At 63.9% G+C, this 56,623-nt stretch carries 51 protein-coding genes and 1 pseudogene (1 of these 52 only partly in view); 34 read left to right on the top strand and 18 right to left on the bottom strand.

From position 1 onward, the window contains the following. Window positions 1-393, top strand: the 3' portion of a protein-coding gene (gene kduD / locus ATC00_RS25140; RefSeq protein ID WP_064254847.1) for a 2-dehydro-3-deoxy-D-gluconate 5-dehydrogenase KduD. It extends 369 nt beyond the left edge of the window; the window shows 393 of its 762 coding nt (coding positions 370-762); its start codon lies off the left edge, out of view; its stop codon occupies window positions 391-393. A gap of 46 nt (window positions 394-439) precedes the next feature. Here kduD and ATC00_RS25145 read toward each other — a convergent pair whose 3' ends face one another. Genes ATC00_RS25145 through tauA form a run of 3 tightly spaced genes read right to left on the bottom strand, consistent with a single transcriptional unit; the run spans window position 440 to window position 3,159 of the window. Continuing rightward, a complete protein-coding gene (locus ATC00_RS25145; protein WP_064254848.1) occupies window positions 440-1,294 on the bottom strand; it encodes an ABC transporter permease subunit in 855 nt (284 codons plus the stop codon). Then, a complete protein-coding gene (locus ATC00_RS25150) occupies window positions 1,291-2,094 on the bottom strand; it encodes a taurine ABC transporter ATP-binding protein (protein WP_064254849.1) in 804 nt (267 codons plus the stop codon). The genes ATC00_RS25145 and ATC00_RS25150 overlap by 4 nt, the downstream gene beginning before the upstream one ends. Before the next feature lie 57 nt (window positions 2,095-2,151). Further along, window positions 2,152-3,159: a taurine ABC transporter substrate-binding protein gene (gene tauA / locus ATC00_RS25155; RefSeq protein WP_064254850.1), complete on the bottom strand. Its 1,008-nt coding sequence runs from the start codon at window positions 3,157-3,159 to the stop codon at window positions 2,152-2,154. A gap of 222 nt (window positions 3,160-3,381) precedes the next feature. Between tauA and ATC00_RS25160 the strand changes: the two genes are divergently transcribed. From ATC00_RS25160 to rpsU, 3 genes are all read left to right on the top strand, one after another. Further along, window positions 3,382-4,815 carry an FAD/NAD(P)-binding protein gene (locus tag ATC00_RS25160; RefSeq protein WP_064254851.1) on the top strand — a complete coding sequence of 478 codons (1,434 nt, stop codon included), beginning with the start codon at window positions 3,382-3,384 and terminating at the stop codon, window positions 4,813-4,815. 304 nt (window positions 4,816-5,119) lie between these two features. Next, the gene (locus tag ATC00_RS25165; RefSeq protein ID WP_064254852.1) at window positions 5,120-5,329 is read left to right on the top strand and encodes a cold-shock protein; all 210 of its coding nucleotides are present in this window, start codon (window positions 5,120-5,122) and stop codon (window positions 5,327-5,329) included. Between the two features lie 257 nt (window positions 5,330-5,586). Then, window positions 5,587-5,823 carry a 30S ribosomal protein S21 gene (rpsU, locus tag ATC00_RS25170; RefSeq protein ID WP_014762084.1) on the top strand — a complete coding sequence of 79 codons (237 nt, stop codon included), beginning with the start codon at window positions 5,587-5,589 and terminating at the stop codon, window positions 5,821-5,823. 73 nt (window positions 5,824-5,896) lie between these two features. Here the strand turns inward: rpsU and ATC00_RS25175 are convergent, their stop codons facing one another. Then, a complete protein-coding gene (locus ATC00_RS25175; RefSeq protein ID WP_064254853.1) occupies window positions 5,897-8,083 on the bottom strand; it encodes an amylo-alpha-1,6-glucosidase in 2,187 nt (728 codons plus the stop codon). A 243-nt stretch (window positions 8,084-8,326) separates the two neighbouring features. On the opposite strand from ATC00_RS25175, the gene ATC00_RS25180 reads away from it, so the two are divergent. From ATC00_RS25180 to derI, 19 genes are all read left to right on the top strand, one after another. Continuing rightward, window positions 8,327-8,935 carry a hypothetical protein gene (locus ATC00_RS25180; RefSeq protein ID WP_037380278.1) on the top strand — a complete coding sequence of 203 codons (609 nt, stop codon included), beginning with the start codon at window positions 8,327-8,329 and terminating at the stop codon, window positions 8,933-8,935. Beyond that, complete coding sequence (locus tag ATC00_RS25185) at window positions 8,928-9,347, top strand: phage holin family protein (RefSeq protein ID WP_037380277.1); 420 nt, start codon at window positions 8,928-8,930, stop codon at window positions 9,345-9,347. The genes ATC00_RS25180 and ATC00_RS25185 overlap by 8 nt, the downstream gene beginning before the upstream one ends. Continuing rightward, window positions 9,344-10,312 (top strand): DUF3618 domain-containing protein, encoded by a 969-nt coding sequence (locus tag ATC00_RS25190; RefSeq protein ID WP_037380275.1) that lies wholly within the window; start codon window positions 9,344-9,346, stop codon window positions 10,310-10,312. Before ATC00_RS25185 ends, ATC00_RS25190 begins: the two co-directional genes overlap by 4 nt. A 335-nt stretch (window positions 10,313-10,647) precedes the next feature. Next, a complete protein-coding gene (locus ATC00_RS25195; RefSeq protein WP_064254854.1) occupies window positions 10,648-11,607 on the top strand; it encodes a sugar-binding transcriptional regulator in 960 nt (319 codons plus the stop codon). Window positions 11,608-11,828: 221 nt separating this feature from the next. After that, the gene (locus ATC00_RS25200) at window positions 11,829-13,274 is read left to right on the top strand and encodes an ABC transporter substrate-binding protein (protein ID WP_064254855.1); all 1,446 of its coding nucleotides are present in this window, start codon (window positions 11,829-11,831) and stop codon (window positions 13,272-13,274) included. Between the two features lie 136 nt (window positions 13,275-13,410). Next, window positions 13,411-14,334, top strand: a complete 924-nt coding sequence (locus ATC00_RS25205) for a carbohydrate ABC transporter permease (protein ID WP_037380270.1) — start codon at window positions 13,411-13,413, stop codon at window positions 14,332-14,334. Between the two features lie 10 nt (window positions 14,335-14,344). Continuing rightward, window positions 14,345-15,202, top strand: coding sequence for a carbohydrate ABC transporter permease (locus ATC00_RS25210; protein WP_037380266.1), 858 nt, complete (start codon window positions 14,345-14,347; stop codon window positions 15,200-15,202). Window positions 15,203-15,208: 6 nt separating this feature from the next. After that, entirely contained in the window at window positions 15,209-16,324 is a 1,116-nt protein-coding gene (locus ATC00_RS25215) for an ABC transporter ATP-binding protein (protein ID WP_064254856.1), read from the top strand. After that, on the top strand, window positions 16,321-17,445 hold the full coding sequence (locus tag ATC00_RS25220) for an ABC transporter ATP-binding protein (protein ID WP_064254857.1): 1,125 nt from the start codon (window positions 16,321-16,323) through the stop codon (window positions 17,443-17,445). Before ATC00_RS25215 ends, ATC00_RS25220 begins: the two co-directional genes overlap by 4 nt. Further along, entirely contained in the window at window positions 17,445-19,022 is a 1,578-nt protein-coding gene (locus tag ATC00_RS25225) for an FGGY-family carbohydrate kinase (protein WP_064254858.1), read from the top strand. Before ATC00_RS25220 ends, ATC00_RS25225 begins: the two co-directional genes overlap by 1 nt. Beyond that, window positions 19,019-20,056 carry a 2-hydroxyacid dehydrogenase gene (locus tag ATC00_RS25230; RefSeq protein ID WP_064254859.1) on the top strand — a complete coding sequence of 346 codons (1,038 nt, stop codon included), beginning with the start codon at window positions 19,019-19,021 and terminating at the stop codon, window positions 20,054-20,056. The genes ATC00_RS25225 and ATC00_RS25230 overlap by 4 nt, the downstream gene beginning before the upstream one ends. 10 nt (window positions 20,057-20,066) lie before the next feature. Then, a complete protein-coding gene (locus ATC00_RS25235) occupies window positions 20,067-21,578 on the top strand; it encodes a glycerol-3-phosphate dehydrogenase (protein WP_064254860.1) in 1,512 nt (503 codons plus the stop codon). A gap of 14 nt (window positions 21,579-21,592) precedes the next feature. Then, the gene (locus ATC00_RS25240; protein ID WP_064254861.1) at window positions 21,593-22,648 is read left to right on the top strand and encodes a class II aldolase/adducin family protein; all 1,056 of its coding nucleotides are present in this window, start codon (window positions 21,593-21,595) and stop codon (window positions 22,646-22,648) included. Then, window positions 22,645-23,928, top strand: a complete 1,284-nt coding sequence (locus ATC00_RS25245; RefSeq protein ID WP_064254862.1) for an FGGY-family carbohydrate kinase — start codon at window positions 22,645-22,647, stop codon at window positions 23,926-23,928. The genes ATC00_RS25240 and ATC00_RS25245 overlap by 4 nt, the downstream gene beginning before the upstream one ends. Then, the gene (locus ATC00_RS25250; RefSeq protein WP_064254863.1) at window positions 23,925-24,770 is read left to right on the top strand and encodes a TIGR01459 family HAD-type hydrolase; all 846 of its coding nucleotides are present in this window, start codon (window positions 23,925-23,927) and stop codon (window positions 24,768-24,770) included. The genes ATC00_RS25245 and ATC00_RS25250 overlap by 4 nt, the downstream gene beginning before the upstream one ends. 14 nt (window positions 24,771-24,784) lie before the next feature. Continuing rightward, on the top strand, window positions 24,785-25,711 hold the full coding sequence (locus ATC00_RS25255; protein ID WP_064254864.1) for a sugar phosphate isomerase/epimerase family protein: 927 nt from the start codon (window positions 24,785-24,787) through the stop codon (window positions 25,709-25,711). 114 nt (window positions 25,712-25,825) lie between these two features. Continuing rightward, on the top strand, window positions 25,826-26,611 hold the full coding sequence (locus tag ATC00_RS25260) for a DeoR/GlpR family DNA-binding transcription regulator (RefSeq protein WP_064254865.1): 786 nt from the start codon (window positions 25,826-25,828) through the stop codon (window positions 26,609-26,611). Beyond that, a complete protein-coding gene (locus tag ATC00_RS25265; protein WP_064254866.1) occupies window positions 26,608-27,375 on the top strand; it encodes a triose-phosphate isomerase in 768 nt (255 codons plus the stop codon). The genes ATC00_RS25260 and ATC00_RS25265 overlap by 4 nt, the downstream gene beginning before the upstream one ends. 42 nt (window positions 27,376-27,417) lie before the next feature. Further along, a complete protein-coding gene (derI, locus tag ATC00_RS25270) occupies window positions 27,418-27,855 on the top strand; it encodes a D-erythrulose-4-phosphate isomerase (protein ID WP_037380246.1) in 438 nt (145 codons plus the stop codon). Between the two features lie 89 nt (window positions 27,856-27,944). Here the strand turns inward: derI and ATC00_RS25275 are convergent, their stop codons facing one another. After that, window positions 27,945-28,925 (bottom strand): AraC family transcriptional regulator, encoded by a 981-nt coding sequence (locus tag ATC00_RS25275; protein WP_064254867.1) that lies wholly within the window; start codon window positions 28,923-28,925, stop codon window positions 27,945-27,947. Between the two features lie 77 nt (window positions 28,926-29,002). Between ATC00_RS25275 and ATC00_RS25280 the strand changes: the two genes are divergently transcribed. Beyond that, window positions 29,003-30,211 (top strand): MFS transporter, encoded by a 1,209-nt coding sequence (locus ATC00_RS25280; protein WP_064254868.1) that lies wholly within the window; start codon window positions 29,003-29,005, stop codon window positions 30,209-30,211. Window positions 30,212-30,277: 66 nt separating this feature from the next. After that, on the top strand, window positions 30,278-31,066 hold the full coding sequence (locus ATC00_RS25285; RefSeq protein ID WP_064254869.1) for a carbon-nitrogen hydrolase family protein: 789 nt from the start codon (window positions 30,278-30,280) through the stop codon (window positions 31,064-31,066). A 16-nt stretch (window positions 31,067-31,082) separates the two neighbouring features. Here the strand turns inward: ATC00_RS25285 and ATC00_RS25290 are convergent, their stop codons facing one another. Next, window positions 31,083-33,701 carry a malto-oligosyltrehalose synthase gene (locus ATC00_RS25290; protein ID WP_064254870.1) on the bottom strand — a complete coding sequence of 873 codons (2,619 nt, stop codon included), beginning with the start codon at window positions 33,699-33,701 and terminating at the stop codon, window positions 31,083-31,085. Between the two features lie 86 nt (window positions 33,702-33,787). On the opposite strand from ATC00_RS25290, the gene ATC00_RS25295 reads away from it, so the two are divergent. Continuing rightward, a complete protein-coding gene (locus ATC00_RS25295) occupies window positions 33,788-35,407 on the top strand; it encodes a phospholipase D-like domain-containing protein (protein ID WP_064254871.1) in 1,620 nt (539 codons plus the stop codon). On the opposite strand, the gene ATC00_RS25300 is transcribed toward ATC00_RS25295, so the two are convergent. Then, complete coding sequence (locus ATC00_RS25300; RefSeq protein ID WP_064254872.1) at window positions 35,305-36,243, bottom strand: putative bifunctional lysylphosphatidylglycerol flippase/synthetase; 939 nt, start codon at window positions 36,241-36,243, stop codon at window positions 35,305-35,307. The two genes, ATC00_RS25295 and ATC00_RS25300, sit on opposite strands and share 103 nt — an antisense overlap. A 138-nt stretch (window positions 36,244-36,381) precedes the next feature. Between ATC00_RS25300 and ATC00_RS25305 the strand changes: the two genes are divergently transcribed. After that, the gene (locus ATC00_RS25305; RefSeq protein ID WP_064254873.1) at window positions 36,382-37,119 is read left to right on the top strand and encodes an endonuclease/exonuclease/phosphatase family protein; all 738 of its coding nucleotides are present in this window, start codon (window positions 36,382-36,384) and stop codon (window positions 37,117-37,119) included. Between the two features lie 53 nt (window positions 37,120-37,172). Here ATC00_RS25305 and ATC00_RS25310 read toward each other — a convergent pair whose 3' ends face one another. Then, complete coding sequence (locus ATC00_RS25310) at window positions 37,173-38,273, bottom strand: AI-2E family transporter (protein ID WP_064254963.1); 1,101 nt, start codon at window positions 38,271-38,273, stop codon at window positions 37,173-37,175. 144 nt (window positions 38,274-38,417) lie between these two features. Between ATC00_RS25310 and ATC00_RS25315 the strand changes: the two genes are divergently transcribed. Next, the gene (locus tag ATC00_RS25315; RefSeq protein WP_064254874.1) at window positions 38,418-38,675 is read left to right on the top strand and encodes a hypothetical protein; all 258 of its coding nucleotides are present in this window, start codon (window positions 38,418-38,420) and stop codon (window positions 38,673-38,675) included. Between the two features lie 46 nt (window positions 38,676-38,721). On the opposite strand, the gene ATC00_RS25320 is transcribed toward ATC00_RS25315, so the two are convergent. Further along, complete coding sequence (locus tag ATC00_RS25320; protein WP_064254964.1) at window positions 38,722-38,967, bottom strand: DUF982 domain-containing protein; 246 nt, start codon at window positions 38,965-38,967, stop codon at window positions 38,722-38,724. Window positions 38,968-39,419: 452 nt separating this feature from the next. After that, a complete protein-coding gene (locus ATC00_RS25325) occupies window positions 39,420-39,608 on the bottom strand; it encodes a hypothetical protein (protein WP_064254875.1) in 189 nt (62 codons plus the stop codon). 214 nt (window positions 39,609-39,822) lie between these two features. On the opposite strand from ATC00_RS25325, the gene ATC00_RS25330 reads away from it, so the two are divergent. Beyond that, on the top strand, window positions 39,823-42,000 hold the full coding sequence (locus ATC00_RS25330) for a TonB-dependent siderophore receptor (RefSeq protein ID WP_064254876.1): 2,178 nt from the start codon (window positions 39,823-39,825) through the stop codon (window positions 41,998-42,000). A gap of 91 nt (window positions 42,001-42,091) precedes the next feature. Here ATC00_RS25330 and ATC00_RS34160 read toward each other — a convergent pair. Next, window positions 42,092-42,211 (bottom strand): annotated as a pseudogene (locus ATC00_RS34160) (GNAT family N-acetyltransferase); the annotation flags it as partial. A gap of 489 nt (window positions 42,212-42,700) precedes the next feature. On the opposite strand from ATC00_RS34160, the gene ATC00_RS25340 reads away from it, so the two are divergent. Next, entirely contained in the window at window positions 42,701-43,954 is a 1,254-nt protein-coding gene (locus ATC00_RS25340) for an MFS transporter (RefSeq protein WP_064254878.1), read from the top strand. Window positions 43,955-44,102: 148 nt separating this feature from the next. On the opposite strand, the gene ATC00_RS25345 is transcribed toward ATC00_RS25340, so the two are convergent. The 7 genes from ATC00_RS25345 to ATC00_RS25375 form a co-directional block, all read right to left on the bottom strand. Next, on the bottom strand, window positions 44,103-44,861 hold the full coding sequence (locus ATC00_RS25345; protein ID WP_082912556.1) for a FadR/GntR family transcriptional regulator: 759 nt from the start codon (window positions 44,859-44,861) through the stop codon (window positions 44,103-44,105). Window positions 44,862-44,865: 4 nt separating this feature from the next. Beyond that, window positions 44,866-45,954 (bottom strand): four-carbon acid sugar kinase family protein, encoded by a 1,089-nt coding sequence (locus ATC00_RS25350; RefSeq protein WP_064254880.1) that lies wholly within the window; start codon window positions 45,952-45,954, stop codon window positions 44,866-44,868. A 1-nt stretch (window position 45,955) separates the two neighbouring features. Further along, a complete protein-coding gene (locus tag ATC00_RS25355) occupies window positions 45,956-46,939 on the bottom strand; it encodes an ABC transporter ATP-binding protein (RefSeq protein ID WP_064254881.1) in 984 nt (327 codons plus the stop codon). After that, window positions 46,939-47,937 (bottom strand): ABC transporter ATP-binding protein, encoded by a 999-nt coding sequence (locus tag ATC00_RS25360; protein ID WP_064254882.1) that lies wholly within the window; start codon window positions 47,935-47,937, stop codon window positions 46,939-46,941. Before ATC00_RS25360 ends, ATC00_RS25355 begins: the two co-directional genes overlap by 1 nt. Next, window positions 47,934-48,893: an ABC transporter permease gene (locus tag ATC00_RS25365; protein WP_064254883.1), complete on the bottom strand. Its 960-nt coding sequence runs from the start codon at window positions 48,891-48,893 to the stop codon at window positions 47,934-47,936. Before ATC00_RS25365 ends, ATC00_RS25360 begins: the two co-directional genes overlap by 4 nt. A 1-nt stretch (window position 48,894) precedes the next feature. After that, a complete protein-coding gene (locus ATC00_RS25370) occupies window positions 48,895-49,851 on the bottom strand; it encodes an ABC transporter permease (protein ID WP_064254884.1) in 957 nt (318 codons plus the stop codon). A 229-nt stretch (window positions 49,852-50,080) separates the two neighbouring features. Beyond that, window positions 50,081-51,730: an ABC transporter substrate-binding protein gene (locus ATC00_RS25375; RefSeq protein WP_064254885.1), complete on the bottom strand. Its 1,650-nt coding sequence runs from the start codon at window positions 51,728-51,730 to the stop codon at window positions 50,081-50,083. Window positions 51,731-52,056: 326 nt separating this feature from the next. Here ATC00_RS25375 and ATC00_RS25380 point away from each other — a divergent pair, with 326 nt between their 5' ends. The 4 genes from ATC00_RS25380 (at window position 52,057) to pdxA (ending at window position 56,614) form a co-directional block, all read left to right on the top strand. Further along, window positions 52,057-52,965: a dihydrodipicolinate synthase family protein gene (locus ATC00_RS25380; protein WP_064254886.1), complete on the top strand. Its 909-nt coding sequence runs from the start codon at window positions 52,057-52,059 to the stop codon at window positions 52,963-52,965. 11 nt (window positions 52,966-52,976) lie between these two features. Beyond that, window positions 52,977-54,179 (top strand): sialidase family protein, encoded by a 1,203-nt coding sequence (locus ATC00_RS25385; RefSeq protein ID WP_064254887.1) that lies wholly within the window; start codon window positions 52,977-52,979, stop codon window positions 54,177-54,179. A gap of 297 nt (window positions 54,180-54,476) precedes the next feature. Beyond that, window positions 54,477-55,610, top strand: a complete 1,134-nt coding sequence (locus ATC00_RS25390) for an iron-containing alcohol dehydrogenase (RefSeq protein ID WP_064254888.1) — start codon at window positions 54,477-54,479, stop codon at window positions 55,608-55,610. Window positions 55,611-55,630: 20 nt separating this feature from the next. Continuing rightward, complete coding sequence (gene pdxA / locus ATC00_RS25395; RefSeq protein WP_064254889.1) at window positions 55,631-56,614, top strand: 4-hydroxythreonine-4-phosphate dehydrogenase PdxA; 984 nt, start codon at window positions 55,631-55,633, stop codon at window positions 56,612-56,614. Window positions 56,615-56,623 lie beyond the last annotated feature (9 nt).

Genomic DNA, 56,623 nt, shown 5'->3' on the forward strand with positions numbered 1-56,623 from the left:
TCCCAGGCGGTGGTCAGGCATATGCTCGAACGGGGCATACAGGGGCGGATCGTCAACATCGCCTCGCTGTTATCCTTCCAGGGCGGGATCCGCGTTGCCTCCTATACGGCCTCCAAGCATGGCGTCGCCGGGCTCACCAAGCTGATGGCCAACGAGCTGGCCGCGAAGGGGATCACCGTTAACGCGATCGCGCCAGGCTATATGGCGACGGACAATACTGAAGCGCTCCGCAACGATCCCGACCGCCATCGTGCCATTCTCGAGCGTATCCCCTGCGGCCGCTGGGGCGAGCCGACCGACCTCGACACTGCGGTGCTGTTCTTCGCTTCGCCGGCGAGCGGCTATGTCACGGGCCAAGTGCTTGCCGTCGACGGGGGCTGGCTGGCGCGCTGACGACCACGGGATGGGGGGACTTGGCCCCCACGGATGGGCCCACCGTTCAATGTGCCGAAGCCCAGGGCGCCAACCACCGTTCGAGGGCGCGCGCGGCGATCTCGAGCAGGATGGCGATCAGCGCGATGACCGCGATGCCGGCAATCACCACATCGGTGACGAGGAACTGGGCGGCCGACTGGATCATGAAGCCGAGCCCTCGGGTGGCGGCGACGAGTTCCGCCGCAACCAGCGTCGACCAGCCAGTGCCAAGCGCGATCCGGGTTCCGGTCAGGATCGACGGCAGGGCCGAGGGCAAGACGACGTGGAGCGTCACCTGGCGCCTGGTGGCGCCGAAGGCGCGAGCTGCGTTGATGTGATCCTTCGGCACTGCGCGAACGCCGGCGGCCGTCGAGATGATGATCGACGGCAGCATCGACAGCGCGATAACAGTGACCTTAGATGCCTCGCCGATGCCGAACCAGATGATGATCAGCGGCAGATAGGCCAGCGGCGGCAGCGGTCTCAAGAACTCGACGATCGGGTCGAGAATGCCCCGGCCAATCCGGCTCATGCCGATCGCAAGCCCGGCGGGTACACCGATCAGCACGGAAACACCAAGGCCGCCGAGCACCCGCCCGAGGCTGGCGAGCACGTGCTCGGCGAGGGTCGAGTCGACGAAGCCGACGGTGACGAGGTTCCAGAGCGTCGCCGCGACGACGGCCGGCGCGGGCAGGAAGATCGGTGAGACCAGCCCGGCCGTCGCGGTCGCCGCCCAAATCAGCAAGAGGCCTGCCGCCGTGAGAAGCGAAACCAGCGCTATCGGCACCTGCCTTTTTCGGACGGGCGTTTGCTTTGCCTGCGCCGCGTTCACATCGGGAACGTAACCGTAGGATTGCGGCAGGTGGGTCGTCAGCGTCATGCGGCAAGCTCCTCTTCCGGGCTGGCGGTATGGATGAGGCCGATCAGACCGTCATGCATGCGTTTGAAGGCCGGGGAGGCCCGCACGTCGCCGGCTGGCGTCCCGGAGAGAATATCGGCGGCAAAGCTGCTCGGAATATCGGCGGCGAGCCGGCCCGGATGGGGCGACAGGACGACAATGCGCGTGGCAAGCAGAAGCGCCTCGTCGATGCTGTGGGTGATCAGGAGGGCACCGGAGCCGCTCTTCGTCCAGACATTCAGAAGAAAGGTCTGCATCCGGCTGCGCGTCAGCGAATCGAGCGCACCGAGCGGCTCGTCGAGCAGGAGAAAGCGAGGTTCGGCTGCCAGCGCCCGGGCGATGCCGACACGCTGGCGCATGCCTCCCGATAGTTCAGAGATGCGGCGATTGCCGGCGGTAGGCAGTCCGACGAGCTCAAGCAGTTCTTCGGCTCGAGCGCGCCGGTCGCGCTCGCCAACCCCTCTGAGCTTCAGGGGAAAGGCGACATTGTCGCGGGCGACGAGCCAGGGATAGAGCGCGTCGTCCTGGAAAACCACGGCGCGTTCGGTGCCCGGCCCGTCGATGGGCGCGCCGTCGAGCGTCACGGTGCCTTCGCTCGGCTCCTGGAAGCCGGCCGCGATATTGAGGAGGCTCGTCTTGCCGGAACCAGACCGGCCGATGACCGCGACGAATTCTCCGGTCGAGAGCGAGAGACTGATCCGGTCGAGCACCAGCTGCGCCGCGCCATTGCGGTCGCGCGCCGGATAGGTGAGACTGACGTCGTTGAACGACAAGTGGCTCATGGTCTCTCCTTGATTGGATTGCGACGCGGATATCTGCGGGCGCGTCGTCGCGTTGCCTCAGAAGGAGAGCTTGGCGGCGTCCTTCACCCAGCGCGGCGAGACATAGGCGCCGTAGTCCGGCAGCACCGCGGGGATCTTGCCCTGTTCCTTGAGGAAGGCTGCGGTTGCCGCGACGGCCTCGACCGTGCCGCCGCTCAGGAGATCGGTGCCGGCCTGTTCCTCGAGCGTCGGGAAGGTGTAGCCCTTGAGGAGTGCCGGAACCTCCTCCTGCTTGGCACCGGTCAGCCGGGCGATCTTCTCGGCTTCGGGTGATTTGGCGTCCCAGGCATCGGGGTCGGCGCGATAGGCCGCCGTCGCATCGCCCGTCACCTTGACGAAAGCCGCGACGACGTCTGGGTGCGCATTGGCGAAGCTCTTGCTGACGATCCATGCGTCGAAGGTCGGACCGCCCCAATTGCCGACATCGGCGGACGTCGCCAGCACGGTGCTGGTCTTCTTGATCTCGGCGAGAACCGGATCCCAGACATAGGCGCCGTCGATATCGCCGCGCGACCAGGCGGCGGCGATTTCCGGCGGCCGCAGATTGAGGATTTCGACGGATTTCGGATCGACGTTCCAATGCTTCAAGGCCGTCAGCAGGCTGTAGTGGGCGGTCGAGACGAAGGGGGTGGCGATCTTCTTGCCGGAAAGCTGCTCCGGCTTGTCGATGCCGCGAACGGCAAGCGCCTCGGCCTCGCTGATCAGGCCGACGAGAGCGATGGTTTCGATCGGCAGTTGACGGCTTGCGGCGGCGGCAAGCGGCGAGGAACCGACATAGCCGATGTCCAGCGAGCCGGAGGCGATGGCAGCGATGACATCGGCGCCGCCGTCGAATTTCTGCCAGTTGATCTTGGCGCCGGTGGCCTTCTCGTAGGTGCCGTCCGCCTGCGGCACGCGCGATGGTTCTACGATCGGCTGATAGCCAATATTGAGCGTCACGTCGGCCGAGAATGCCGCGGAAATGGGGAGTGCCAGCGTCAGGGCCGCGCCGGCGACAACTGCGAAGGTTCTGCGGTGGATTGTCATTGTACTCTCCTGAATTGTATGGCGACCGCCAGCTTCAGCTACCATCATTTAATCCATAGAATTAGTGGAGATAAATAAATCTCATTTTCAGCAGGTGCGTGCGACATCTTTCCTTCGATCGCATCGCATGCGAGGCTCGTGTTTCGCCCGCGTCCCCTGCCGCGTTCGGGCGAACACTCGCTTACCACCCCTCCGGGGCACTGAGAATTGCGGGAGTGCAGCATGCGAAAATTCGAGCCCGTGCCGGTCGTGGCGATTGTCGGAGGCGGTTTCAGCGGTGCCGCCGTGGCGCTGCATCTGGCACGCGCTCTCGGTGCCGAGCGGCGAGCACGCATTGTCGTCTTCGAACCGCGCGCCAGGCTCGGCGCCGGGCTTGCCTATGACACGGCCGAGGCCGCGCATCGCATCAATGTTCCGGCCTTCAAGATGAGCCTTTATCCGGACGAGCCGGAAAGCTTCGCCGACTACGTCGCCCGGGCCGATACGGTTTCCACCGATCCGGCCGCCTATACTCCCGAGGGCGTAGCCTATCCGCGTCGACACGTGTTCGGCGATTATGTCGCGGCCGAACTCGCTCCTTGTCTGGCAAGCGGGGCGATCGAGCACAGGCGCAAGCGGGTGCTCGAGATCAAGCAATCCGCAGGCCCCTGGACGATCCTTGCGGAGGATGGGGAGGCGCTCGCCGCCGACATCGCGGTTCTTGCCGTCACCCATCCGGCGCCGATGCTGCCAAAGACTTTGCTGCCGCTTTCGTCTTCTCCCAAACTGGTCGCCGATCCAACGAGCGCCGATGCACTGGACCGCATTGCACCGGCAGACCGCGTGTTGATCGTCGGCAACGGTCTGACAGCGGCGGACGTGGTCGCCGCGCTTGCGGAAAGAGGCCACCGCGGGCCGATCGTTTCCATTTCGCGGCGCGGGCTGCGGTCCCGCGGCCACCCGGCGATCGCGCAAGAGCCGTTCGGCGACTTCGTTTCCGAGCCGGCGAGCCGCGCTTCGGAGCTTCTTCGCCGCATTCGCCGAACACTGCGGGACGCCCGGCAACAGGGCCTGAGCTGGCATCCGGTCATCGACGCGGTGCGGGCGCAGGGCCAGCAGATCTGGCAGGTCCTGCCGCCCGTCGAGCGCCGCCGCATCGCCCGCCTGGCGCGCGCCTATTGGGACGTGCATCGGTTTCGCATAGCGCCGCAGGTGGAAAGCGTTCTGGACAGGGCGATCGAGAAAGGCCGACTTGAAATCGTTGCCGCCTCCATCGCATCGGCGGCGATGAAGGACGGGGAGATCAGGGTCGATCTCCGTCAGCGCGGCCGCGACGCGCCGCGGCACATCGTCGTTGACGCGATCGTGGTGACCACCGGCCCCGCCCATGGCGAGATCCTGAACTCGCAGTCCTTCCTGGCGGGCCTCGCAAGCGATGGCGTGCTCGTTCCCTGCCAAACCGGTCTCGGGATCGCCTGTGATCTTCATTCTCGCGCCGTGGGAGCAGGCGGCTGGGAGCAGCCGAACTTCTTCATCGCCGGGCCGCTGGCGCGCGGCACGTTCGGCGAACTGATGGGCCTTCCACAGGTGACGGAGCATGCGGTTCTCGTCGCCGATGAAATCGCAGCGCTGCTGGTGCATGGCGCGGCGAGCGGGCGTCGGCCTGTCGCCGGCTGAGTTCAAGACAGCGGGCGCGGCGCGGCCATGCCGAGATCGGCCGCGCCAATTCCAACGACTGTCCGGATATTATTTACGATTCAAAACAGCGGCTTGAACTGTATTTTCGAAACGCGCAAATGACCTCCGCAATTAAATTCGGTTTCGCCATTGCATCTCCGGAAGCGGCGTCTATATATAGCGCGTCGAACATTGCTTGAGACCTTTGTCGCGCGCCGAAGCGCTTCGTCAGATTTCCTCTCAAATATCGATCAAGCGGGGCAAATACTCGCCCGTAATTTCCAGCGATTGAAAGGAAATCGTTATGAATTCAGGCACCGTAAAGTGGTTCAACAGCACCAAGGGCTTTGGCTTTATCCAGCCCGACGACGGAACAACGGACGTGTTCGTCCATATCTCCGCCGTCGAGCGGGCCGGGCTGCGCTCGCTGGCCGAAGGCCAGAAGGTGACCTATGACATCGTCCGCGACAACAGGTCCGGCAAAAGCTCGGCAGACAATCTGCGAGCCGTCTGATTTGTCATTCGCCTCCGCTGACCACGGATGTACTGGCAGGGAGCGTTTGAATGACAGGGCGTCGTTTCGCGTCCGAGGATGCACGGCGCTGAAGAGGAGGTCGGGGTCGCCCCCGGCCTTTTTTGCCTGTGCCACCTGAAGGCTCGGCCGAAGGAGTCACGCTAGCTCTATAGCATCGAGGCCCACGCAGCAGTTGCCGCCGTCAGTGTTGGCTGACGGGATCATCTAATTTCTTATCAACACGGAAAGGATATACTTTGCAGGTACTCGTCAGAGACAATAATGTCGACCAGGCTCTCCGCGTTCTCAAGAAGAAGATGCAACGCGAAGGCGTCTTCCGCGAAATGAAGATGCGCAGCGCGTACGAAAAGCCCTCCGAAAAACGGGCTCGCGAAAAGGCCGAGGCCGTTCGCCGCACCCGCAAGCTTGCGCGCAAGAAACTGCAGCGCGAAGGCCTTCTGCCCTCGCCGAAGAAAGTGGCGCGCACGCGCTGAGCACTTCTCATGCTTGCGCGGGTCAGTGGCGAGCGCGTTCGCGCTTTTTTCCCTCCCGCGCGAAGCCCGTCCCTCAGGCGAAGGTCACGACGCGGACATGTCCGCGCCGCTCCAGCACGTCGATGACGACGCTGGTGCCGGAGCGGTTTGCCGCCACGTCGACGGAGCCGGAGCCGATCTGCAGGTTCCGGATCTCGAGTTCCTCGATGAAACCTGGCAGGTAGGGCGTGTCGAAGGTGATCTGCATCTGCTTCGTATGGAATTCGATGCCGAGGCAGGACTGGAGCAGCGACAGGGGTGCGGCGGCGGCCCAGGCCTGGGGGATGCAGGCGACGGGATAGAAGGTCGGACCTTGTGCACGCTGGCGCGGAAAACCGCAAAAGAGCTCCGGCAGACGGCGCAGGTCGATATAGGTAGAGGCGGCAAACAGTCCCTCGAAGATCCGTGCCGCGTGCAGACGAAAGCCGTAACGCGCCAGTCCGAGCGCGATCAAGGCGTTGTCGTGCGGCCATACCGAGCCGTTATGATAACTCATCGGATTATAGCGGCTTTCGGTGACCGGGATGGTTCGTATCCCCCAGCCTGAGAACGAGGCGCCCGACATCAGCGTTTTTGCGACCACTTCGGCCCGCTCGGGAATTGCAAGCCCGGTTAGCAGGGCATGTCCCGCATTGGAGGAGCGGACCCGGCAGGGCTGCTTGTCGCCATCAAGCGCGAGCACATAGGTGCCGAGTTCCGCATCGAAGAAGACCGCGTCGAAGCGATGCCGCAAGTCGTCGGCGCGGCGCGAGAACTCGACCGCCCGGTCCTCGTGGCCGAGAACCCTGAGCATCCTAGAGGCCGCCTCCCAGGCGCCATAGACATAGGCCTGGACTTCCGCGATGGCGATCGGCCCCCTGGCGAGCATACCGTCGGCGTGGAAGATGGAGTCGTGGCTGTCCTTCCAGCCCTGGTTGGCGAGGCCTTCCTCGGTCCGGCGACCATATTCGACGAAGCCGTCTCCGTCGCGATCGCCGTGGACATCGATCCATTTCAGCGCGGCCTCGATATTCGGCCAGATCGTCCGGATCGTTGACGCGTCGCCCGTGCGTTGCAGGTACTGCCCGGCCAGCATCACGAAAAGCGGCGTCGAGTCGACGCTGCCATAATAGCGGCGGAACGGGACTTCCCGCAGTTCGGCCATCTCGCCGAAGCGCACCTCGTGCAGGATCTTGCCCGGTTCGGCATCCGACAAGGGATCGAAATCGGTCGCTTGGTTGGCTGCGAGATGCGCAAGCACGCCGCGGGCGATTTCCGGATCGAGCCACAGGGTTTCGATCGCGGTGATGATCGCGTCGCGGCCGAACACCGTGCTGAACCAGGGAATTCCCGCGTAGGGATAGGGGCCTTCATTGGTGTCGGTGATGAGCATGTAGAGGTCGGATATGCTGCGCTGGACGACCTCGTTGAAGACTTCGTTCGAGCTGACGATCGACGCCGCGCGCCCCGAAGATGTGCGCAAGGCACGACGCGCATCCCTCAGCGCAAAGAAAAATGACCGGTGACCGATGGTGATCGCCGGTTCCCTCTGGCAGTTGATCTCAAGGAACAGCGTCCGGCTTTGACCCGGTGCAAGACCGATCTCGTACACGGCTTCGGTTGCCGAAAGACGCAACGGCGGCGGATCGAAACCCAGGCGCGTCGTCCGCTTCTGGCCATCGAGGCCGGTATAGGAAAGATGCACCTCACCGCGCTTGGCCGTCGCCGGATGCATTTGGCCGCGCTGTTTGCGCTGCTTGCCGCGAACCTCGAACAAATCCGCGAAATCTGCCGCAAAGGCCAGCCTGATTTCTATCTGCTGCGGCCGCTCATGAAAGTTGCGCACCAGGATCCGTTCGTAGCAGGTGCCGTTCCAGAGAAAGCGGGAGCGCCTGAGATGGATCGAATCATGGGGAAGCGCAAGTGCACCACTATCATCCACAAAATCGGGATTGGTCAGGTCGCAGGTCAGCGTCGCGTTGTCGTCTCTGAGCGTCGAGGACAGGAGCAAGGGTCGAGCGCCGTTGATCGTCACGGCGAGGTGGGAAAGATGCCGGGTGTCGCGATGGAACAACCCTTCAGGGCTGCCGGATCCCGAATAGGCATCGCCGTTGTGGTCGAAGACGGCAAAGGTATCGCCGTGCTTCAAGGTGTTCGGGCGTCGTTCCTGGAGCGAGGTGGCTGCAGCAACGGAATATTCGGGTGGCTCGGTGACCGGAGAGTCGACGTCGGCAGGAGACATGGCGCTTCCCTTGGCACGCACCGGGGCCTCGGCGGGGCGCCCCGCGGATGTCCGATAACAACAGCCTCCTGATTTTGTTCCGGACGTCTAGGAAATAAGTGGGCAGCAGATGGACGATCGCGCAGCCGCGAAGGGGCGTTGACGTGGCGCGGCTTCGCAACCTCACTCCTGCCATGGAACAAGGCCGCAAGTAGCTGGTTTGAATGACATAACCAGTCGCGTTTCACGACGGGAGGAGTCAAGATGAGCAATGACACGAGCGGACGCAACCTCGGGGACCAACCCGGTTGGCCCGCAACGACGCCGGCCCGTGCCGGCAATCAGCCCGAAGCCGGAACAAGGGAAGGCGAGGGCACCATGGACCGTTCCCTGCAGCAAGCCGTCCGCGAGGATCTGGAGGAGCTCCGGCAATTTGCCGATGAGCGCACGGAAGAAGCCAAGGAAGCCGTCAGCCATGCCGCGGAGGACGAGAAGAATCTGGCCGCACGCCAGCTCGGCGGCATCGCCACGGCGCTCGAGAAGGTCGGTGGCGAACTCGAACAGTCGGACCAACGGGCGATCGGGCGCTATGCCAAGCAGATCGGCAGTTCGCTCCAGGGTTTTGCGCGCGACATCGAGGGTCGCGAGCTTGGCGAAATTGCCGCGATGGCGGAGGATTTCGGCCGGAAGCAGCCACTGGCCTTCCTCGGCATGGCGGCGATCGCCGGATTGGCCGCCAGCCGCTTCTTGACGGCCTCGGCTCATCGCCGCAGCAGGCCGGCTGTTTCCCAACCGTCCTCGCCAGCGCCGTCGGGAAGCGCTCGGCCAGGCGAGAGCGGGTGGAATTTTACGGAGGATCGGCGCAATGCTTAACCATCGGGACGATCGCCCCCTATCGGAACTGATGACCGGTCTGGTGGCGGATATATCTGGACTCTTCCGCAAGGAAATCGATCTGGCCAAAGCGGAGGCGTCTGAGAATGTCAATCGGGCGATAGGCAGCCTGGAGACGCTTCTCATCGGCTTGATCTTCGCCATCGGTGCGATCGGCGTGCTGTTGAGCGCGGCCGTCCAGGGACTGGCCGCCTTTCTCATCGCACGGGGCATGATCGAGCCGAACGCCGACGCCCTGTCGGCCGTTATCATAGGCGTCGTCGTCGCGCTTCTCGCCTGGGCGATGATCTCGCGCAGTCTGTCGAACTTGCGCGGCAACAGCCTCAAGTTCGACAAGACGGCCAGCTCCCTGCAGCGCGACCTCGACGTTGTGAAGGAGAGAGTGCAATGAACGATTATTCCCACACGCACTCGTCCGCCGAACTGCAGCGAGAGATCGAGGCCGATCGCCAGCGGATCGAGGAAAAGCTCCACGCCATTCAGGAGCGGATGTCGCCCGGTCAGCTGATGGACGAGGTGCTCGAATACGCCAAATCGAGTGGCGGCGCCGAATATATGAGCAATCTCGGTGCCGCGCTCAAGACTAATCCCATCCCCGTCGCCTTGATGGGCGTAAGTCTAGCCTGGCTGCTCGCCAATCCGGGCTCCCGCGCGCCGAAATACTCGGACAACGCCACGGACGAGTATCCGCTCGCCACGGTGACCGGTCCGGTGAAACGCACCGGCCCGATCGAGGAGAGCTTCGGCGAGCGCTACAGCCACTTCGCGGATGAAAGCGGCAATCGCTTCCGGGCAATGACGGATGCCGCCGGGCGCCGCGCCGGCCACTTCGTCGACCAGAGCGGCAAGGCCTATCGCGGCTTTGCCGACGCAGCCGGCCAGCAGATCGAAGACATACGGGACGAGACCGGCGCGTTGTTCGACGAGGCCTCAGGTTGGGCATCCAGGACATGGCGGCAGGTGAGTGCTACGGCGAGCCGGATGTCCGATAGCCTTGCGGACACCGGCAGGTCGCTCGCCGGCAGCGTGCAATCGGCCGGCCGATCTCTGGAAGACCAGGGCGCGCGATTGAATGCGGCGATCCTCCAGCATTTCCGCGATCAGCCGCTGGTCGGCGGCGCGCTCGCCTTCGCCGTCGGTGCGGCAATCGGCGCGGCGCTACCGCACACGGAGGCAGAGGACGAAGCCATGGGCGAGGCGGCGGACGAAATGCGCAGCAACCTCGCCGCGAAAGCAAATGCCGCGGTTGGCGAGGCGATGGGTACGGCACAGGACATGCTGGACAAGACCGGTAACGCCGCCCTGGAAGCCCACGATGCCGCCAGGGATCGGGTTCGCGAAACGCTTCGGGAATGACCTTTTCGCGGGGCGCGGTACCCTGATCGACGAGTGCCCGGATAAACCGCTTCAATGGACGGGCGACAGCTCCGGCTGTCGCTCGTCGATTATGCTCACCTTGTCAGCCTCGGCGCTCGCGCCAACCCACCCTCCATGGACTGATTCTATCAGCGGTCCCGGGGGCGGGCGCATTTGCGGTTCAGACGCTTTGCCATATCCCAATGATCCCCACGACGGGCAACTGCAACCACCCTGTTGACATTTTTTGCAGAACGTGAAATTTCTTTCAACAGGCGATAAAATTATCATGCGATGCAAAAAATATCACGCGGCGCAGCATCGGGCGGGAGGCAATGGCGATCATCGGAGGGTTGGCGGTTCGGGATGATGAGGCGAGCATGGCGACGCGTGCGGCCTGGCTGCACTATGCAGGCGGCTTGACCCAGGCGGAAGTCGCCAAGCGCCTCGGCCTCACTTCGTTGAAGGCGCACCGGTTAATCATGAAGGCCAACCAGGAAGGCCTGGTGAAGGTCTATATCGACGGCGACGTCTCCGAATGCGTCGAGCTCGAACAGAAGCTTTCCGGCCGCTACGGCCTCGACTATTGCGAAGTGGTGCCGGATTTCGACAGCGACGACTTGCCGCTGAAGGCGCTCGGCATTTCGGGGGCGCAATTCCTGAGGCGCGAGATCGAACGGGGCGAGACGGCACTGATCGGCGTCGGCCATGGGCGAACGCTTGCCGCCTGCGTCGAATACCTGCCGCGCACACCCAGCAACAACACCCGCTTCGTTTCGCTGCTCGGCGGCCTGACGCGCAAATTCTCTGCCAATCCGCATGACGTGATCCATCGGCTGGCGGAGCGTACCGGTGCCGAAGCCTTTGTGATGCCGGTGCCGTTCTTCGCCAACACGGTCGAGGACCGTGACGTGCTGTTCAGCCAGCGCGGCGTTCGTGAGGTCTTCGAGCTGGCGAAATCGGCCGATCTTCTGATGGTCGGGATCGGCACGGCCGAGCGCCAGGCGTCGCTGGTTGCGACGGGCATGATCGAGATGAGCGAAATCGAGGCCATCCAGAAAAGCGGCGCCGCGGGCGAGCTGCTCGGCCACTTCTTCGACGCGAAGGGCCGGCCGATCGAGACGACCCTTTCCAACCGCACCTTCACGCTCGGCCGCGACGACCTGCGCGACCGCCGCGCCGTGGCGGTCGCCGGCGGCAGGATCAAGGCACGCGCAATCCGTGCGGTGCTCGAAAGCGGTCTCTTGAACGGGTTGATCACCGACGAGCGCACGGCGCAGGCGCTCGCCGCCTAGCGCATCGGTCCGAAAGTCGGACCCGATTTTCGGAAGGCACGATGCGGAGGTTCAAAGACTGACAGCGTCCTTTGCGCGTCCTGAAGGATGCACGGGGCCGTAGGACAAACATTCTGGGCCGCGGCAGGGGGAGGAAAACCGCCGCAGCCGGGGAGGCAGTACCGGTCGGGTAGCCGGTCAGCTCATTGGAGCATTCTTACCCGCAACGGAGGAGAAAGCAGATGTATGAGAAGGAGAAAGACCTCATAAGCGCATTCCTGCGTGGCGAGGTGGACCGCCGCGGGATGCTGAAAGGCCTCGGTGCGGCAGGTCTGACGGCAGGCACCGCTGGCACGCTGTTCAACATGATGTCGACCCGGGCGCTTGCCGCCGATTTCGACTGGAAGGCGCATTCCGGCAAGTCGGTGAAGCTGCTCTTGAACAAGCATCCCTATGCCGATGCAATGATCGCCAACCTGCAGACCTTCAAGGATCTGACGGGCATGGAAGTCACCTATGACGTCTTTCCGGAGGACGTCTATTTCGACAAGGTGACTGCGGCGCTGTCCTCGAGCTCGACGGAATACGACGCCTTCATGACCGGCGCCTACATGACCTGGACCTACGGCCCGGCCGGCTGGATCACCGACCTCAACGAATGGATCAAGGATACCTCGAAGACCAATCCGCAATATGGCTGGGACGATTTCCTGCCGGGCGTCAAGGCATCCTGCGCCTGGAACGGCCAGCCGGGCGGCGCGCTCGGTTCGGAAGACGCCAAGCAATGGTGCATTCCCTGGGGCTACGAGCAGAACAACCTCTCCTACAACAAGGAGATGTTCGACAAGGTCGGGGTCGGCGTTCCGAAGAACCTCGACGAACTGCTGACGACGGCCGCAAAGCTCACCAAGGACGTTGGTGGCGGGGTCTACGGCATCGGCGTACGCGGCTCGCGCTCCTGGGCGACGATCCATCCGGGCTTCCTTTCGGGCTATGCGAACTTCGGCCAGAAGGATTTGAACGTCTCGGCCGACGGCAAGCTTTCGGCCGCTATGAACACGCCGGAATCGAAGGCCTTCCACGCCAAGTGGGTGCAGATGATCCAGGAGAGCGGCCCGAAGGACTGGTCGACCTATACCTGGTACCAGGTCGGCACCGACCTCGGCGCCGGCGCCTCGGCGATGATCTACGACGCCGACATCCTCGGCTACTTCATGAACGGCGGCGACAACAAGATGGCCGGCAAGCTTGCCTATGCGCCCTTCGCCGCCAATCCGGCCGCCTCCGCACCGACGCCGAACATCTGGATCTGGTCGCTGTCGATGTCCAACTTCTCCAAGGACAAGGATGCGACCTGGTACTTCCTGCAATGGGCGACGGGCCTGGAGCACGCGATCTTCGGGGCAACGAAGATGGATTTCGTCAATCCGGTGCGGGCGACCGTCTGGAAGGACGAAATCTTCCGCGAGCGGCTGAAGAAGAGCTATCCGGGCTATGTGGAGATGCACGACATTTCCGCGCCGGGCGCGAAGATCCACTTCACCGCCCAGCCTCTGTTCTTCGACCTCACCACTGAATGGGCGGCGACGCTTCAGAAGATGGTGGCGAAGGAAGTGCCGGTCGACGAGGGACTCGACAAGCTCGCCGAGAGCATCAACCGCCAGCTCGCGGAAGCAGGGCTCGGCTGATCACCGGCGACGCCGGCCCGTCATGGCGGGCCGGTCATCATCGACGCGAAATGTGCATACGAGGAGGGGTCTGGCCGCGCCGGCCGCGGCCGACCCCTTCATCGCCCTTCGCAAAGGCATCTGAACGGAGCTGGCCATGGCTTCAGTGACGCAAACCCGGGCAGTGCCCCGCGGCTTCAGGATCAGCAAGAGGGTTCTGCCCTATGTACTTTCGCTGCCGGCGCTTCTCGTCTGCATCGGCATCCTGATCCCGTTTTTCTCGGCGGTGGTCTATTCCTTCCAGCGCTACCGGTTGAGCCAGCCCTGGGCACGCCAGTTCAACTGGGGTGAGAACTACCTGAATTTCTTCACCGATTCCGGCTTCTGGAACACGCTACGGGTCTCGCTGCTCTACGCCGGCACCACTGTCATCCTCGAGCTGCTGCTTGGCCTCGGCATAGCCCTGCTTTTGCAGCGACGCTCGACCGTCAACAACTTCATCTCGATCATGCTGCTCTTGCCGCTGATGACCGCACCGGCGCTCGCGGCGCTGATGTGGAAGCTGATGACCAATCCCGGCTTCGGGATCCTCAGCTACTTCGCCAGCCTGATCGGCCTTGAAAACTTCCGCTGGGCCTCCTCGCCGGACACCGCGCTCCTGACGGTCGTGCTCGTCGACATCTGGGTCTACACGCCCTTCATCATGATCCTGCTGCTCGCCGGCCTTCGCTCCCTGCCGACCCAGCCCTTCGAGGCGGCCGCACTCGACGGGGTGCCGCGTACCTTCGTGTTCTTCCGCATCACGCTGCCGATGCTGACGCCCTACATCCTGACGGCGACGCTCTTCCGGCTGCTCGACTCGATCCAGCAGTTCGACATCATCTATGCGATGACGCAGGGCGGCCCGGGCGATACGCTGACAGTCTTCCAGGTCGAGGCCTATCTCAATTTCTTCCAGTCGACCAATGTCGGCCGTTCCGCCGCGCTGCTGATCATCCTGTGGGCGATCACCTACACGCTGTCGAACGTCTTCATCAAGAACTGGCTCAGGCTGCGCGAGCGCGCCCGAGGCGAGGCGTAAGGAGGTCAAGATGGAAGCCATGTCTCCGCTCGAACGGGTCCTACGCGGCATTGCCCTGACGCTGGTCGTCGTCTTCTTCATGTTCCCGATTGTCTGGATTTTCCTGATGTCCTTCCAGACGAACGAGACGATCCTGAGGATTCCGCCTTCGATCGTCTTCACGCCGACTTTGGACAACTATGCGGCGCTGATCACCGGCAAGCTGCAGACCGCCGCCGGCACGCTCGACATCGCCTTCATGCGCAATCTCGGGAACTCGGTGTTCCTGTCAGTCGTCTCCGTCGCGGTGGCGCTCGCCCTCGGCGTGCCCGCCGCCTATGCCTTTGCGCGGCACAAGTTCAGGGGTTCGGAGGATATCGCCTTCACGCTGCTCTCCTTCCGCTTCGCGCCGCCCTTGCTGGTGCTCCTGCCGTTGACGCAATATTTCCAGTGGCTTGGCCTCTCGAACACCTATTTCGGTCTGATCTGGGTCTATCAGCTGATCTGCCTGCCGCTCATCCTCTGGATCGTGCGCGGCTATTTCGAGGACATCTCGGCCGATGTCGAATATGCCTATCGCATCGCCGGCCATTCCTGGTTTTCGACCTTCCGCAAGATCGCCCTGCCGCTGGCGGGGCCTGGGATCGCGGCGGCCGGCCTGCTCGCCTTCATCTTCGCCTGGAACAATTTCGTCTTTGCGCTGGTGCTGGCCTCGGCCGACAAGCAGCCGGTGACGGTCGGCGCGCTTGCCTTCGTCACGGCCTCCGGCATCCAATACGGCCAGATCGCCGCGGCGATCGTACTGTCGATCACGCCGACGCTCGCTCTCGCACTTTACGCCCAGCGCTACCTCGTCGAAGGCCTGTCGCTCGGTGCGGTGAAGGGATAATCGCTGATGACGACACTGCAGTTGAAGAACATCGTCAAACGGTACAAGGGCCAGACAGTCCTTGATCTGTCGCTCGATGTGGCCGATGGCGAGCGTCTGGTGCTCTTCGGCCCGTCGGGCGCCGGCAAGACGGTGCTGCTGAGGCTCGTTGCCGGCGTCATCGATCCCGATGAGGGCCGCGTGCTGATCGGTGGCGAGGACATGACAGACGTCGATGCGGAGCATCGCGGCGTCGGCATGGCTTTCCAAAATTTCGCGCTCTTCCCGCATATGAGCGCCTTCGACAATATCGCCAGCGCGCTGACGGCGCGTAGATTCTCGAAGGAGGCGATCGCTGCCGGCGTCGAGAAGGTGGCAAGGCTCCTGAAGATCGACCACGTGCTCAGCCACCATCCGAAGGCGCTTTCCAACGGGCAGAAGCAGCGCACCGCACTTGCCCGGGCGCTGGTCGGCTCGCCGCCGCTGCTCCTGCTCGACGATCCGCTCCGCAACGTCGATGCCAAGCTGCGTTTCGAGATGCGCCTGGAACTGCCGCGTCTTCTCGCCGCCCAAGGCGCGACCGTCATCTACGTCACCCAGGACTATAAGGAGGCGATGGCGCTCGGTGACCGCATCGCCGTGATGTTCGAGGGGCAGCTGCGCCAGATCGGCACGCCGGCCGACATCTACGACACTCCGGCGGAGCTCGAGATTGCCCGGCTGTTCGGCGACCCGACGATCAACCTGCTCGACGTCGTGCCGCAGCGCGGGCCCGATGGCGCCTTTGCCGAACTGTCCGGCGTCCGCCTTCGCCTGCCGGGCTTCGGGCCGGAAATTGTCGGGAGGGCCTGTGTTCTTGGCGTCCGGCCGGAAAACATCACCTTCACGGAGGCCTCGGCAGTTGGGGCGATCCCCGTCACGGTCGAGGCCGAAACGCCGCTCAACGAAAAAACCGTCACGCTGACGCTGACGGCGCGCCGCCGGGAAATCCTCGTGTCGCGGCCGGCCGGAATGCCAGGCCCGCAGGCCGGCCCGGCACACCTTGCCGTCAACAGCCGGGCGACCCTGCTGTTCGACAAAGGCAGCGGCCGGCTGATGCGGCCGTCGGAGCCTGCCTCCAAGCGGAATGGAGAAGCGGCATGACCGACATTGCGCTCCTGTTGAAGGATGTCGACAAGTTCTACGGGCCGATCGATTACGGCGTCCACGCCGTCAAGAAACTCAGCATGGATGTCAGGAAGGGTGAGATCATCGCGCTTCTCGGCTCCTCGGGTTGCGGCAAGACCTCGACGCTCCGGATGATCGCGGGCTTCGAGGCGGTGTCGCGCGGCAGGATCTCGCTTGGCGGCCGCGAGATCCAGACATTCCCGCCGGTTCGCCGCAATGTGGCGATGGCCTTCGAAGGCTACTCGCTCTATCCGCCCCTGACGGTGCGGGAAAACATTGCCTTCGCGCTCAAGGCCTCAAAGCTCTCGCAGAGCACCGTCGACGAGAAGGTGGCGAGCATCGCCAGGCTGCTCGAGATCGAGGACATACTCGGCCGCTATCCGAGCTCGATCTCCGGCGGCCAGCAGCAGCGCGCCTCGCTCGGCCGGGCGCTGATCCGCGATGCTAGCCTGCACCTGCTCGACGAGCCGATGGGGCAGCTCGAGCCGCAATTGCGTGCGGTGCTGCGCGGCCGCATCAAGCACTACATCAAGGAACGCGGGCTGACCGCCATTCTCGTCACCCACGACCAGACCGAGGCGAACGCGCTTGCCGACCGCATCGCCGTCATGGAAGGCGGCGTGCTGCAGCAGTTCGACACGCCGCAGCGGATCAAGGAGCGGCCGGCCAATCTCTTTACCGGCACCTTCGTCGGCGAGCCGCCGATGAACGTCTTCGAGGCGAGCGTTAACGCCTCCGAAAGCCGCCTGGCCTTCGGTCTCAAGGAGGGTATCCGGCTCGAATATGCCGCGTCCGATTTTTCGCATGCGGTGCGCGATGCGCTGAGAAAGCGCCAGCGGGTGGTTCTCGGCGTCAGGCCCTATGCGGTGAAGCGCAGTGCCGACGGAGTCACCGGCCGCGTCGCCGTCAATCAGTGGCTCGGCGACCAGACGCATATCGCCGCAGATTTCGCCGGTGGGACGCTGGTACTGGTCGAGCACGATCGGGCAAGGCTCGAGGTCGGCCAACCGATTGGCATCCGCCTCGAACCGGCGAGCCTGCATGTCTTCGACGGCGAGAGCGGCGATGCGATCTCGCATGGGGAGGAGCTCGCCTGATGCGCGACATCCTGATCGGCATCGATGCGGGAACGTCGGTCATCAAGTCGGTCGCCTTCGACCTCGGCGGCCGGCAACTCGCCATGGCAGCCGCTCCGAACAGCTACGAGGCGGTGGGGCGGACGGGCAGCGTGCAGGACCTGCGCCGCACCTGGGCCGATACGGTGAAAACCCTGGTCGAGCTCTCGGCCAGGATCGAGAACCTCCCTGGCCGCGTTGCCGCCATCGCGGTGACCGGTCAGGGAGACGGCACCTGGATGATCGACAGCGACGGCGAACCGGTCGGCAAGGGATGGCTCTGGCTCGATGCGCGGGCCAGCGAAACGGTCGAGCGGCTGCGCGGCGACAGCGGCGATGTCGAGCGGTTCTCGCACACCGGTTCGGGTCTGGCCGCCTGCCAGCAGGGGACGCAACTGCGCTGGATGATGGATCATGCGCCGGAGATGCTTGCCGGCGCGACCACCGCCTTTCATTGCAAGGACTGGCTCTATTTCAACCTGACGGGCGAGCGCGCCACCGACCCGTCGGAGGCGAACTTCACCTATGGCGATTTCCGTACCCGGCAATATTGCGACGAGGTGATTTCCTTCCTCGGCCTCGAGAAGCTGAGGCATCTGCTGCCGGAAATCGTCGACGGGGCGACGACGCAGCATCCGCTGTCAAAGGCCGCCGCCACGGCCACCGGCCTTCCGGCCGGGACGCCCGTGGTGCTCGGCTATGTCGACGTGGTTTGCACGGCGCTCGGCGCAGGACTTTATGATCCGGGAACCGACGCGGGTTGTTCGATCATCGGCTCGACCGGCATGCATATGCGGCTGGCAACGAGCGCAGAAGACGTCCGGCTCAACCGCGATCTGACCGGCTACACGATGTGCATGCCGATCCTGAACACCTATACGCAGATGCAGTCGAACATGGCGGCGACTCTCAACATCGACTGGATCCTTTCGATCGCCGGGGGTGTGCTGAAGGGTATGGGGGTCGAAAAGTCCAAGGGCGAGTTGCTCGCCCACGTGGATGGCTGGCTTGAGGAGGCAAGGGGCACGCCGCTTCTCTTCGAGCCCTATATTTCCGAGGCCGGCGAGCGCGGGCCCTTCGTCGACGCCTCGGCGCGGGCGTCCTTCGTCGGGCTGTCGAGCACCCATGGCTTCGGCGACATGGTGCGGGCCGTCTTCGACGGCCTCGCCCTTGCCGCCCGAGATTGTTATGCCGAAATGGGGCCGCTGCCGGAACGCATTCGGCTGACCGGCGGTGCGGCGCGCAGCGCCTCTCTGCGCCGCATCCTCGGCGGTGCGCTTGGCGCCAGCATCCAGACCAGCGAACGGGAAGAGGCGGGGGCCGCAGGCGTCGCGATGATCGCCGCAGTTTCGCTCGGCATCTATCCCTCGATGGCCGATTGCGTTGGCGATTGGGTGCGGCCGCAGCAGCGCCCTGGCGAGCCGGCCGACGAGGAACTGGTCCGGCGCTACGACGCGCTTTTCCCCGCCTATCAGCAGTCGCGCCTCGCGCTCAGGCCCGTCTGGCACGCGCTCTCCCACGCGGCCGGCTCGGGGGATCAACAGGACAAACCGAAATGAAGAAGATTGCCATCATCGGCGACCGGTTCATGCTGCCGGAGGTGTTCCGCGACAAGATCGTGGAGGCCTGCGGCGACGGGCATGAGATCCGCACGGTTGAACAACCTTGGCCGGATGTGCCCATGGAGCACGGCTACGCGGTCGAGGGCATGGACGGGCTCAAGGAATATCTCGGCAAGCCCGCCGAGATCATCCGTTTCGTCGGTGACGCCGAAATCCTGGTGACGCAGCTTGCGCCCTTGTCGCGGGCGATGCTTGCGGAGCTGCCGAACCTGAAGCTCGTCGCCGTCTCCCGCGGCGGTCCGGTCAATATCGACATGAGTGCCGCGCGCGATGCCGGTGTGCGGGTCGTTAACACGCCGGGGCGAAATGCGAGCGCCGTAGCGGAGTTCACGATCGGCGCCATTCTCGCAGAGACGCGGCTGATCCGGGTGGGCCACGAGGCGTTGCGCAAGGGCGAATGGCGCGGCGACCTTTACCGCGCCGACCGCACGGGCCGCGAGCTTTCGGAAATGACCGTCGGCGTCGTCGGCTACGGCAATATCGGCACCAAGGTCGTCCGGCTGCTGCGCGCCTTCGGTACCAAAGTGCTCGTCCACGACCCCTATGTGCAGCTCAGCGCCGAGGACCGTAACGCGGGCGTCGAGCATGTTTCGTTCGACGAACTCCTGGAACGCTCGGACGTGGTGACGCTGCATCCGCGCGTGACCGCGGAAACGCGTAACATGATGAACGCCGAGAGTTTCGCGAAGATGAAGCCGGGGGCGATCTTCGTAAACACCGCGCGCGGACCGCTCTGCGATTATGAGGCGCTTTACGACAATCTCGTCAGCGGTCACCTGTCGAGCGCCATGCTGGAGACCTTCGCGGTCGAGCCGGTGCCTGAAGAATGGCCGTTGCTCAAGCTGCCGAATGTCACCCTGACGCCGCATATCGCCGGTGCCTCGGTCCGGACCGTCACCTATGCAGCGGAAATGGCCGCGGAGGAGGTGCGCCGCTACATCGCCGGCCTGCCGCCGGTCAATCCGTGCTGAGGGGACGGCGATGAGCGAGCCCGCGACATACGATCTCTTCGTCATCGGCGGCGGCATCAACGGCGCGGGCATCGCCCGCGACGCGGCGGGGCGGGGTCTCTCCGTGCTGCTCTGCGAGAAGGACGATCTTGCTCAGGGCACCAGCTCGCGGTCCGGAAAGCTCGTTCATGGCGGCTTGCGCTATCTTGAGTACTACGAGTTCCGGCTGGTGCGCGAGGCACTGATCGAGCGTGAGGTACTGCTCCGATCAGCGCCGCACATCATCTGGCCGATGCGCTTCGTGCTGCCGCACAATCCCGCCGACCGACCGGCCTGGCTTGTTCGGCTCGGGCTGTTTCTCTACGACCATCTCGGCGGCCGCGAACGCCTGCCGGGCACCCGGACGCTTGACCTCAGGACGGCGCCGGAAGGCGCGCCGGTCAAGACGGCCTATCACAAGGCGTTCGAATACTCCGATTGTTGGGTGGACGATGCCCGGCTGGTCATCTTGAACGCGCTCGATGCCGAGCAGCGAGGCGCCCGGGTTCTCACCCGCACCGCCTGCACGAGCATCCGCCGGCGCGGCGATCTCTGGCAGGTCGAGATGACTGATGCAGGGACCGGTGCGAGGACAGAGGTCAAGGCGCGCTGCGTCGTCAACACCGCTGGCCCCTGGGTCAACGACGTGATCGGCCGGGTCGCCGGGCTCAATTCCCATCGCAGCGTTCGGCTCGTCAAGGGCAGTCATATCGTCGTGCCGAAGTTCTGGGAGGGCCGACAGGCCTATCTCGTCCAGAATCCCGACAAGCGCGTCATCTTCATCAACCCCTATCAGAACGATCTGGCTCTGATCGGCACGACCGACATTCCCTACGAGGGACGACCGGAGGACGTAGCCGCCGATGCCGATGAGATCGGCTATCTCATGAAATCGGTGAACCGCTATTTCAAGCAGCAGCTCAGCGATTCGGACATTATCCAGTGCTTTTCCGGCGTCCGGCCGCTTTACGACGACAATGCCGAGAACCCGTCGGCCGTGACGCGCGACTATATTTTCGAGCTGGATGCGGCAAACGGCAAGGCGCCGCTGCTTTCCGTCTTCGGCGGCAAGATCACCACCTTCCGCAAGCTTTCCGAACATGCGCTGGAGCGACTGGAACCCTTCTTTCCGAAAATCGGGCCAGCCTGGACCGCGGGTGCCCACCTGCCGGGCGGCAACATGGCGGGGGCGGATTTCGACCACTTCCTCGGCGAGCTGCGGGCCCGCTATCGCTGGCTGCCGGCCGATCTGTTGAAGCACTATGCCAGGCTTTACGGCACGCGGACCCACGCGCTGATCGACGACGCCTCCTCGCTCGACGAGCTCGGCACGGCCTTCAGCCGGCTTTTCCGCGAGCGCGAAGCCCGCTTCCTGATCGAGACCGAATGGGCGCGGACGGCCGAGGATCTGCTCGAGCGCCGCACCAAGCATGGCCTGCATATGAGCGAAACCGAGAAGCGGGCCTTCGGCGGTTGGCTTAAGGGCCAGCAGGCGGCGGCATGAGAAGGGGGCAGGCGATGTTGCGAAGCTCCGAATTCGAAGCGCTTCTGGATCTGTCGGCGCGCATCGGCGCCGATCCGGAGCTCGTCCAGGGCGCCGGCGGCAATACCTCGATCAAGGAGGGCGATACCCTCTGGATCAAGGCCTCGGGACTTTGGCTCGCCGAGGCCCGGGCTCGCGATATCATGGTGCCGGTCGCGCTCGATCCGCTGCTTGACGCGCTGGAGCGCGACGATCCGGCGGCGGAGAAGGCCCAGGACTTCGTCATCGAAGAGCTCAACCCTTCCGGGCTCCGGCCGTCGATCGAAACCACCGTGCATGCGCTGATGCCGCAGAAGGTGGTCATCCATGTCCATTGCGTGGCGACGATCGCAGCCGCGGTGCAGACCAACGCTGCGGCCATCGCGGCGGAGAGGCTTGCCGGCATTCCCTATGCCTTCGTGCCCTATGCCCGTCCCGGCCTGCCGCTCGCCAGAGCAATCGGCGAACGCATCGATGCGGACACGGCCGCGCTGGTGCTCGGCAATCACGGGCTGGCGGTCGCTGGCGACACGATCGAGGATGCGGCGCTTCTGCTTGTCGATGTCTCCGATCGCTTTGCCGGCCTCGTGCGCCAGGCTCCGGCCGCGGACCTGCAGGCGCTGTCGCGCCTTGCGGTAAACAGTGCATATCGACTTCCGGAGGACGAGAGACTGCATGACGCCGCAACCGATCTCGAAAGCTGCAGGATCGCCGCCGGCGGCAGCCTCTATCCCGACCATGTGATCTTTCTCGGCAAGGGGTCGGTCATCGCCGCGCCAGGGGACACGGCTCTTTCGGTCGAGGCGCGCTTTCTTGAAGCCCGAGAGACGTTGCCGCCGGTTCTGCTTTTCCCAGGCAAAGGGGTGTTGGTCCTCAAGGATATGACCGCCGGTGCGCTTGCGATGGCCCGTTGCCTTTCCGATGTGGCAGCACGCATTCCGGCGAGCGCGCGGCTGCGCTACCTGACAGATGCCGAAAATGCCGAGCTTCTCGGTTGGGATGCGGAAAAATACCGTCAGCAGCTGAACCGCGCCGGGCAGGTGCTGCAATGAGCGGGGCAGGCGGGCTCGTCCTCGGCATCGATATGGGCACGTCCGGTGCCCGTGCCGTGGCGATGGACGAGGCCGGGAACGTCGCCTCCTCGGGCGCCGCCAAGCTCGCCGCCTTTTCCGAGGACCATCGTGATCCGATGGGTTGGTGGAAGGCAGTGCAGGCAGCACTTCTGGAGGCGCTTGCGGCAATCGATCCAGCACGCGTGCGTGCAATCAGCATCGACGGCACGTCCGGGACGATGCTGCCGGTTACGGCCGACGGCGCGCCGCTGGCAGCGCCGCTAATGTACAACGACCCGGTCAACGACCCCGCCGTTCTTGGTCGCATCGCCGCACAGGCGCCGCAGGAAAGCGCCGCGCACGGCGCGACCTCCGGTCTCGCCAGGCTGCTGGCGTTTCAGTCGCTGCCGGGCATTTTCCGTGTGATCCACCAGGCCGACTGGCTCGCCGGGCATCTGTCCGGCCTCTACGATGTCACCGACGAGAACAACGCGCTGAAGACCGGCTACGATCCGGTCGACCGCTGCTGGCCGGACTGGTTGGCGAGGACCGATGCCCGGGTCGAGCTGCTGCCGACCGTCCTGCCGGCCGGCGCGCCCGTCGCGACGATTTCGCCGGCGGCGTCGGACGCCTTCGGACTGCCGGGGGACACGGTCGTTGTCGCCGGCACGACGGACGGCTGCGCCTCGTTCCTCGCCACCGGCGCCGACAGGCCGGGCGACGGCGTCAGCGCGCTCGGCACGACCCTGACGGTGAAGATGCTGTCGGACCGGCCATTGTTCGCGCCGGATTATGGGCTCTACAGCCATCGGATCGGCGACATGTGGCTTGCCGGCGGTGCCTCCAATACCGGCGGTGCGGTGCTTGCCGCGCATTTTCGCGCCGAGCGGATCGCCGAACTCTCGGCGGAGATCGATCCGATGACGGAGACCGGTCTCGATTTCTACCCGTTGACGAAGCCTGGCGAACGCTTTCCGATCGCCGATCCCGCGCTTTTGCCGCGCATGACGCCACGTCCGGCGAATGACGCGGAGTTCCTGAAGGCGATTTTCGAGGGGATCGCGGCCGTCGAGAGCCTCGCCTATGAGCGGCTCGCATCTCTCGGCGGCCCACCGCTTCGCTCGGTCCGCAGCGTCGGTGGCGGCGCCGGAAACCCGGCGTGGACGGCCATCCGCGCCCGCAAACTCGGCGTGCCATTTCTGCCGGCGCTTTCCGACGAGGCGGCTGCCGGCACGGCGCGACTGGCACTGGCCGGTGCCAGGGAAGCGGGCGTGTTATGAGTGCCGTCCGGACCATCCCCGGCCTCTCGGCGATCGCCGAGGCCTATGATGCCTTCCTCGTCGACCAGTTTGGAGTCCTCAGAGACGGGCGCGGGCCCTATCCGGGCGCCGCCGAGACGCTTGTCCGCCTCAAGCACGCCGGCAAACGCATCATAATTCTTTCGAATTCCGGCAAGCGCTCGGCGGAAAACGACCGCCGATTGGCAGCGCTCGGCTTCGAGCCCGGCAGCTGGGACTGGTTCCTGACCTCGGGCGAGGTTGCCTGGCAGCTGCTCAGGCGGGAACAGGCAACCGCAGCGGGAGGGATGCGCAAATGCCTGCTGATCAGCCGCGACGGCGACCTGTCACCGCTTAAAGGCCTCGATCTCGTCCGAACGGAGAGCGGCGAAGCGGCCGATATCGTGCTGCTCGCTGGAAGCGAGGGGGACGTCCATTCGCTTGGCTATTATGAGGATTTGCTCCGGCCGGCGGCGCGGCGCGGCATTCCGTGCCTCTGCACCAATCCGGACAAGGTGATGCTGACGCGCACTGGACATGCCTTCGGCGCCGGACGCCTCGCCGAGCTCTATGAAAGCCTCGGCGGCAAGGTCCGCTGGATTGGCAAGCCGTTTCCCGACATTTACGACTTCGCGCTCGATTTTCTCGGCCGGCCCGATCCGGCGCGGGTCTTCGCGATCGGCGACAGCGTCGAGCACGACATCGCCGGCGCGGCCTCTGCCGGGCTCGGCTCGGCGCTGGTCGCCACCGGCATTCTCGAACAGCAGTCGGAGGAGGAGCGCCGAAGGCTCTTTGCGGCACACGGCGCATCGCCCGATTTCATCCTCCCGAGATTTCTTTGGTAGCCAGGAGACCGGCCATGGCCTTCACGCTTTCGCTCAACACCAATCCCCTGGTCAACCGCTTCGCCGAGCCGGACGATCTGATCGACACGATCGCCACGAAAATCCGCATCGGCTACGTGCAGCTCACCCACGAATTCGTCAATCCGGGATGGCCGCCGGCGACGATTAGCAAGCTGACCCGGCAGTTCCGGGCGGCGCTTGCCCGCACCGGCGTCAAGATCACCTCGGGCATGACCGGGCCCTATGGCCGGCTGAACCATTTCGGCCACCCCGACCCGGACGTGCGCCGCTACTATGTCAACTGGTTCAAGACCTTCGCCGATATCTCGGCCGAACTCGGTGCCTCCGCCATCGGTACGCAGTTTGCGATCTTCACGTTGAAAGACTACCACGACCCGGTTCGCCGCGAGGAACTGATGGCGATCGCCATCGATTGCTGGCGCGGCGTGGCGGAGCACGGGAAGGCGGCCGGGCTCTCCTATGTCTTCTGGGAGCCGATGTCGGTCGGCCGCGAATTCGGCCACACGATCGTGGCATGCCGGGAGTTCGACCGTCGCCTCGCCCAGGCCGAGTTGCCGATCCCGATGAAGATGATGGTCGATATCGATCATGGCGACGTCACTTCGGACAATCCCGCCGATATTGATCCCTATTCCTGGGCGGAAGCCTTTCCGCGGCAATCGCCGATCATTCACGTCAAGCAGTCGTCAATGAACAAGGGTGGCCATTGGCCCTTTACCGCAACCTACAACAAGGATGGCCGAATCACGCCCGAGCGGCTGCTCGATGCGGTGAGAAGGGGCGGGGGAACGGACAACGAAATCTGCCTCGAACTATCGTTCCGCGAACGCGAGCCGAGCGATCACCAGGTCGTCGAGATGATCCGCGAGTCGGTGGAATTCTGGGAGCCTCACATCGATACGGGCTTTAATGATCGATGAAAAATCACAAAGTAAAATAACAAAATATCGCCTCGTGAATTGAAAAATCACATCCTTGTGTTATGTTTTTGATGGGAAGCGGGCTTTGGACCCCGCCGAAAAGGGACTATCACAGTGAAACCGGAAGACCGGCGACAGACGATCATGGACGTTCTGATGGAGGCGGGAACGGCCTCTGTCGAAGACCTTTCGATTCGCTTCGGTGTCAGCAAGATGACGGTGCATCGCGACCTCGACGACCTGGAGCAGGCCGGTCTGCTGCGCAAGGTCCATGGCGGCGCGTCGATCCAGTCGAGTCCGCAATTCGAGAGCGACTTCCGCTACCGCGAAAAGATCGCCACGGCGGAGAAGCGACGGATTGCCGAACATGCCGCAACGCTGATCGAGCCCGGCCAGAGCATCATCATCGACGACAGTTCCACCGCCGGTGCGATTGCCGCCTGCCTCAAGGACATCCGCCCGCTCACCGTCATCACCAACAATCTCGGCGTGATTGCCGAACTGTCGGGCGCACCGGGCATCAACCTGATCGCGCTCGGTGGCCAGTACAGCAAGAAATTCAACGGCTTCTTCGGCATCGTCACGGAAGAAGCGCTGCGATCGCTCCGGGCCGACGTCGCCTTCCTATCGAGTTCGGCAATCGAAGGCGTCACGGCGTTCCACCAGGACCAGGAGGTCGTGCAGACAAAGCGGCAGATGATGAAATCGGCGACGCGCAAATACCTGCTCGTCGATCATGGCAAGTTCGGCCGTTCCGCCCTGCATTTCCTGACCGGGCTCGACGTTTTCGATGCGGTTCTGACCGGCAGCGAGGTTTCGCAAGACCATGCCGCCACCCTCGGCGAGGCCGGCATCAAGCTCATCACTGTCAGCGACCAGAAGATAGCGGAGAAGGCATGAGCAAGTCGCGGGTCTGGGTCGGCACCAGCTGGAAGATGAACAAGACGCTGTCGCAGGCGATGGTCTTTGCCGAGGGCCTGGCGGCTGCCGATGCGGAGCGCGACCCGCGCATCCAGCGCTTCGTCATACCGCCGTTTACGGCGGTCCGTGAGGTGAAGGCGACGCTCAAGGAGACGAGTGTCAAGGTCGGCGCCCAGAACATGCATTGGGACGATGCCGGCGCCTGGACCGGCGAGATTTCTCCCTTGATGCTGACGGATTGCGGGCTCGATCTCGTCGAACTCGGCCACAGCGAGCGCCGCGAACATTTCGGCGAGACCGATCGCACCGTCGGGCTAAAGACGGCGGCCGCCGTCAGGCACGGTCTCGTGCCGCTGATCTGCATCGGCGAAACACTCGCCGAACGGGAGGCGGGCGAGGCGGATGCGGTCCTCAAGCGCCAGGTGGAAGGCGCGTTCGCTCTCCTCGACGGCGCCGCAAGACAGGCACCCATCCTGCTCGCCTACGAGCCCGTCTGGGCGATCGGTGTCAAGGGCATCCCGGCGACCGCCGACTATGCCGACGCCCGCCACAGGCGGATTGCCGAGGTGGCCGAAAGGGCCCTCGGCATCGCCGTGCCGGTTCTCTACGGCGGCAGCGTCAATCCTGAAAACTGCGAGGAGCTGATTGTCCAGCCCCATATCGACGGCCTCTTCATCGGCCGCTCCGCCTGGGAGGTCGGCGGCTATCTAGACATTCTGAAGCGAGTCGCCGGCGCGATCTGACCGGCCGAGGGTTTGGAACAAGTGCGGAAAGGAAAAAACCCCATGAAGATTGCAATTGGAGCCGATAGTGCAGGCAAGCCCTTGCTCGACGTCATCGCCGCGCATCTCGACGGCCGGAGCGGCATCGAGGTCAAGGACCTGAGCCAGGCCGGTTTCTACGCCGACCTGTCGGAAAACCTCGCAAGGACGATAACGGCCGGCGAGAACGATCGCGGCATCCTGATCTGCGGCACCGGCATCGGCGTCTGCATCTCCGCCAACAAGGTGCCCGGCATACGAGCGGCCCTCACCCACGACACCTATTCGGCCGAGCGGGCGGCGAAATCCAACAACGCCCAGATCATCACCATGGGAGCGCGGGTCATCGGCCCGGAACTGGCGAAATCGATCGTCGATACCTGGCTCGCCTCCGAGTTCGACCCGCAAGGTCCGTCGGCCGGCAATGTCCAGGCGATCGATCGTCTGGATGCAGGCAAATAAAGCTCCCTTTCCGCATCGCCCGTGATCCTCCCTCGGGAAGTGCGGCGTTGACGCCCGGCAGCAATGCCGGGTGTTTTCGTTGTGCTCACTTACTTTTCGCTGCCGATACTCAACCCGGGCTCCTCGGCGCCGCGATAATGGCTCGGTGGAGCGCCGATGACGCGCTTGAAGGCGCGGCTGAAGGCCGCTTCAGAGTCATAGCCCAGGTGCCGTGCTACGACAGAGATGCGCATACGGTCGCGGCTCAGCCACTGGCGCGCCTGATGCATGCGCACCTGCGTCAGATAGCGCGCCGGCGTCTCGCCGACCACGGAACGAAACTGCTGGGCGAAACCGGAGCGCGAGGCGCCCATGACCTTGGCAAGGCTATCCACCGTCCAATTCTTTTCGGGATCGAGATGGATGGCGGCGATCACCCGGCCGATGGCCGGATGCCGGACCGCGGCCATCCAACCGCTGGTGTCGCCGCACCCATGCTCCACCCAGGACCGGATGATAAGCGCGGCAAGCACGTCGGCGAGGCGCGCCAGCACGCCGCCCGAGCCGACGCGGCTTGCCCCCACCTCACGCGCCATCGCTTCGAGCAAATGCGGGATTGCCGGCTCGCTGGCGGTGAGCGCGTCGATGCGCATGACGTCTGGCATCAGGCGCAACAGGGGATGCATGGCGTCGACGTTGAATTTCAGGCTGCCGCAGAACAGGATCGTCGTCTCGCCCCTGCCGCCGCCGCAGACGTCGTAGACACAGCGGCAGACCTCGCGGACCGAATAGGTCTCGAGCGGCGATAGCGGTTCACCCGGCGCGCTCGCCAGCGCATGCTCGATGCCGCGTGGCAGCAGCACGGCGTCGCCGCGCTTCAATTCGATCCACTCGCCATCCGGAACGCGCAGCCAGCAGACGCCGCAGATGAAGTGAAAGCGCGCGGCTTCCTGGGCCGGGAAGCGAATTCCCCAGGGCGCCGCCAGCTCGCAGCGCCCGTAATCGACGCCGTCGAGGCGCAGGCCCCGCAGCATTTCGGTCAGGGAGTCGTCCGTGGTTGCGGCTGGAAATTTGGACGAATGATCAAGCATTCCGGAATAACTAACATGGAATGTCCAGCAGGTCACGGCTTATCTAACGAGGACTCGGATCGTTGGAGATTGGTTTGATGACAGACATAGCGACAAGCATGGATGCACCCCTTGGGGCGACTGAGATCGACGAACGCAGCGAGCCGGCCTGGGCCGGCGTCATCTCGCTGGCGCTCGGCGTCTTCGGTCTCGTCACCGCGGAGTTCCTTCCCGCGAGCGTGCTGACCCCGATGGCAGCCGATCTCGGCATCAGCGACGGCACGGCGGGGCAGGCGGTCACGGCGACCGCCGTGGTCGGCGCCATCGCCGCGCCGACGATCGCCATCGTCACCCGCGGATATGACCGCCGGCTTGTGCTCTGGGGCTTTACCCTTGCCTTGATCCTCTCCAGCTTGCTCGCTGCCTTTGCCACCAACCTCACCATGTTGCTGGCAGCCCGTGTCCTCCTCGGGATCGGGCTCGGCGGCTTCTGGTCGATGATGGCGGCGATCGCGCTGCGCCTCGTTCCGATGCGTCTCGTGCCGCGCGCCATGTCGATCATCTTCACCGGCGTCTCGCTCGCGACCGTCTGCGCAGCTCCCGTCGGCGCCTATATCGGCGATCTCTGGGGCTGGCGCGTCACCTTCCTGGTGGCGGCCGCGCTCGGCGTCGTCACGCTCGCCGTGCAGATGACGAGCGTGCCGCGCCTGCCGCCGCAATCGGTGCCGAGCCTCAAGCTGCTGTTCGATCTTTTGCGTCGGCCAAGCATCAGCATCGGCATCGTCACCGTCCTGCTCTTCGTCTCGGGTCACTTCGCCGGCTTCACCTATGTGCGGCCGTTCCTCGAAAAGGTTCCTGCCTTCGGCATCGAAGCGATCTCGCTCGCCCTGCTCGCCTATGGTGTCGGCGGCTTCTTCGGCAATCTTGTCGGCGGCTTCATCATCGAGCGGAGCATCACCGCCGCTGTCAGTCTCGGCACGCTTCTCATCGCGGCGACGGCGCTGGCGCTGGTGGTCTTCGGTGCGAATGATCTTGTTTCAGCGGGCGCCGTCACCCTCTGGGGCTTCGCCTTCGGAGCCTTGCCGGTCGCCGTTCAGACCTGGATGGTGCGGGCGGCACCGGACCATGCGGAAAGCACCGGCGGGCTGATCGTCGCCACGTTCCAGGTGGCGATCGCCGGCGGCGCGGTTCTGGGCGGCCTCTTCGTCGACGGCTTCGGACCGCTCGGCGCCATCAGCTATTGCGCCGCCGCAACCCTCGCCAGCGCGCTCTTCGTTCTGGCCTCGCGACGCAGCATTGGGGTCTGAGCGTTGATTCTGCCCGAGCAATTGCTAAATGCCTCTAGGTTTTCAATGGTCCTTGGGAGCATTTCGTTGGCGGGCAGATCCCTTCGTGTGGCGATGGCGCAGGTGATGAACGATGCGGATGTCGACGCGATCGCTGCGTCGGCAGCCGCAGAAGGCGCCGACGTCATCGTCTTTCCGGAAATGTTTTCGAACGGTTACAGCCGCTTCGATCCTGAAGACCGAACTGCCCGGCAGGCCTGGATCGATGCGGCGGTTCCGATCGATGGCGCATTTGTGAAAGGCGTTCGGGAGGTGGCGCGCAGGCACGGACTGGCGATCGTAGCGACCTTTCTCGAGCGCGGCAGCCCCAAGCCTTTCAACTCCGCCGTCCTGATCGACAGCCGTGGCGATGTTGTCCTTCACCAACGCAAGCGGCACATCTGCTTCTTCGACATTCCGGAAGAAGCCTGCGCCGCCGGCGAGACTTCCAGCGTGGCGCGGCTCAGGACGGCGGCCGGAGAGGTTACTATCGGCATCATGATCTGCATGGACCGGGAATTCCCCGACGTCGCGGCCGATCTCGTGGGCGAAGGCGTCGAAATCATTCTCGTTCCGAACAGTTGCCCCTTGGTCGACGATCCCGCAGTCGGGGATGTGCGGGTCGCAGGCGTGCGGGCGCTGGCCTTCCAGTCCGTCCTCGGCGTGGCGGTGGCGAACTATCCGGCACCGAAGGATGACGGGCGGTCGTTTGCGGTCGATCCTCTGGGCAAGGTCCTCTCCATGGGCGGACCGCAGCCGGACCTCGTGATCACAGACTTCGATCTGGACCGGATCAGGGCTTTGCAGAAGGAGGACTGGTTTCGGCGCGTCCGTTGAAGGAGCAGCACTCGGGTCATTCTGGAACAAGGAATGCGACCGGGAAGCCGCGGAAAACCTCCGAGATCGGAATGCTTCGCTGCGAGTCGACGGTCTCGCCCGTTGCGAGATTTCGCAATCGCCTCGGTTGGCAGTCCTCCGGCCACAACAGGTAGGTATCGCGCCAAAGGTCGGAACGAACGGTCAGTCCGTCTCCGAGATGCCTGTAGACAAGCCTTGGGACGAGGGTGACCGAAAGCTGATCCTTCCTGTGGCGCATGAATGCAGCGACATGCCGGGAGGCGGGGCGGCCTTGGATGTCCAAGGGCAGGTATTCGCCGCTCGCCAGCAGCGCCGCGCCTCTGCCTTGACGATAGTTCAGGCAGAGCCCGATCAGCCACTGTTTGCAGTCTTCGAAGTCGCCGATCGTCGGCTGACGCGGCAGGTCGGAGCGCGGTGGCCGCGGTGAAAAGCCGCGGCGGTTGTCAGGGTCGACGAGGGAAAGATCGAGGCGCTCGCTGCCCTGATAGATGTCGGGAATGCCCGGCGCAGTGAGTTTCACCAGCGTTTGCGAGAGGCTGTTGATCAGGCCGGCGCGGATGAAGGGCGCGGCGGTATTCTCGAAGTCGTCGAGAAACGCTCGATTCCGCCAATCGAGGATGTCGCGCAGAAATCCAGTCACCGCCGCTTCATATCGCTCGTCCGGGGAATCCCAGTTTGTTCGGAGCTTCGCCTCGCGGAGCGCCTTCACGGCAAAGGCCTCCATGCGCTCGCGTAGGGAAGAGAGATCATTCTCGTCAGCGAGGGGTTCGATCGGCCAGGCGCCGAGGAGGCTCTGATAGAGGAACTGCTCGACGGAGGCTTCCGACGCATCGGCGCCAGACTGGCGGTGAGTGCGGTTCATATCGCGCCAGCGGTCAACTGCCGCCGCCCAGAGTTCCGGTGCCTCGCCGATTACATGGAGCCGGGCGCGGGCGTCCTCGCCGCGCTTCGTATCGTGGGTGGAGGTTGTCGACAGGCCGGTCGGGCTACTGCGCCCCCTTTCCCGCATCCGCTCATGGAAGCGGGCGACGCCCCCGGGCGTCCAGGACGGCGCTGCACCCACCTCATTGGCGGCGAGATAGTCGCCGCGGCGGTAGAAAAAAGTGTCCTCGACCGCCTTGGCCATGACCGCGCCGCTCAATTGCTGAAACCGCGTGCGGAATTCGGTCGCCGCCTGCCGATCCGCTTCGGCGGCGTTCGACTTCAGGCAAGCCACGCGCGCCGCGATCTCGGCGCCGATCTCGGGTGCGGCTGCGCGTGCCCGGAACTCGATGCCATCGAGCATCCGCTGGTCGCGCTCGCTTGCGCCGCGATCGCTGAGATAGGTGCGGTAAACCGGCATCGCTGCGATCAGCAGGCGAATGGCCTCTGCTATCCGCTCTCTTGCTGCCGGCACGTCGTCATCGCCCCGCACACGCGCTGCAAGTGCGGCGAGCCGTTGGACTTCAGCGTCGAAATTATGGCTCAGCACCTGCAGCTTGCATGCGGTGACGGCTCTCTCGGTCGCGAATTGTTGGACGTCGCTCCAAAGCTCGGAGGATTCATCGGAGAGCAGATCAGCGAGTGTCGAGATGAACTCGTAGCCCGTGGTGCCGTCGACCGGCCATCCCTCCGACAGCGCCTCATTCGCCTCGAGTATTTTTTCGACGATGATATAGGTGTGCTCGCCGGCGCGCTCCCGCAACCTGTGAAGATAAGCCTCCGGATCGGCCAGCCCGTCAATGTGATCGACGCGCAGTCCGTCGACCAGTCCTTCCTCTACGAGATCGATGACACGTCTGTGAGTGGCCCCGAAGACGGCCGGGTCTTCGACGCGAAGGCCGACGAGGCCGGCGATCTCGAAGAACCGGCGGTAGCTGAGATGGTCCCGCGCCGTTTTCCAGCTCATCAGCCGCCAGCTTTGCATCTCGTGAAGCCGTTGCAATAATGTTTTGTCGGCCGAGGCGCGCTGGAGATGCGCGCCGAGACGGGCGGCTACCGGCGGCGCCTTTATGAAAGAGGCCACTTCGGAGTGGAAAGCTGCGGCATGGCTCGCTTCCGCTCTACTGGCGGTCGCGATCAACCTGTCAAGAACGGGGCCGCAACCTTCCAGGGCCGCCGGATAGGAAGCCGGATTTAGAGGATAGAGCGCGTCGTAGTAGGCGAAGGCCAGGCAGTTCCGGTCGTGGTCGAATGCCAGCTGCATCCTTCCGTCCGCGAGCTCTTCCTCGAATTCCTGACCCAGGAATGGGAGTGTGAGCGGCTGCCGCCAGTCGATGTCAAAATGACTGGCGAATTCGCTCGATCGGCCCCATTCAACAACGCTGTGCCACCAGCGGTTCTCGAGATGCGCCGCCATGTGGTTTGGCACAATATCGAGGATAATCCCGAGGCCATGTGCTTTCAGTTCGCCGACGAGCCGTCGTAGCCCGTCGATCCCGCCCAAAGCGGGGTCGATCTCGTTGAAATCGACGATGTCATAGCCATGCGTCGAGCTGCCGACTGCGCAAAATATCGGGGAGGCATAAAGGTGAGAAACGCCGAGACCGACGAGATGCGGGATCAAGCCGACGGCCTTCTCGAAGTCCATCCCGTTTCGAAATTGCAGTCGGTAGGTCGCTTTGGGCAGGGGCATGGCGGGGCGGTTTGACATCTATCCGGGCACAACACCCTTCGGTCGAGCTTTGTTCCGCGGGCGTGGCGGGAACAATCTCGGTTGAAATGGATTTTTTTGCAGTCGCCACCCACGGGAAAAGAAGCTTGGCCTGGAAGACCGTTTTTACTGGCAGCCCGCCCGGCCGATGGCGCCGGGCACGCCGACCTATCATCAAGGAAGCCGAGAATATCTGGCGCAGCGCGCCGGCCGAGCGGGTGTCCTTTCTTGTGGACGGGGCGGCCTATTACGCCTGCCTCGACCGGGTGCTCGAACAGGCGGAAGAGCAGGCCTGGATCACCGGATGGGATTTCGATCCGCGCATCAAGTTGCGGCCGGATGATCCGGATGCAACGGCGCTCGGCACGAAGCTCGAGGCGCTTGTAGCGAAAAAGCCGAATCTCAGGATCCGCATCCTGATCTGGGCGATGGGGCCGATCTATTCGGGAAAGTCGTTGCGGTTGTTTCGCGAGCAGGAATGGGCTTCCCATCCGCAGATTGAGCTCCGTTTCGCCAGACACCATGCACTTCGCGGTTCGCATCACCAGAAGCTCGTGTCAATCGACGATCGCATCGCTTTCGTCGGCGGCATCGATTTGACCGCCCGGCGCTGGGATACACCGGACCACCTGGCCGAGAATGAACTGCGCCGCGATCCGGACGGAAATCCCTATGATCCGGTCCACGACATTCAGGTGGTGCTGGAGGGGGAGGCAAGCCGGGCGATCGGCGATCTCTGCCGCTCGCGCTGGAAGTCCTCGGTCGGAGAACACATCGGGGCACCAACTTCAAGGGACGTCGCTTGGCCGCCCGGCATCGAACCTCTCCTGACGAATTGCCGGATCGCCATCGCTCGCACCGAACCGGGTTTCGGCAAGAGGCGTGGACGGCAGGAAGCGCTGCGGCTCAGCCTTGATGCATTGCGCAGCGCCCGGCGCCACATTTACATCGAGAACCAGTATTTCGCCTCGCATCGGATCGGCAAAGTTCTGTGCGAGCGGCTGCAGGAGCCCGATGGCCCGGAAATCGTGGTCATCACCACGCGCAGTTCGCACGGCTTTCTCGAAAGGATCGTGATGGGGGGCAATCGCGACCGTCTCATCCGGCGGCTGAAGCGGACCGATCGCTACGGCAGGCTGCGGGTCGCCTATCCCGTGGTTCCTGCGGCGGATGGCTCCGAACAGGAAGTGATCATCCATTCCAAGGTGGTCGCCATCGACGAGCGGTTTCTCCGTGTCGGCTCGTCGAATTTCAACCACCGTTCGGAAGGGTTCGACACAGAGTGCGACGTCGCGGTGGAGGCGGCAAACGAAGAGCAAAGCGCGGCGATCGCAGGCTTTCGCAACGCGCTCCTGGCGGAGCATCTGGGCTGCGAGCCGGAGAGAATCGACAACATGCTGCAGGAAACAGGCTCCCTCGTCGCCGTCGTCGACCGGCTGAACACGCGCCCGCGCGGTCTGCGGACTTTCGACGGCATAGAAGGCCACGGCGCCACCGCGCTTGTCTGGGGGACCGACATCGTCGATCCGCGCAGTCCGTTCAGGCCCTTCCGCCGCACAGGCGCTCTGCTGCGGCGCTGGATCGGTCAGCTTTTCGCCTTGCTATCCAGGCTTCTCGCACTGTCCCAGCGGCGTACTTCCGCGATCGATAGCGAAATCAAGCCGAGCGGCAGCGGCAGGAAGAAATAGATCGCCCTGAAGGCGACGAGGGCGCCGATGCTCGCCGACTGTCCGAGCAGGAAGGCAATCGTCGCCTCGAGTACGCCGATGCCGCCCGGTACATGGCTGACGAGAGCCGTCAGGTTGGCGCCGACATAGGCGGTCGCGGTTTCGAAGAAGCCCGGAGTTCCGAACGCCAACACCAATTGATGCAGGCAGGCACTGACGCAGAGGAAGTTGGCCGTGCCGACTAGCACCTGTCCGGCGGCAATCTGCAGCGGCGGCATTTCGAACGACCAGCGGAACAGGCGAAGCGAACCGCGGATGAAGCCGGCGAGCACGACGTAGCCGGCCGAGGCGGCAAGGCAGGTGATGCCGAGAAGACGGGCGCCGCCTTCCGACAGGCCGATGATCGGCGCGGCGCTCTCCGGCATGATCAGGCAACAAAGGCCGGCAAGGGTCAGGAGGCCGACGCCGACGGTGACGCCGCAGAAGAGGATGATTTTGGCGATCTGCTCGACACTCAATCCCCAGCGCGAATAGAATCGGTACCGGACCGCGCCGCTGCTCAGGGCCGCCACGCCGACATTGTGGCCGATCGACAGGCTGGTGAAGGAGGCAAGCGCCACCTGGCGATAGGGAAGCTTGTGGCCGACATAGCGCACAGCGAGCGTGTCGAACAGCGTCAGGCAGAGATAGGAGAGGACGACGAAGCCGGTTCCCGCCGCCAGATGTGCAACGGGGATCTGCAGGACGGAGCGGACGATCTCCTCCAGCGTATATTGACGAAGCGTTCGGTAGATCAGCCAGGCGGCGACGCCAATCGCGGCGAATATAAATAGTCTGGCAATGAATTTCTTCGGCATCGGCCTCGTTCCTTTGCGCGTCCACCGGAACGAAATGCAGGTCCCGTGTGTTCCCAAACCGCAGGACCTACTGCGACGCGCGTCCTATAGGACGTGCAAAAGGTCGCAGCACTATAAATTTCTGCCCGAAAAAGCACGATGCCTCGAACGCTCCGCTTCCTCACCTACAATGTCCATAGCTGCTTCGGGACCGACCGGAGGCTCGACCCGGCGCGCATCGCCGCGGTGATCGGCGAGTGCCGGCCCGACATCATCGCCCTGCAGGAGGTGGACGTCGGGCGCGCCCGCAGCGGCGGCATAGACCAGGCCCATATGATCGCCACCCACCTCAACATGGCGGCGCATTTTCATCCGGCTCTCCACCTCAAGGACGAGCGATACGGAGATGCGGTGCTGACGGCCCTGCCGATGCGGCTCGTCAAGGCGGACGTGCTGCCGTCGGCTGGGGAGCCGCGCGGCGCGCTCTGGGTGGAGATCGACCTCGCTTATGCCAAGCTTCAGGTCATCGTCACTCATCTCGGGCTGCGCGGGTCGGAGCGGGTTCGCCAGGCGACTGCCTTGCTCGGTCCCGGTTGGCTCGGCGGAATAGGGCAGGGGGACTCGCGTGTGATCCTTGCGGGCGACCTTAACGCCATCGCACGTTCGGCCGCCTACAAGCTGCTGGCGACGCATCTCAAGGACGCGCAGGTCCAATCGAATGCCAAGCCGCGCCCGACCTTTCCCTCCCGCTTGCCGCTGCTGCGGATCGACCATGTCTTCGTCGGCGACGGGATCGGTGTCCGCGATTGCACGGTGCATAGCAGCGCCCTTGCGCGCGTCGCTTCCGATCATCTGCCGATCCTGGTCGAGTTGGACATCGAACCGGTTGCCAACTGATGCCTGGCGGGCGCGGACGACCGCCTGGAAATGACGCGGCGCCGGTGAGGGATCTAACCTGGGGGAGGCGGCGATGAACCGCCGCTTTCCCTCGCGTGGGCGCGCCAAATATCGAGCAGCAGCAAAGTCACCGTGAAGGTCACCGGTCCGATCACCAGCCCCGCCGGACCGAACACGATGACGCCGCCGATCATGCTCATAAAGGCCACGACGGTGTGTAGCTTCAGCCGTTCCCCGACGAACATCGGATAGAGCAGGTTGTCGACGGTTGCCACCACGCCGGCGCCCCAGACTGTCAGGATCAGCGCCTTGCCCCATTCGCCGGTCAGTGCAAGCGACAGCGCGGCCGGAATCCAGATGATGAAGGCGCCGAGAACCGGCACCATCGCCAGCACGCCCATGGCGAGACCCCAGAGGAGCGGCGACGGCAGACCAAGCAGCCAGAACATCAGGCCGCCCAAGGTGCCCTGCACGATGGCGACGGCGAAGGTCCCGAAGACGATCGCGTGAACCGTTTCGCTGACGCGCAGGAACAGCTTGTTCATCTCTGCGGAGGTCAGCGGAGAGAAGTTCTTGAGCATGTCCAGGGCTTCGCGGCCGTCACGCAGGAAATAGAACAGGAAGTAGAAGGTCAGCACGAGGTCGATAATCTGCACCACCGATCGGCGGACCAGGATTGCGCTGAAATTGGTGAGCAAGGTCGCGGCGTTGCCTGCGAGCCCTGCGAGGTCGAGCTGGGTCTCGATCCACAGCAGAACCAGCCCGACACGCGGATAGTTGGCAATGGCATCCCGCCAGCTTCCCGTCCTCAGCGCTTCCGCGATGATCTGGGCGCCCTTGGCCGCCTCATTCACAAGCCGCTCGGCAATCAGCATGAGCGGCACGGCGACGATGAACGCGGCAATTGCCACCGTCGCTGCGGCGGCGATTTCCGGATAGCGGAGGTCCTTTGCGATCCGGCGATGGAGCGGGTGGAACATGATCGCAAGGACCAAGGCCCAGGTCAGCGCCGGCAGAAAAGGCACGGCCAGCAGGTAACAAACGACGATTCCAGCTGCAATTGCGATCAGGATCACCAATGACCGCGAACGCCGCGCCGTCAGCAATCGATCTGGAGCATCTTGCTCCGCCTGGGCCGTAACATTCTCCGCCACGGAAATCGCTCCTTTGCGAACAATCTGGCGCCACCCGAACAGACTTGTCAAAAGATAGGTTCCACCTCCGCTACGCCCGGCCGCGTCAAGGAACCTTCCGACGAGCCGCGGGTTCGATTCTGGAGCAGGAAAAGGATCGTGACGATGAGCAATCCCAAGGACGAAGCCTTCAAGGATCAACCCATGCCGTCTCCTACGTGGAAGCCTGATCCGAAGGAAATGCATATGGATCCGAAGCCCTTGCGGGATCAGGTTCGTCCAGCCGGCGAGGAGGCTGACGAACCCCCGGCCAGGAGCGGAACGTCGGAGCGGCGCGAGAAGCCGACCGAAGCAGCCGGAAAGGACAATCCGGTCCACCATACCGGTCGCGTTCCGCCGAAGGTGACGGACGACGAGCTCTGATGTCCTGGTGGGCGATTTCTTCGTCGGACTGAGGCCTCGGTGGAGGTCACCGCATCATCTTGATTTTCGCTTCTTTGGCGGCAGCGACAAAAGCCTGGCGTGCTTGATCCTCCGAGGCGGTGCCGAGCAGGGCGTCTGTGCAGGCATTGAGGGCGGCGTTGTAGGCGCTGCCATGGGAGACCGGCCAATGTTCGCTGAGCAACCTTGCCGCTTCGGCCGGCGTCCAGACGATCTGGACACCGTCGAGACCGGGCAAGTCCACGATGACGCATTCGTTCCATAACTTGAACATGCCGGCGTCCCTTGGCTTCTGGCGCACCTAACTGCCGCCGAACCTGTTCGTTCCCGTGCATTCCATCTTGGCTTGCATCATTGATGCGGGAGCGCCGCAATGATGGATCACTTGTTGCTGTGGGCGGCTCGGCTGCCGGTCGCACGAGGAGGTTCTTCCGTTTCGCGTCCGGGAGTGCCGGGTTCTTCCTCGGGGAGCCTTTTGGGTTGCGGTTCTTTGGTTGGCGGGTCGGGGATGCCGAGCGGAGGGACGGGATTTGGCGGGATGATGCCCGGTCCGGGTCCGGGGCCGGTGGGGTCTGGTTTCATATTGGGAACTCCGTGATACGCCCGGACAACCCACTGGGATCACTATTGTTCCTGCTGGCTTGCTGCAGAGGCACATTGACGCTGCAGGCGGCTCGATGCTCGGCAAGAGCAGCGAACCCGACGTTCGTCGGCGCGTCTGGCCGATCAGCGATGCCCCGTCGAATCGGCGACCTGCGGCGTATAGACGACAGTGTCGGTTCCGTCCTCCAACAGGCCGCCGCCGATCGTCAGATAGACGAAGATGGCGCATATCGCGAGCAGCAGGACCGCGACCGGGAAGGTGGCCGAGGCCTGCTTCTCGGGCGCCAGGCGATCATTTCTTCGGGTGAACATAGTCAATACTCCCTTGATCATAGAAGAACGAAATCGCTTTCCCAGGGTTCCCTGACACGCCTGGGGCATGCGGGTGATGGCGGCCGGCATTCATTCGAGGTTTGAAAGACCCTTCCGGAAAAAGATGAGTTTCTGACTCAGGTAATTATTGACGCGCCAACCGGCGGGGCACTAGGTTGCAGCGCAACATGAAGCACACGCCGGTGAGAGGGCCATGCAACGCGGTTTATTCAATATCAGCCAGGAGTATCAATCCCGTCGCATTGCGGCAGGGGGCGCAACGGCGCTCTTTACGATCATGGCACTGACCTCAAGCGTTTCGGCGCAGGACCAGGGCAGTGCCACGGCGCTGCAGCCGCTGACGATCTCGGGCGGGCAGGGGACAGAAGAGAAAAAGGACAGCGAGACGGTCACGGCGAAGAGCAGCGCCGGTGCCAGCAAGATCAAGACGCCGCTCATCGAAACCCCGCGGTCGGTTTCGGTGGTGACGCGCAAGGAACTGGACCAGCGCGGCGCGCAGGATATCATTGAAGCGGTTCGTTATTCGGCCGGGGTGACGACGGGTGGCTACGGCTTCGATCCGCGGTTCGACCAGGTCTATATTCGCGGCTACAGCGCCACGACGATCGGCGACTACAAGGACGGACTTCGCCAGCCCTATATCAACTACGGCACCTTCCGGACCGAGCCTTACACGCTGGAGCGTGTCGAGGTCATCAAGGGCCCCGTCTCGGTGCTCTACGGCGCCGGCTCGCCGGCCGGTATCGTCAATAAGATCTCCAAGCTGCCCACCGAAGAGCCGATCCGCGAAGTCGGCGTGCTTTATGGCACCGAGGATCGGCTGCAAGGCATGTTCGATTTCGGCGGCCCGGTTAGCGAGGAGAACGATCAGTTCTCCTATCGGCTTGTCGGCTTGGCTCGCAATGGCGAGACTAATTTTGATATCGGCGACGACCGTTACCTTATTCAGCCGGGGCTGACTTGGCAGCCGAACGATTCAACGACCTTCACCATTTACGGATTGGCGCAGGCCGACGAGACGGACACCAATGTCGGCGCCGTCGTCGATCCATCCGGCAAGGTCCATGATCTGCGCGCCAGCGATCCTGACTATGATTACCAGAAGGTGCGGCAGCAGCAGATCGGCTATCAGTTCGAGCACGAGTTCGACGGCGGCATCACCTTTCGCCAGAACCTCAGATATTCGCATCTGGATTTGCGGTCGCGCTATCTCGGAATCTACAGTTGGACCGGTACGGTCGCCCACCGGGGCGCGAGTTCCATCCGCGACGAGATGAACGTGTTCCAGGTCGACAACCAGCTTGAGGCTAAATTCGACACGGGGCCGGCCGCGCATACCATGCTCTTCGGCCTCGACTACACCAACCTGACCTCGTCCTTCGGTTTCGGCATGGATTCGGTCGCCACCCCGGCCTACGACTTCGATATTGCCAACCCGACCTACCGGGTCTCAGGCCCGACGCCCGGCTATAACGTCTCCCAAGCCGAGGCGGATCTGCGACAGGTCGGCATCTATGCGCTGGATCAGGTCGAACTCGATCGGTGGCGGTTCACCTTCGGGGGTCGTCAGACTTGGGTCGAGCAGGACAGAGACACGCAACTCGTGGCCTCTGGCACGAGCTCGTCCGAGCGGGTAAACAAGGACGCCTTTTCCATGCAGGCGGGAGCGCTCTATCTCTTCGACAATGGCATTGCCCCCTTCGCAAGCTATGCCACCTCCTTCGAGCCGATCCCCAACCGCTCGACAAGCGGCGCTATCCTCGATCCGTTGGAGGGCGAACAATTTGAGCTCGGCGTCAAATACCAGCCGCCCGGCACCGACGTCCTGCTCTCGGCGGTCGCCTATCAGATCATTGAGAAGAACAAGCCCGTTCTTGTGGATCCGACATTGTTGACATACCGCTCACTGGGCGAAGTGACGAGCCGGGGTCTGGAACTCGAGGCGCGGGCTGCCGTCAGTGAGCAATTGGACCTGATCGCCGCCTACACCTACAATCATGCCGAGATCACCGGGGGGAGCGATCTCGGGAATACGCCGGCGGTCACCCCGGAGCATGTGGCAACCCTTTGGGCCAACTACACGTTTGCCGAGGACATGGCGGCATCGGGCCTGTCGCTCGGGGCTGGCGTGCGCTACCTCAGCGAAACCTACAAGGACACCGGCAACGCCACCGGCAAGAATGAAGACGCCTTCTATCTGGACGCCGCCGCAACCTACGATTTCGGCGCCATCGATAAGAAATATGAAGGTCTTACCGCCCAGGTGAATGTCCGCAATATCGGCAATGAAAAGCCTGTGGTCTGCAACGAGGGCTATTGCTATCTGAGCCAGGGCCGCAACGTCACGGCGTCTCTCAAGTACCGCTGGTAGGAGCTGAAAGCGCCATGCGTGGGAAGGGACGCATGGCGCTCAATTCTGCTCCTATTCATTCTGAGAAGCGGGTGTTGCGCCTGCTGCGGTCTCACCAAGAGAGTGGGTGTTCCTCATGCCAAAGGGTGGGGAAAATCTCCGCCGGGATGAAGCCATTGCGACAATAGAAATTGCGCGTTGCCTCGTATTGCTGCTCGTCCTTCCCCCCGGGGGAGATGCATTGGCCGAGCCACAAGGCAAGTCCAAACGGCTGGCCGCGAACGGAACGAGTGGCGCCGGCTCCTTCAATGAACTCAACGCAGGATGAAAAGTCTCCCGCGCGGACCTCCCTGTCTCTCCCGTCGAAGTGGTCGCGTGCCCGTGGCAATGCTCGTTGCGGATAAAACGGCATTCGATATGCCCATTGTTTCACCAGGCCCATCCCACCAGGCTAATTTTTGATCACGTACCCGGCAAGGTGTAATAGCCCTTCCGGGCACTCCCCGGCTTTTGCAGCGCTTATAGCGAACCTTTTCAGTTGGCATGTCCCTTGCTTCTCATCTGGCGAGCCCGAGCTGACCGCCGGCGGTGCCCAATGTCGCGCACCAGGAGCAAGGTTGCTTAAGCAGGATGGATGCGCCGATCGCTGAGAAGCGACGCGTGTTGTTCGGGGCATTTCCAGGATCAACGATCGAATGGCGCCTTTGCGCCGGGAGAAGCTATGTCCGCTGTTCACCAGTCACAGAAGATCACCGCCGGGGAGCAGGGCCGCGCCCTGTGGATCTCGACGACCGCTTTCACCATCTGTTTTGCCGTGTGGACGATCTTTTCGATCATCGGCGTGCGCATCAAGCAGGAACTGGGACTGAGCGAAGCGCAGTTCGGTCTGCTGATCGGCATGCCGATTCTGACCGGCTCGCTGATCCGCATCGTGCTCGGCATCTGGACCAACCGCTATGGCGGCCGGCTCGTCTATACGGTCACCATGCTCGCGGCGGCACTTTCGACCTTCCTCCTCGCCTACGCCACCACCTTCCCTGAAATGCTGCTCGCCGGCCTCGGCGTCGGCATTGCCGGCGGCTCCTTCGCCGTCGGTGTCGCCTATGTCTCGCCCTTCTTCCCGCCGGAAAAGCAGGGGACGGCGCTTGGCATCTTCGGTGCCGGCAATGTCGGCGCGGCGGTTACCAAGTTCCTGGCGCCGTTCGTTCTCGTCGCCTATGGCTGGCAGACGGTCGCGCAGGTCTGGGCGGCCGGGTTGCTGCTTACGGCCATCGTCTTCTGGTTCACGACCGAGGACGATCCGAAGTTCCGTGCCCGCCGCGAGGTGAGCCAGCCGCGCAAGAGCTTCCTCGCCGAATTCGCGCCCCTCAGGAACGTTCAGGTCTGGCGCTTCTCGCTCTACTATTTCTTCGCCTTCGGCGGCTTCGTCGCGCTGGCGCTGTGGCTGCCGCGTTACCTCGTCGGCGTCTACGGTTTCAACCTCGAGACGGCGGGCATGATCGCCGCGGCCTACTCCATTCCCGGCAGCATTTTCCGTGCCTATGGCGGCGCTCTTTCCGACAGGATCGGCGCGCGCAAGATCATGTATGCAATGTTCGCCGTGTCGGCCGTCGCAACGCTCATCCTCTCCGTTCCCGAGGGCGGCGCGTTCCAGATCACCCCGGTTGTGTTCGTCGCCGTTACCTTCGTGCTCGGCTTCGTTATGAGCCTCGGCAAGGCGGCCGTCTACAAGCACATTCCCGCCTATTATCCGGAGCATGTCGGGGCCGTCGGCGGCGTCGTCGGCATGATGGGCGGTCTCGGCGGCTTCATCCTGCCCGTCGCCTTCGGTTTCCTCAAGGACTGGACCGGCCTCTGGTCGAGCTGTTTCATGCTGCTCTTCGTGATCGTGGCCGTCTCGATGGTCTGGATGAACGCCTCGATCCGCCAGTTCAAGCGGCGTGCCGACGAGGGCGCGCCGGCCTACGGGCGATAGAAGACGGCGCGGCTGCAGCATCGATACTGAATGCTGCCGCGCGGCACATCCGAACCCCGACACACCCACTTCCCCGCAGGGATTGCCAAAACCCTGCTTCCTGCCCGGCACTTCTGTGCCGGGCTTTTTCATTCCCGTTCGGGCAAATTTAGAAGGAAAGGTCGAGGACCTTGCCCTCGAAGAGCCGGTCGCGCGAACCTTCGAGGTGTTTGCGCATCAGGTCGCGGGCCTCGTCGGCGCGGCCCTCTTGGACCGCGCGGTAGATCTGACGGTGTTCCTCGTAGACCTGCTCCAGGCCTGGCCGCGGGCCCATCAGCGAAAGGCCGTGAAGGTGCATGCCGACGGCGATATGGGCGCGCAGGGCCTCGAGCGAGGCGGTGTAGTAGTGGTTGTTGGCCGCTTCGGCGACCGCCTTGTGGAAGAGGAAATCGGCATCGGTGCGATGCAACTGATGGCTTGTCGCCTCGCGCAGTTCGGCAAGCGCCGCGGCGATCCGGGCGATCGCCGCCTCGTCGCGTCGCTGGGCGGCGTAATAGGCGGCGGCGGGCTCGATCGTCAGCCGGAATTCATAGCAGCGCTGAATGTCGGCGATCGACTTGACCGGCGAATAGGCGAGCTGCGCGGCGGCCGAGACCTGGGCGCTGACGAAGGTGCCCGCACCCTGGCGCGAATAGATCAGGCCCTGCTCGCGCAGCCGCCCGAGCGCATCGCGCACGACGGGGCGGGAGACGCCCAGCATCGAGGCGAGCTCATGCTCGCCCGGAAGCCTCGAATCCGGTGCGTAGTTGCCGGTGCGGATCCGCTCGTGCAACTGGTTGAAGACCCGATCGACGAGCTTCACCGATTTGCCGCGTTCGCTTTTCGCTTCGGCTGCCGCCTCCTGGCCAAGGCCGCCATTCTCCGCCATTCGCTTATCCATCCTGTTCATCGCCCGCATGCCGTAATTCTGGCGCGTCTCGCAGAACCTTTAGCAGAGATTGCGCATTGCCGAAGCCCCCCGACTTCACCGCTGATCGCATCCGCCCGCCGCCCCGGCGCTCCGTCTCGAACCAGGGAATCCCCGCCTCGATCTCGCCCCTCGGCAACAGCACGCGAGCCCCCAGCGTATGCAGGATAGCATAGGCCGTATCACCACCGCCCATCATCAGCATGTCGGGCGCTAAGGCGGCGACGAGACGGGAAACGCCTGCGGCGAAGCGTTCCGCCACGATCTCCGGTCTCTCGGCCAACGCGCCGGTGCATCTCAACAACGCCGGCAGCCGCGCCGGCCCCCGCTCATCGGGCACGTCGCCGCCCGGTGCATCGACGTGACTGGCAACGAGACCACTGTCGAGCAGCACCGCCATCTGCGTCTCGGTGATCGGATCGCGCGAACCGAAGGCAAAGAGCGTGCGCGGCGACGGCGCGAAAGCTGCCGGCGACGAATGCCGGGCGAGCCGCCGGGCAAGCGCCCGCCCCAGGCCGCGTGCCCCAACGCCGACGGTGGTCCACCAATCGATGCTTTCGATTACGTCATCGAGGTCTTCGTCTGAGGCCGCGTCGGCAATGCGGGCGCCCATGGTGCGGCCGGAGAAGAGCGGCGCTATCGGCAGTGGTTCATCGACACCGAAACCGACGACACGGGCTTCGCGGGTGTAGCGTCCCTGGTCGGGCACGGCGGGCGCGACAGCCAAGCGCCGACGGCCGCTGGCAAGGGCGAGCGCTTCGCTCTCGGCCGCGACATTGCCCTTGAGCCGCGAGTCGATCTTTTTCAGCACGAATTCGGGCGAGGCCCGGTTTATAGTGGTGGCAGCCTGCCTGACGCAACCCGCAGCCTGGACGGGATCGAGCGCGCGCGACACCGTATTGACGACGACGACCTCGGCGCCGGTCGCAATCGCCGCCTCAACTGCCCCGACATCGAGCGCCACCGCGACGTTCAGGCCTGCGTCAACGAAGGGCGTTCCGGTATCGAGAGCGCCCGTCAGGTCGTCGGCGACGATGGCGACTTTGAGGGTCATGCTATTCGCCGTTCACGGCGTGGCAGGCGACGAGATGCCCGGGCCGCGCCTCCTTCCACTTCGGAACCACCCGGCGGCAGACCTCCATGGCGATCGGGCAGCGCGTGTGGAAGCGACAGCCGGAGGGCGGGGCAAGCGGGCTCGGCACGTCACCTTCGAGAATCTGCCGCTTGCGGCTGCGCTCATGTTCGGGGTCGGTTTCAGGCACCGCCGAGAGCAGCGCCTTGGTATAGGGATGCAATGGCGTCTCGAAGAGCGCGTCGCGGCTGGCAAGCTCGGCGAGCCGACCGAGATACATGACGCCGACGCGGGTCGAGATGTGGCGTACGACCGCCAGGTCGTGGGCGATGAACAGGTAGGTGAGGCGGTACTTCTCCTGCAGATCGAGCAGCAGATTGATGATCTGCGCCTGGATCGACACGTCGAGCGCCGAGATCGCTTCGTCGCAGACGATGAACTTCGGCTGGCAGGCGAGCGCCCGGGCAATTGCCACACGCTGGCGTTGGCCGCCGGAAAGCTCGTGCGGATAGCGTGAGGCGAAGCGCGGCGGCAGGCCGACATCGGTCAGCAGTGCCGCAACCTTCGCTTCGAGTTCCGCTTTCGGGGCGAGGTTGTGGAACAGGATAGGCTCGCCGCTCGCCTCGCCGACCGTCATGCGTGGGTTGAGCGTCGAATAGGGGTCCTGAAAGACGATCTGGAGGTCACGCCGGAAGCGCCGCATCCGCTTCTCGTCAAGCGCGGTCAAATCCTGGCCCTTGTAGAGGACCTTACCGGAGGTCGCCCGATGCAGGTTCAGGATGGTGAAGCCGGTGGTCGACTTGCCGCAACCCGACTCGCCGACGAGGCTGAGCGTCTCGCCTTCGACGATATCGAGGCTGACATCGTCGAGCGCGTGCACCGTCGCCGCCCGTTCACCGAAGGCGCCGAGCCGCACATGGAAGTGCTTGACGAGGTTTTCTATCTTCAGCAGAGGTTCTGCAGCCATCAGGCGGCCTCCAGGGCTTTTTCGACGGCGAAGCAGGCGGCGCGGTGGCTTCCTGCAGCGGAAACGGGCTCGAGCTTCGGCACATGCGTGCGACAAATGTCCATCGCCAGCGGACAGCGCGGCGCGAAGGGACAGCCCTGAGGCCGGCGGCCGGGTTCCGGCGGTGTGCCGCCGATCGAGTTCAGCCGCGAGGCGGGCGCGTCGGAGAGCTTCGGGATCGAGGCGAGCAGCCCGCGCGTATAGGGGTGGCGCGGACTGGCGTAGAGCGCGTCGACCGGCGCGTCCTCGACGACGGTGCCGGCGTAAAGCACGACGACGCGGTCCACGAGCCCGGCGATCAGTGCCAGGTCATGGGTGATCCAGACGACCGACATGCCCAGCTTTTCGCGCAAACCCTTTACCAGGTCGACGATCTGCGCCTGTATCGTCACGTCGAGTGCCGTCGTCGGCTCGTCGGCGATCAACAGCTTCGGCTCGCAGGCAAGGCCGATCGCGATCATGACGCGCTGGCGCATGCCGCCGGAGAGTTCGTGCGGATAGGCCTGGATGCGCTCCTCAGGCCCCGGAATGCCGACCAGACGGAGCAGCTCGATCGCGCGTTCGCGGGCTTGCTTCCTGTTCATGCCGCGATGGTAGATCAACGGCTCCGCGAGCTGGTCGCCGATCCGCATCACCGGGTTGAGGGACGTCACCGGATCCTGAAAGACGAAGCCGATGTCGCCACCGCGCACCTTCCTGAGCTCCCGGTTCGACATCTTCTGCAGGTCGCGGCCGTCGAAATGCGCCTCGCCCTTGGCGACGCGGATCTTGTTGGGCAAAAGCCGCATCAGGCTCAGCATTGTGAGGCTCTTGCCGCAGCCGGATTCGCCGACGACGCCGAGCGTCTCGCCCTTGTCGACATGCAGGTCGATGCCGTCGACGATGACCGCCGGTCCGCGGCGCGTTTCGATTTCGACTGTCAGTCCCCTGACGTCGAGCAGGCGGTTCTTCCCGGTCATTTGCTGCCTCGCGGGTTCAGAGCATCGTTGAGGCCGTCGCCGAGGAATGAGAAGGCGACGGATGCGAGACCGAGGACGGCCGCCGGTGCCGCAAGCAGGTGCGGGTAGTGCTGCCAGACCCGCAGGCCGTCCGAGATCATGTTGCCCCAGCTCGGGGTCGGCGGATTGACGCCGACGCCCAGGAACGAGAAGGCGCTCTCGAGCACCATTGCCGTGCCGAGGCCGGCGCTGACGGCGACGATCAGCGGCCCGAGCGCGTTCGGGATCACGTAGCGCATCAGGATGATGCGGTTGGAAAGTCCGAGCGCCTGCGCGGCGGTGATATAGGGGCGGCTGCGGATGGAGAGCACCTGGGCACGCACTAGGCGCGCATAGGGCGGCCAGGAGATCAGCGCCATGGAGCCGAAGACCAGCAGGAAATCGATCCAGACCGTCTCGCGGTAGAACGGGTTCAGCGTTTCGAGATAGCGCGCCTCCATCCATTGCGCGATCGGCGTCTTCAGCGATGCATTGATCACCACGACGAGAAGCAGGTTGGGCACCGACATGGTGACGTCGGTCAGCCACATGATCACCCGGTCGAAGGGATTGCCGAAGAAGCCGGCGACCGCGCCTAGAACCGTGCCGATGACAAGCGCGATTGCGGTCACCACGACGGCGACGACAAAGGCGGTCCGCGTGCCGTAGACGACGCGGCTGAAGACGTCGCGGCCGAGATCGTCGGTGCCGAAGAGGTGGGCGAGGGACGGCGCCTGGTTGCGCGCCTCGAGGTCCTGGCTAAGGAAATCATAGGGCGTCAGATAGGGGCCGAACAGCGCGACGAATGCGAGCAGGATAATGACGCCGAGGCCGAAGATCGCCAGGCGGTTTCGTTTCAGCCGGTACCAGGCATCGCGCCACAGGCTGACCGGCGCTTCTTCGACGAGAGGGGCGGGCTGGGCTTGAACGGTGGACATGTCAGCGGCTCCTCTTCGCATCGACGGCGCGCGGATCGAGAAGCGGATAGAGGACGTCGACCAGCAGGTTGGAGATCATCACCAGGAACGAGCCGATGAGGGTGATCGCCAGGATCACAGGATAGTCGGAATTGGTGAGCGCCTTGACGGTCAGGCGGCCGAGACCCGGCAGGCCGAAGACGAGCTCCACGAAGATCGCGCCATTGACGATGGTGATCATGATGAGGCCGAGCTGGGTGACGACCGGGGTCAGCACCGGCCGCAGGATATGCTTGAGTGCCACGACAATCTCCGGCACGCCCTTTGCCCGGGCGGTGCGGACGAAATCCTCGGACAGTACCTCGATGACCGCGGCGCGCGTCTGGCGGATGATGAGGGCGATCGGCTGGAAGGACAGCACAATCAGCGGCAGGAGGATGCGGATGTCGAAAACGCCGCCCCAGCCATAGGGTACGTTGACGCCGGGCAGTAGCACGATGAGGCCGACCATCAGCAAGGGTCCGGCGACGTAGGCGGGGATCGCCCAGAGGAAAAGCGCCGAGCCGAGGATGATGTAGTCGAGGCGGCGGTTCTGATTGAGCGCCGCGATCATGCCGAGCGGGATGGCGACGAGCGCGGTCAGGATGATCGAACAGAGCGCCAGCTTGAAGGAGACGGGTGCGGCTGCCTTGACCATTGCCCAGACGGAGCGCCCGGAGTTCAGCGAGTTGCCGAAATCGCCCTGGAGCAGGTTCCAGACATAATAACCGAACTGCTCAATGAAAGGCTTGTTGAGCCCGGCGCTTTCGCGGATCGCCTCGATGCGTTCCGGATTATAGGCGACGTCCCCCGGCGCACGCAGGAAGATCAGCTTGATCGGGTCGCCGGCGCCATAAAAGGCGAGCGCGTAGACGGCCATCATCACCAAGAGAACCGATGGTATCCAGATGGCAAATCGTGTCGCGACGTAACGCAGCATGTCGCTCCTTCCTCCCGCATGCCGGCCGGTGGACCCGCTCTGAAGACCGCCGGAACTCATGCATTGCCCTGTGCCGGCGCCGAGGCCAAGGGGCGTTGGGCTACCGGCCGTTCTTGCGCGAGGCCCGCTATGCAAGACAAAGCTTCGGTCCATGCGCTTAATCGAGCGCGAAGGCCGATCAGCCTTCGCGCGACTTGTCCCGTCTAAGGTCGACAGCAGCCGGCCGGTATCAGCCGACCGAAATCTCCCACGGCTTGGCGACCTGCCAGTCGAGGTTCTTGTCGATGCCCTTGACCTCGGCGGTGGCCCAACGCGACATCGCCTGAGCATACCAGGGGATGAAGGTCCAGTCGTCGCGGAAGGCCTTCTGGGCTTCCTGGGCGAGCGCCACGCGCTGCGGATCGTCGGCCGCCTTCGTCGAGGCTTCCTTCAGCAGGCTATCGACCTTCTCGTTCTTGTAGCCGCCGAGCTTGTTCTGGGCGTTGGAAGACGTCGAGGCGATCGAGCCCTGCAGGTAGGAGACGGCATCCGGAACACGGGTGCCGACGTCGTCGCGGAAGATTTGTACGGCGTTTTGGTCCGGGCCGGCATAGGCGTCTTGTTGCGGCTTCATGTCGACGGCCGAGATGCCGAGGTTCTGGCGCCATTGCTCGGCGATGAACTGCGCCGCCGCTTCGATCGCCGGGCCTGAAACACCGACGAAGAGAAGCTTCGGCAGCTTCTCCGGTCCGCCATAGCTCGACTCGGCGAGCAGCTGCTTGGCGCCTTCCGGATCGTAAGGGTAGGGGTCGAAGCCGGAATTGTCGGCGCCCGGCACCGAGTTCAGGATCTGGTCCGTCTTCTTGTGCGGACCGTCGGGGAAGGAGGCCTTCATCAGCCCTTCGCGATCGACGGCGCGGATCAGCGCCTCGCGCACCTTCGGATCGTCCATCGGCTTGCGCGCCGTGTTGAACCAGAAATGCTGGCTGGTCGGGATGATTGGGCCGGAGGCGAATTCCGCTCCGAGGTCCTGGATGATCGTCGAGGTGACGAGTTCCGTGTGGGCGTTGAATTCGCCGGATTTCAGGAGCGACGTCGCGGTGACGTTGTCCTCGATCGAGCTGATCTCGATTCGCGCCAGCTTCGGCTTCGGGCCGAAGAAATTCTCGTTGGGTTCGAAGGTGAGCGTGCCGGCATCGATGTCGATCGTCGTCAGCTTGAACGGACCGGAATAGACGGCGCCGCTGTCCGGCGTGTACCAATCGGCGATCTCCTCGCCGTCTTCACCGCGCGACTGCTCGACCTTGGTGATCGGCGCAATGTGGTTGGCAAGGCGCATGAAGAAGATCGGGTCGGCTTCGCTCAGCGTCACGACGACGGTGCCTTCGTCGGGCGTCGCGATGCCGGAAATTTCCTTGGCGCTGCCGCCGCTTACCTCCGCATAGCCGGCGACCTTGCTCAACACCTGGTCGGCGCGCTGGCTCTTAGTATTCGGCATCGCCGCGACGTTCCAGGAGCCCTTGACGTCTTCGGCGGTGATCTTGCTGCCGTCGGAGAAGGTGGCCTTGGGATCGATCTTGAAGGTCCAGACCTTGTCGCCCTCCGAGGACTCCCAGCTCGTGAAGACATAGGGATTGATCTTGCCTTCGCTGTCGAAGAACATCGGCGAGGCCCACCAGATAGAATTCCAGCGATAGGGAACACCGCCGCCGCGCAGTGGCGACCAGTCCTGGTTGAAGGCCGGATTGGCAACCTTCAGCACCTGGCCTTCCTGCGCCATCACAATGCGTGCGTTCATGCCGGCGATCGTCAGCGCCACCGTGGCGCCAAGGCCGAGCTTCAGCGCCTCCCGCCGCGAGATGCCCGCCGCTGCGGAGTCGAGGTCATTCCGTCTGGTCATGTCTTCCTCCCGTGCGTGAAATCGAGCGCCTCCGCTCTCCCCGGGATCATGGCGCTCTGATTGGCCCTACACTGGACTATATTGTAAATATGTCAACTAAAATAGCGTGTCCTTCGGACGGCGAGATTGGTTCCCCTAAAAAAAATCACATAATCAATCGGTTAGTGTAGCGCAAAAATTTCGGCTCCGTTTTTCATATTGACAACAGGGGCGATGTTGCACCAAACAGTGGCGATGAAACGCGCGCGATTGGCGGCGAAAAGCGGTCCGGATGGCCGCATCTGACAAGTTCGTCAGCCGTTTGCGGGACCGCGGAGGAGGCACAGATGAACGGACGACATGTGGTAACCGGTGTTTATTGCGCTGCCGCGACGCCGCTTAAAGCGAGCGGCGACCCCGATCTCGCGCTCTTTGCCGAGCATTGCGGCAGGCTGCTTGCGGAAGGGTGCCATGGCATCGCCCTCCTCGGCACGACCGGCGAGGCCAATTCGTTTTCCCAGGACGAGCGCAGGGCGATCCTGGAAAGCGCCCTTGCGGCGGGTATTGCTTCCGACCGGCTGATGCCGGGCACCGGAGTTGCCGCCATACCGGAAACGGTCGCGCTGACGAAGCATGCGCTCTCACTCGGGGTGACCAAGGTCGTGATGCTTCCGCCGTTCTACTACAAGGGTGTCAGTGATGAGGGCATCTACGCCGCATATTCGCAGATCCTTGAAACGATTGGCGACAGTCAACTCAAGGTGATCCTGTATCATATCCCGCAGATCTCCGGCATCCCGCTCTCGATCCCCCTCGTCAAGCGACTCGCGGCGGCCTTTCCGGAGACGATCGTCGGCATCAAGGATTCCGCCGGCGACTTCGCCAACATGCAGGCCCTGGTGACGGAGCTTCCGGGTTTCTCCGTGCTTGCCGGCGCAGATCCCTTGCTTCTGCCGCTGTTGAAGGCCGGAGGCGCGGGCTGCATCACCGCGACCTCCAATCTCGTCGCCGATTCCCTGCGGCTGATTTTCGACCATGTTTCGGATCCGGCAAAGGCGACCGAGGTCGAAGCGGCGCAGGCGCGGATCAATGCCTATCGGACCCTGTCGAATTCCTATGTGCAGATCCCGACGATCAAGGCGATGGTCGCCTTGAAACGCGGTGAGGATGCCTGGCTGCGGACGCGCGCGCCGCTCTTGCCTCTGAACGACGGCGAGCGCGCCGACCTCGCTGCAAAGTTCGCGGCTTTGGATTGAGGGAGGATCGGATGACCTATTCAGCGCTGGAACCGCACGAAGTTCCGTCCCGGATGACGGGCGAGATCGTGCCGAACCCGGCCGAACCCGGCCGCTGCGACGCCTATCTTCCATCCCCTTGCGTGCAGAACCACGCCGCCAATCTTGCCTTTCTGCCGGATGGTACGCTGACCTGCGTCTGGTTCGGTGGAACGATGGAGGGCATGGGCGACATTTCAGTTTACATGTCGCGGCTCGAGCCTGGCCAGCGCCACTGGTCCAATCCGGAAAAGATGTCGGACGACCCGCAAAGATCCGAGCAGAATCCATTGATCTTCACGGCGCCGGATGGCCGCGTATGGCTGCTCTTTACCTCGCAGACCTCGGGCAACCAGGACGGCGCGGTGGTCAAGCGCCGCATTTCCGAGGATGGCGGCAAGTCCTTCGGTCCGGGCGAAGTGCTGTGCGACATTCCCGGCACCTTCGTGCGCCAGCCGATCATCGTCAATGGCGCCGGTCAATGGCTGCTGCCGGTCTTCCGCTGTATCGGCGAGGCGGGCCGACGCTGGACCGGCGACGTCGACCGCGCCGCCGTGCTGATCTCGCGCGACGAGGGCAGGAGCTGGACGATGTCCGAGGTGCCGGACAGCATCGGCGCGGTTCATATGAACATCGTCCCGTCAGGCGGTGCCGCGATGGTCGCCTTCTATCGCAATCGTTTTGCAAGCCATGTGCTCAGAAGCCAGTCGGGCGATGCGGGGCTCAGTTGGACGACGCCGGAAGCCGCGGACCTGCCGAACAACAATTCGTCGATCCAGGCAATTCGTATGAAAAATGGCGCCATTGCAATGGTTTACAACCACAGCAATGCGTCGATGTCGGATGCGCGCCGTCATTCGCTCTATGACGAGATCGAGGCCGCCGATGGCGGGGAGGGCAGTGGGTCCGCTGAGGCCGTCGCCTCGGCCCGCCCGGCCGTCTGGGGCGTACCCCGCGCACCGCTCAGCCTTGCGTTTTCGACGGATGGCGGTCGGACATTCCCACGCCGCATCGACCTCGATACCGGCGACGGCTATTGCCTGAGCAACAATTCGAAGGACTCGCTCAACCGCGAATTCTCCTATCCGTCGATTGTCGAAGACGTCGAAGGCCGGCTGCACGCCGCCTACACCTATTTCCGCCGGGCAATCAAATATGTGCGGCTGGATCCGGGATTCCTCGAAGGCACAAGGTAGGATAACGGTCCGCTGACGAGGGCGGCCGTGAATTAACAAGTGAGACCTTGTCTGAGTGTCCGGCTTGGATTGAGAGACTGATCGTCGGTTTCGGGCGCTGCGGATCGTGCAGCTTGCCATTTTTTCTTATTTTCCAACGGCGTAACCTGGCTTCTCTTTTGATGTTGTCAGATATCGAGAAGCGCCAGGAAACGCCTTTTGGCCGAAATTTTGGGTTGCCGCACTTGCCATTTGATGGCAATGTGATAACAACTTTACATCTGTTTCGTGCCGTCGGATTCAGGAAGGATCGATCGGATGAACAATCTGGAAACGCCCATTTCCCTGGTAAGACCAGGTCTGATCGAGTTCGGCACCGGTGTGGCGGCAAGGCTCGGCGCATGGGCCGCAGGCAAGAGATACCGCCGCGTCCTGGTGATTTCCGATGCATTCAACGCAACGCGCACCGGAGTTCTCGGGCTTTCTGGCGAGGTGACGGTTTATGGCGACGTCAAGGCGGAGCCGGATACGAGCGATCTCGACCGTGTGCTTAGGGTAGCGGAGGATGCCGAGGCCGATCTGATCGTCGGCTTCGGTGGCGGCAGCGCCATGGATCTTGCCAAGCTCGCGGCGGTTCTCGTCGGCTCATCACAGCGGCTTGCTGACGTCGTCGGTGCCGGCAAGGTTGCCGAGCCGCGTAAAGCGGCGCTTGCCCAGGTGCCGACCACATCCGGAACCGGCAGCGAAGCGGGCATCCGGGCTCTCGTCACCGACCCGGAGACCAAGGCCAAGCTCGCGGTCGAAAGCATCCATATGCTCGGCGACATCGCCGTCATCGATCCGGCGCTCACTTTCACCGTGCCACCGAAGGTGACCGCGGCGACGGGTGTGGATGCGCTCGCCCATTGCGTCGAGGCCTTCACCAACCGCAAGGCCCATCCCGCGATCGACATTTATGCGATCGAGGGCGCGCGGCTGGTCGGCCGTTATCTCGCCCGCGCCGTCCGTGACGGCGGCGACGCCGAGGCCCGCGCCGGGCTGTCGCTTGCTTCGCTCTACGGCGGTTATTGCCTCGGGCCGGTGAACACGGCGGGCGGCCACGCACTCGCCTATCCGCTCGGCACGCGCTGGCATGTTGCCCACGGCGCCGCCAATGCGCTGATCTTCCCGCATGTGCTCGCCTTCAACACGCCGGCCGTGCCTGAGAAGACGAGGACGGTCCTCGAGGCACTCGGCTTGCCGGCCTCGGAGAGCGTCGAATCGATCTTCGATGCGGCGCATGGGTTCTGCGCCTCGCTCGGCATCGAAATGAAACTGCGCCAGCTTGGCGTGCTTGCCAATGACCTCGGCACGATGGCCGACGACGCCTTCGCCATCCGGCGGCTGCTCGACAACAATCCGCGCGACCTGTCGCGTGCCGATATTCTAGCAATCTACGAGGCGGCCTTCTAGGCGAGCACAGGGAGAAAACCATGGGCAAGGACACCCGCGTCGCAATCACGCTCGGCGATCCTGCCGGCGTCGGCCCGGAGGTGATCGTCAAGGCGCTGGCGACCTTGCCGCGCGACGAGCTCGCGCGCTTCACGGTCGTCGGCAACATCGAGGCGCTGGAACGGGCGAAGCGGTCGACATTGACGGCAGTCAACTTTTCGACGGCGCCGGCCGAGGGTGCGGTCCGGGTGGAGGAGGTACCGATCGACGCGCCGCTTCCGGAGATCGGCAAGGTGAGCGCCACGGCCGGGGAGGCTTCGGTGCGCTATATCCGCCGCGCCGTTGAAATGGCGATGGCGGGCGACGCCGATTGCATCGTGACGGCGCCGATCAACAAGGAGGCGATGAATCTCGCGGGCCATCATTTCGATGGCCATACCGGCCTGCTCGCCCACCTGACCGGCTCGAAAAGCTCCTTCATGCTCCTTGCCTCGGAGCGGCTCAACACCGTTCACGTCTCGACCCACGTATCGCTGCGCGGCGCCATCGAGCGCGCGACGGTCGAGCGCGTGCTGGCGACGATCGAGGCGGGTCACGATCATTTCATGCGGTTAGGGCGCAAGCCGCGCATCGCCGTCGCCGGCCTCAACCCACACTGCGGCGAGAACGGCCTGTTTGGCGACGAGGACACCCGCTTCCTGGCGCCCGCCGTCGAACTGGCCACGGCCAAGGGCATCGACGTTTCCGGCCCGATCTCGGCCGACACCGTGTTTGCGCGCGCCTATAACGGCGCCTTCGACCTCGTCATTGCCCAATATCACGACCAGGGCCACATCCCGATCAAGCTCGTCGCCTTCGATACGGCGGTGAACGTCTCGCTCGGGTTGCCGATCGACCGCGTCTCCGTCGATCACGGAACGGCCTTCGACATTGCCGGCACCGGCAAGGCGAACCACGTCAACATGCTTTCGGCGATCGCCTATGCGCGGCTGGTGGCAAGTTCGCCGAGGCGGGCCGTGCAGTAGACGGCGCGC

The organism is Sinorhizobium americanum, from assembly GCF_001651855.1.
Taxonomy (GTDB): Bacteria; Pseudomonadota; Alphaproteobacteria; order Rhizobiales; family Rhizobiaceae; genus Sinorhizobium; species Sinorhizobium americanum.

Bases quoted from the DNA above. Each gene is read 5' to 3' on its own strand.
- ATC00_RS25145 (WP_064254848.1), bottom strand. From the start codon at position 1,294: ATGACGCTGACGACCCACCTGCCGCAATCCTACGGTTACGTTCCCGAT.
- ATC00_RS25150 (WP_064254849.1), bottom strand. From the start codon at position 2,094: ATGAGCCACTTGTCGTTCAACGACGTCAGTCTCACCTATCCGGCGCGC.
- tauA (WP_064254850.1), bottom strand. From the start codon at position 3,159: ATGACAATCCACCGCAGAACCTTCGCAGTTGTCGCCGGCGCGGCCCTG.
- ATC00_RS25160 (WP_064254851.1), top strand. From the start codon at position 3,382: ATGCGAAAATTCGAGCCCGTGCCGGTCGTGGCGATTGTCGGAGGCGGT.
- ATC00_RS25165 (WP_064254852.1), top strand. From the start codon at position 5,120: ATGAATTCAGGCACCGTAAAGTGGTTCAACAGCACCAAGGGCTTTGGC.
- ATC00_RS25175 (WP_064254853.1), bottom strand. From the start codon at position 8,083: ATGTCTCCTGCCGACGTCGACTCTCCGGTCACCGAGCCACCCGAATAT.
- ATC00_RS25180 (WP_037380278.1), top strand. From the start codon at position 8,327: ATGAGCAATGACACGAGCGGACGCAACCTCGGGGACCAACCCGGTTGG.
- ATC00_RS25185 (WP_037380277.1), top strand. From the start codon at position 8,928: ATGCTTAACCATCGGGACGATCGCCCCCTATCGGAACTGATGACCGGT.
- ATC00_RS25190 (WP_037380275.1), top strand. From the start codon at position 9,344: ATGAACGATTATTCCCACACGCACTCGTCCGCCGAACTGCAGCGAGAG.
- ATC00_RS25195 (WP_064254854.1), top strand. From the start codon at position 10,648: ATGGCGATCATCGGAGGGTTGGCGGTTCGGGATGATGAGGCGAGCATG.
- ATC00_RS25200 (WP_064254855.1), top strand. From the start codon at position 11,829: ATGTATGAGAAGGAGAAAGACCTCATAAGCGCATTCCTGCGTGGCGAG.
- ATC00_RS25205 (WP_037380270.1), top strand. From the start codon at position 13,411: ATGGCTTCAGTGACGCAAACCCGGGCAGTGCCCCGCGGCTTCAGGATC.
- ATC00_RS25210 (WP_037380266.1), top strand. From the start codon at position 14,345: ATGGAAGCCATGTCTCCGCTCGAACGGGTCCTACGCGGCATTGCCCTG.
- ATC00_RS25215 (WP_064254856.1), top strand. From the start codon at position 15,209: ATGACGACACTGCAGTTGAAGAACATCGTCAAACGGTACAAGGGCCAG.
- ATC00_RS25220 (WP_064254857.1), top strand. From the start codon at position 16,321: ATGACCGACATTGCGCTCCTGTTGAAGGATGTCGACAAGTTCTACGGG.
- ATC00_RS25225 (WP_064254858.1), top strand. From the start codon at position 17,445: ATGCGCGACATCCTGATCGGCATCGATGCGGGAACGTCGGTCATCAAG.
- ATC00_RS25230 (WP_064254859.1), top strand. From the start codon at position 19,019: ATGAAGAAGATTGCCATCATCGGCGACCGGTTCATGCTGCCGGAGGTG.
- ATC00_RS25235 (WP_064254860.1), top strand. From the start codon at position 20,067: ATGAGCGAGCCCGCGACATACGATCTCTTCGTCATCGGCGGCGGCATC.
- ATC00_RS25240 (WP_064254861.1), top strand. From the start codon at position 21,593: ATGTTGCGAAGCTCCGAATTCGAAGCGCTTCTGGATCTGTCGGCGCGC.
- ATC00_RS25245 (WP_064254862.1), top strand. From the start codon at position 22,645: ATGAGCGGGGCAGGCGGGCTCGTCCTCGGCATCGATATGGGCACGTCC.
- ATC00_RS25250 (WP_064254863.1), top strand. From the start codon at position 23,925: ATGAGTGCCGTCCGGACCATCCCCGGCCTCTCGGCGATCGCCGAGGCC.
- ATC00_RS25255 (WP_064254864.1), top strand. From the start codon at position 24,785: ATGGCCTTCACGCTTTCGCTCAACACCAATCCCCTGGTCAACCGCTTC.
- ATC00_RS25265 (WP_064254866.1), top strand. From the start codon at position 26,608: ATGAGCAAGTCGCGGGTCTGGGTCGGCACCAGCTGGAAGATGAACAAG.
- derI (WP_037380246.1), top strand. From the start codon at position 27,418: ATGAAGATTGCAATTGGAGCCGATAGTGCAGGCAAGCCCTTGCTCGAC.
- ATC00_RS25275 (WP_064254867.1), bottom strand. From the start codon at position 28,925: ATGCTTGATCATTCGTCCAAATTTCCAGCCGCAACCACGGACGACTCC.
- ATC00_RS25280 (WP_064254868.1), top strand. From the start codon at position 29,003: ATGACAGACATAGCGACAAGCATGGATGCACCCCTTGGGGCGACTGAG.
- ATC00_RS25290 (WP_064254870.1), bottom strand. From the start codon at position 33,701: ATGCCCCTGCCCAAAGCGACCTACCGACTGCAATTTCGAAACGGGATG.
- ATC00_RS25295 (WP_064254871.1), top strand. From the start codon at position 33,788: ATGGATTTTTTTGCAGTCGCCACCCACGGGAAAAGAAGCTTGGCCTGG.
- ATC00_RS25300 (WP_064254872.1), bottom strand. From the start codon at position 36,243: ATGCCGAAGAAATTCATTGCCAGACTATTTATATTCGCCGCGATTGGC.
- ATC00_RS25305 (WP_064254873.1), top strand. From the start codon at position 36,382: ATGCCTCGAACGCTCCGCTTCCTCACCTACAATGTCCATAGCTGCTTC.
- ATC00_RS25315 (WP_064254874.1), top strand. From the start codon at position 38,418: ATGAGCAATCCCAAGGACGAAGCCTTCAAGGATCAACCCATGCCGTCT.
- ATC00_RS25320 (WP_064254964.1), bottom strand. From the start codon at position 38,967: ATGTTCAAGTTATGGAACGAATGCGTCATCGTGGACTTGCCCGGTCTC.
- ATC00_RS25325 (WP_064254875.1), bottom strand. From the start codon at position 39,608: ATGTTCACCCGAAGAAATGATCGCCTGGCGCCCGAGAAGCAGGCCTCG.
- ATC00_RS25330 (WP_064254876.1), top strand. From the start codon at position 39,823: ATGCAACGCGGTTTATTCAATATCAGCCAGGAGTATCAATCCCGTCGC.
- ATC00_RS25340 (WP_064254878.1), top strand. From the start codon at position 42,701: ATGTCCGCTGTTCACCAGTCACAGAAGATCACCGCCGGGGAGCAGGGC.
- ATC00_RS25345 (WP_082912556.1), bottom strand. From the start codon at position 44,861: ATGGCGGAGAATGGCGGCCTTGGCCAGGAGGCGGCAGCCGAAGCGAAA.
- ATC00_RS25350 (WP_064254880.1), bottom strand. From the start codon at position 45,954: ATGACCCTCAAAGTCGCCATCGTCGCCGACGACCTGACGGGCGCTCTC.
- ATC00_RS25355 (WP_064254881.1), bottom strand. From the start codon at position 46,939: ATGGCTGCAGAACCTCTGCTGAAGATAGAAAACCTCGTCAAGCACTTC.
- ATC00_RS25360 (WP_064254882.1), bottom strand. From the start codon at position 47,937: ATGACCGGGAAGAACCGCCTGCTCGACGTCAGGGGACTGACAGTCGAA.
- ATC00_RS25365 (WP_064254883.1), bottom strand. From the start codon at position 48,893: ATGTCCACCGTTCAAGCCCAGCCCGCCCCTCTCGTCGAAGAAGCGCCG.
- ATC00_RS25370 (WP_064254884.1), bottom strand. From the start codon at position 49,851: ATGCTGCGTTACGTCGCGACACGATTTGCCATCTGGATACCATCGGTT.
- ATC00_RS25375 (WP_064254885.1), bottom strand. From the start codon at position 51,730: ATGACCAGACGGAATGACCTCGACTCCGCAGCGGCGGGCATCTCGCGG.
- ATC00_RS25380 (WP_064254886.1), top strand. From the start codon at position 52,057: ATGAACGGACGACATGTGGTAACCGGTGTTTATTGCGCTGCCGCGACG.
- ATC00_RS25385 (WP_064254887.1), top strand. From the start codon at position 52,977: ATGACCTATTCAGCGCTGGAACCGCACGAAGTTCCGTCCCGGATGACG.
- ATC00_RS25390 (WP_064254888.1), top strand. From the start codon at position 54,477: ATGAACAATCTGGAAACGCCCATTTCCCTGGTAAGACCAGGTCTGATC.
- pdxA (WP_064254889.1), top strand. From the start codon at position 55,631: ATGGGCAAGGACACCCGCGTCGCAATCACGCTCGGCGATCCTGCCGGC.